Below are 56,227 nucleotides of genomic sequence, written 5' to 3'. Positions count from 1 at the left end.
TCGGTGCCGAGCAACTATGACTGCGCATCGCGCACATACAGCGGCGTGTGGGACGGTACCTTCAAGGAGGCCTACACCAACAATCCGACCTGGGCGACGCTTGGCATTACCACCAACGACCGCTTTGGCCTTGGCCGCCGCATAAAGCCTTGGATGGTCGACAAGTGGGAGCTTTACCGGATCTCGCAGTACTGCGATCAGTTGGTGCCGGACGGAAAGGGCGGTATGGAGCCGCGCTTCATCTGCAACTTGAACCTGCAGAGCAAGGCCGATGCCTGGTCTCTGCTGCGTGACATCTCCGCCATTTACCGAGGCATGACGTACTGGGCCCAGGGCCAGGTGTTCACCCTGTCGGATATGCCACGCGCGACTGACTTCGACTTCGCCTATACCGGCGCGAATGTCATCACCGAGGGGCGACAGCCGTTCATTTACTCCAGCGCGTCGGAGCGCACTCGTTACACCAGGGCGCTGATCAGCTACGACAACCCGCTGAACAACTACGACACAGACGTCACTGCTGTGACTGACCAGAAGCTGCAGCGGCGCTACGGCGACAACCCGCTGGAGATCAGTGCGATTGGCTGCACGCGCGAATCCGAGGCCCAGCGCCGTGGCAAGTGGGCGCTGCTGACCAACTCCAAGGACCGGGCCGTTACCTTCAAGGTAGGCCTCGACGGTCGAATCCCGCTGCCTGGGTACGTGATCCCGATCGCGGACGAACTGCTGGCCGGTCGGCCGGTGGGCGGGCGTATCTCAGCGGTGAACGGCAAGGTCATCACCTTGGACCGTGACACGCAGGCCAAGTCCGGCGACCGACTCATCCTCAACCTGCCAGATGGCAAGTGTGAGGGGCGTACCGTTCAACTGGTCAGTGGACGGCAGGTCACCGTAACCGTGGCTTATTCAGTGGCGCCAGAACCCGAGCTGGTGTGGGCGTTGGATGCTGACGACTTGGCCATCCCGCTGTATCGGGTCGTGAGCGTGGCCCGGCCAGAACCTGGTGTATTCGAGATCTCGGCGGTGCAGTACGACCCAAGCAAGTTCGCGCACATCGACACCGGTGCTCGCCTGGAAGAGCGTCCAATCAGCGTGATCCCGATCACCGTGGTACCGGCGCCGGCCAGCGTCACGTTGACGTCGAGCTGCGCCGTGAACCAGGGCATCGCCATCAGCACTATGAACATCTCTTGGCCCGCCGTTGCTGGCGCGATCGCCTATGACGTGGAGTGGCGCAAGGACAGCGGCAACTGGATCAAGGTGCAGCGTACCGGCTCTACCAGCGTCGACATCACCGGCATTTATTCGGGCGCGTACATCGCCCGCGTGCGGTCGGTGAGTGCGTTCGAAATCTCGTCGATCTGGAAAAGCTCCAACCTGACCAACCTGGAAGGAAAGGTAGGCCTGCCGCCAGCGGTGTCGTCCCTGACCACCACCAGCGAGCTGTTCGGCATCAGCATCAAGTGGGGCTTCCCACCCGGTGCAGAGGATACCCAGCGCACCGAGCTGTGGTATGGCCCGGCGAATAACCTGCAGGCTGCGACGAAGCTGGCCGACCTGGCCTACCCGCAGGCCGACTACCGCATGCAGCAACTGCTGGCAGGCGCCACGTTGTTCTTCTGGGCGCGCCTGGTGGATCGTACCGGAAACATTGGGCCGTTCTACCCGGTGGTGAATGGCGTGATGGGCCAAGCCAGTTCGGACGCTGGGCCGATTCTGAACATGCTCGCCGGTAAGATCAGCAAGACTGAACTGGGCCAGGACCTGCTAAGCGATATCAACAAAATTCCAGGCCTGCAGGATCAGATCGACGCACTCGACGACATCCTGTTGTACGACGCAGCGAAAACCTATGTCGCTGGCGACACCGTTCGCCAAGGGCAGCGGCTGTATCAGGCCATTGCCAGCGTGCCGGCCAACAAGCCACCACCGAATGCTACCTACTGGCTAGACGTGGGGCAGACCGTTGGATCTGTCGGGGCCTTGGCGCAACAGGTCGCGCTGAACAAAACCAGTATCGAAACCGTTGACGGCAAGGTAACTGCGCAAGGTTCTACGCTAAACGTGCTTCGAGCCGCCACCAGGGACGATAGCGGCAATGGTGACAAGATCGACGCGCTGAAGGGATGGGCCAGTACGGCATCAATCGCCACGCAAGCGAAGGTAATCGCCTCAAACGAGGAAGCATCAGCCCAGCGCACCACGACCCTGGATGCCAAGGTAAACCAAAACGCCGCCAACGTGACGCTTCTGGAAAGCACGGTAGCCACCAATAAGCAGGCCTCTGCTCAGCAAGTAGCCCAGGTCAGCGCAGAGGTGGCCACCAACAAGGCCGCAATCCAGCAGACCACGTCAGCGCTTGCCGATACCAATGGCAAGCTGTCGACGATCTGGTCGGTGAAGATGGAAACCACGGCCGGCGGGCAGAAGTACGCCGCGTCTTTCGGCCTGGGTCTACAGGTCGATCCTTCTGGGGTGTCGTCGCAGTTCGTGGTCAGGGCTGACACGTTCATGTTGCTCAACTTGGCCAATGGCGTGCCGGTTTCGCCGTTCTCGGTCACTGGCGGCCAGACTTTCATTAAGTCCGCATTCATTGAAAACGGCAGTATCAACATGCTTAAGATTGGCCAGGCTCTGCAGTCTGATGACTACGACCCAGGACTTAAAGGTTGGATTCTTAAGAGGGACGGTACCTTCGAAATTAACGGCATCGTCGCCGGTCAGGGGCGTTCCGTTATGACAAACCGCTCGCTGAGATTCTGGGATGTAAACGGAGTTAAGCGTGTACAACTTGGAGATCTGAGCGAATGAGTTCTGGTATTAGAATTTGGAGTGCTACAGGCAATCTAGAGCTAGATGAGAACTCGTTTACCGTAAGGGTTGTTTATTCGGCGCTCGTTACAAACTCTGGACGAAATGTCTACATCCCAATTGCAGGGGTAAGCCCTTCTACTCACACAGCGATTTGCCTACCGAATGTGGCGTGGTCAAACAGTAACGATGGGCAGAGCGCCGCTGTATCGCAGTTTGATGCGCAAGTTCTTCAAGGAGGAGTAACGGTTTGGTTTTCTAATAGAAACATGCCTAACGGACGAATTGGGGTTGGTACTCAAAGGCTATTAGTATTGAGGTACAGGTGATGGCGTACGGGCTGGAGTTTAAAAATGGATCAGATGTTGTAACGTTGGATTCTGAATTTTCAAGGCTGGTCGTATTGTTCTCGGCAAGGTATTCAGGTGGGGCCAGCTTTCCCGTCCCGATTACCTCTGCGGAACCTCCGTTAATTTTTGCCAAACCGGACGGAAATGGCGCATTCCAATGGATAAGAATGCTAGGTGCACCTGGTAACTGGACGGGCTGGCTAAATCAATCAAGCACTCCCGGCACATATTTCATAGCAGCTTATGAATCTAAACCGACGGCCAGTTATGGGATGAGGCTATGGGACGGGGGCTCAAAACTACTATTTGATAATGGAACCCCCTGCGCACAAATTACCAGCGTCATAACGGGGTGGAATTATTTGGGTGCTACCAATACATCTGTTGGTCGGTGGACGTTTACATGGAATGCATCTGCACCTTTGAGTGCTGGGAATTACATGCTGATAAACAATATTGCATATGATCTTCCTGGGAATGATACGTTTTCGAAATTGAGCTGTGGTTGGAATTACGCCAGTAACGTGGTTACAGCAGTTCTTCAGAATATTGGGGATTTTAGGGGTGATAGCTTCTTTGTTCCGTTGATATTCGCGAAACCAATAGCTTGATTTAAGCTAACAAAATTTATGCCGCCCTGAGCGGTTTTTATTGCCTGGAGAAAATTATGGTTTGGCAAAGAGCCGGAACAGTCGCTGTGCAAAATGGCAGCACCACAGTCGTCGGAACTAACGTAGATTTTGCGGCGAGCAGCAGGAATGGCGATTCATTCGTTGGCCCGGACGGGGCTACATACGAGGTGGCCAACGTCGCCAGCGCTACGGTTATTTCAATCCTGCCAGCATATAAAGGCCCGACAGTAAGCGGTGCCGCCTACGCCATCATGCCCGTGCAGGGCTACGACAAAATGCTGTCGGATGCCTTCAACAACCTAAACAACCAGTTCGGGCCGAAGCTGGCAGCGCTGGGGACAACGGGCAACTACGATATTTTGCCTGTTGACAAGGGCGGAACTGGAAACACAACCGGCACAGCAACTAAACTGGCAGCCGCTGCAATCACTGGCACAGTATCGCAGTCCGGCGGGGTGCCTATTGGCGCCCTGATGGAATACGGATCTAATAACGCCGGAGAATACTGGCGTTACGCGTGTGGAATGCAAATATGTGTGAACGTATTCAGTTTAACTGTTGCGCTTACAGCGCTGTCTAATGGCGTTTATTACGCCGAGACCGGCTTTGCAATGCCAGCCGCATTTGTATCTGGAAGCAACCCACAGTTTCGGTTTTGCGCACGGCTACCAGGCTCGATTGTATGGAGCGAGTTCAGTAGCTGGAATGGAACAGTTGCAAACATGTTCATCATATCTGGTGCGTCCACGCCATCTTCAAGTATTTCTGTGAGGATGCTGGCTGTTGGGAGGTGGTTCTAATGATAATTAAGTTATCCGCTCAACGCCGTGACGATGAATTAAAAATCACGAAACGGGGCGACGTGCTAACTATAAACGGTGAGCGATTCGACTTTCGAGAAATTCCTGAGGGGGCGGTGCTCCCGAGTTCGGCAGTTGATTGTGAGTTCGTTATCGGTGACATCACGCGCATGAATGGCGACCTCATCCTCACATTACTTCTACCGTGCCGTCAGGACGCTACGGCCGCTGCAAACTTCCCCGCCGATATCGTCAGTCCGCCTGACGGGAACGTGAGTCTTCCCCAATGAAAAACATTGATTTCAGCAAGATGGTGACTGTCGAACAGCGTCAGAAAGAAGACCGCCGGGCAACGCTAGAGGCTGTCCTGGCTTCTCGCCGGGCCGCATACCTGGCCGAGTCTGATCCGCTTCGCCTGGAGGCTGACTACGACGCACTGAGCCAGGGTCTCGAACCAGACTATGCCGCGTGGCTTTCCTCCGTGGCCGCCATCAAGGCGCGTTTCCCGCTTCCGGGGTCTGAATACAGCACTGAAGCCTGATCTTCCGCAGAACACCACAGCCGCCATTGAGCGGTTTTTTTTCGCCTGGAGAAAAGCTATGCCCATCACTGCAACCCGCGGCGCGCGCAACAATAACCCCGGTAACATCGACTACAACCCAGCCAATCAATGGCAGGGCCAACTCAAACCAGACCCAGCCATCGAGAAGCGTTTCGCCCGGTTCGATACGCCTGAGAATGGCATCCGCGCCCTGGGCAAGGTGCTGCTGACCTACCAGCGAAAGCATGGCTTGAAGACGGTAAAGGCGATCATCAGTCGCTGGGCGCCGGCCGTGGAGAACGACACCGCGGCCTACGTGCGTGCCGTCGAGGCAAACATAGGCACCAGCCCCGGCGCCGAGGTTGACCTGACGCAGCCGGCGGTGATGTCCGGTTTCGTCAAAGCGATTATCCACCACGAGAACGCAGGGTTTGCCTATCCTGATTCGGTGCTGGCGGAAGGCGTGCGGCGGGCGCTGGCATGACTCCGGTGCAGAAGCTGGCGAGCCTAGTGCTGCTGACCCTGGTGCTTATGGCGGCCACCGCCGGCGTAACCTGGCAGGTGCAGGATTGGCGGATGGGCAAGAAACTCGAGGAGCAGGCCGGCCTTCACAAGGATGACCTCGCAGCGATCAGTAATGCCGCCGCCGCCCAGGCCCGCGCCGAGCAGGACAAGCGCCTGGCCACCGAGCAGCAACTCGCTGCCTCCGACAAACAACACACCCGAGAACTATCCGATGCTCAACGCAACCAGGCTCTTTTGCGCGATCGCCTTGCCACTGCTGATGTGCGGCTGTCAGTCCTCCTTGCCGACGATCCAGCCAGTGGCTGCAACTTGCCTGCCGCCGCCGGCGCCGTCGGCGTGGTTCATGCAGCCCGTCGAGCCCAACTTGACCCAGCGCATGCGCAACGAATTATCGCCATCACCGACGATGGGGATAACGCCGTGATCGCTTTGCGGGCGTGCCAGGCGTATGTCAGGGCTGTGGCCCCCTAAGCACGCTCAGTTCCAGCAAGAGCCGCTGATTCTCCCTGAACAGGTCATCCCGCTGGTCGGCAACTGACTCGAGCGCCCGGACCTTGCCGTCCAATTCCCACGTTTCATGATTCAGTCGCGCAATGTTGTCGAGTGCCTTCTTGAGTTCTGCCTCGGCTGAGGCCTTGCCGGTGACCAGCAGGTCGCACATCTGCACCAGTCCGGCAATGTTGCGGCGCGCCTCGGTCAGCCGCTTCTGGGTCGCGGTCAGCTCGTCCTCGAGCAGTGCGCACTGGTGTTGGTACATTTCCAGGGGCGTAGGGCATCCAAGCCACTCGCAGGTGTCTTTGTCGAGGTTCATGATGGGTCAATCCGAATGCTGTATGTGCATACAGTAATCGAGGTGTTGCCGGGGTGCGATTCGAGGCGACGAGAGGCAGTTAGTCTGGCGCCATGAGAACGGCCAGGGTCAGCTTGATGAACTCTTCGTTCTCATCGATGGTGTGCAAGGCGCCGCGCACATTCTCAGCCACGTCGGCAGAGCCGCGCTGCTCTACCCAGTTTGCTATTTCCACGATGGAAGCCTCAAGGGCCAGTTGGTTTTCGTAAAGCTTTGAGAGCAGTGAAGGGAGTAGGTCGGAGTTTGGCATTGGCGTTCCTCTGGTGGAGAGGGACAGCTTAGCAGTCGGTGTATCTGGGGAGTTTGTGTTAGGTCGGCAGGACGCCAGTGGCGGGATTTCGTCTGTGAGTTTCTTCCCCAAAACGCAACCGTTTTGACCAATGTTTATTGGGTTCAGAAGAGTCGCAAAAGTGGGTGTTGTATGAAGGTGTTTTCAGATTCAAGGCCTTGATTTTAAAGGCCTTGAGCGTTTCTTATGCTGCATCCCAGGCATTAACACCATAATTAATGTCTCAGAAGCATAGGGGCTGCGGGCTGAGCCGCCACAAGAATTTTGCTGGATGCCTTGGAAAACCGGGGGTGGAGGGGCTTGAGCAAATCGCCCCGAATTGAGTGCCACTATTTAGCCTTCTTTTTGTTCGATTTTTCAGGTAGTTTCGCAAGCTTCAAAAAAAGGAGCTGTTATGAAGGCGTTGTATGTGGTTTACGGAATCGTTCTGCTCGGAGCCCTTGGGGTGGCCTACAACATGTACTCCTCTCTGCAAAAGGTCGAGCAAAACGCAATTAGTTGCTTGAAGCTTGAGATGCCGGAGCAAGATAAATGCTTTGAAAAGGTCGGGCGTCAGGCTGCAAATCTGGACAAAGCAGTCAAGGCCATTACTGGGCAAAACTGACCTGTCACTGTGGGAATATACAGCCCTAAGTTATTGATTCTTATAGGGCAAACTGCGTGTTTTGGCTTCCGCTAAAATAGGCCTATTTCCTCTATATATCATTAGCTTACGTTGCTTGCGTGGTCACCTTGACATGGTGGAGCGCTTACATGATCCGGTGCTCCGTGAGAGCACCGGAGGATGTCAATTATTTGCCTTTAGGTGCCGCGTTCCCGCGTCCACCTCCAGATGGTTTCCCGGTAGTGCTCGGGAGGTTAGCTACCGCTGGTGCTTTCGATCCGCCAGATTTTCCTGAACTGGATACTGCCTTTCCGCCGCTTGATTTTGACATGACCATCTCCTTGGTTACGCAAAGTGGAGTTGCACTTCCACGATAGATGCTTTTTTGGATAGCGCTAATTCTGGAGTGGAGCGTACGCAAAACTCCTGCTACAGCCCCGGGATGAATGGCTAGGGATTTGGCGTCACAAGGTCAGCCCACTCCTGCATCATGGATTTGCGCTGCTCCAGGTATGCTGCGTGGTTGTATACGTCACGAATGAAGCTACTGTCTGCGTGCGCAAGCTGGCGCTCAATCCAATCCCGGTTATATCCGCGCCCGTTCATCTCAGTGGAGAAGAGGTGGCGGAATCCGTGGGGTGATTGTTTGCCAGTCAACCCGCACAGTTCCATGACGTTGTTGGCGTAGTTGGTTCCGATCGGTGCTGTAGGGTCGCTGCGATTAGTGAAGACATACCTAAGCCCGCCGGTTATGGGTAGCATGTCTTTCAGCAATTCGACGGCCTGGGTTGGCAGCGGTACCGCGTGCTCGCGCCGCGCCTTCATCTTCGCCGCCGGCGTTGTCCAGATCGCGGCATCAAGATCGATTTCAGACCATTCTGCGTGCCTGACCTCGCCAGGGCGTGAGGCCGTGTAGATCATCAGCATAATAGCCGATCGTAACTGGTGGCCGGACACGCATTGTTGAATGCTGGCGATGGTCTTGGGTAGTTCGCTGAACGGCAAGAATGGATGAGGCCGGTTCTGCGCGCCTTTCTCGGTGACGGCATGCATCTCAGCTGTAGGGTTCGATTCAATCAGCCCGGTGGCGATCGCATAGCTGAACACCTGGCCCATCCGCTGCCGAACCTTTACCGCCGTGACTACAGAGCCGCGCTTTTCGATGCGTCGTATCAGGCCGATCACGTCGGCGCGCTTGATGGCGTCGATCTGCCGCCCGCCAAATGTTGGAAGCACATCCAGTTCCATCAAATTGCTGATGATCCGGTAGGTGCCCGGCGATATGCTGCCCTTCCTGAATGCCAGCCACTCATCGTACACGCGGCGGAATGTCCGGCCGCCAGCCTCAATCAGTCCTGCCTTCTTCTCCTTCCTTGATTCGCGCGGGTCTACGCCGCGCGCAATGTCTTCCCGCGCCTCATCTCTGCGAGAGCGCGCTTCCTTCAGGCCCGTTTCCGGGTATGTTCCAAAAGAAATCCTTGCCTGTTTTCCAAGCCATGTGAACCGAAAGTGCCAGCTTTTGATTCCACTGTTCGCCACGTAAAGCGAAAGACCCAGGGAGTCGGGGAGGGTGTATGCCTTTTCCTTTGGCTTGGCCTGTCTGGCCGCTGTGTCCGTGAGTGCCACTAGTACATCCTCTCAAAACCATTTTCAATGTACTGGATGATGTACTAACTAATTGCCATTGGGAAGGTATCGTGTGGTACGCGGTGATACTCAAATGCTTTTGTTTGTTGGGTTGTACGGAGGGAATTGGGAAGGGGTGGTTTCAGGCGGGAGGCTACCGTGGAATCTTTGAAGATTTCCACAGTATTTTCAGCTCGGTCAGGTATCTGGCAGGCGGCGAGTTTAACAGTTTGATCCTCTGCCGCGCATACCGCTGGGTTACAGCGCTTGCAGCCGCTCGCCCAGCCCACCATTGTCCGCCAGTTGCAGGAACTCATCCCCCAGCCGTCGGCTTTCGCTCATCGCGGTTTGCCAGTATTTGTTGCGGCTAGAGTCATCGCCCATAAAGCGCTTGAAGTCGCTGCGGTCCGGCAATTTCCCATGGGGCAGACGGGCCAGGTAGTCTTTGGAGGGCGCCAGTAGCAGCACATCCTGCAAGCCTTGTGGATTACTGCGTCGCCACGGCAGGCCCTTGTCGAACCAGCCGGGGATCACCCGGTCGGTGAAATGCGGGTACAGCACAATGTCGTCGCCGTGATAGGGCAGGTCGAGGTGATAGTCCAGCAGGCCACCGTCGCGGTAAGTGCCCGTGCCTGCGCCGGGCAGGTCGCGCACGCCTTGCATCACCATGGGGATGGATCCGGAGGCCAGCAGCGCCTGGCGCAGGTTGCCCACCTGCAGGTCGAGGAAGCGCGAGGGAAAGTCCGTCAGCGCATGCACCGGTGGCGCCTGGCGCGGGTCGTGGATGATCAACCGCTCAAAATGCCGCGACAGCCGCGCACGGCCACGCAGATTGTCGGCAATCACCGACGACAGGCCCAGCCCCAGTCGCCCACGGTGGTCATCGGCGAGCAGGCCGTGGCTCTTGACCACCATGATATTCAGGCGATAGTCGGGGTTGTCCAGCACCCGCGCATCGCGGCCGGCCAACAGGTCGTCGAGCATGCGCTGGCAGCTGTGGCTGACTTCGGCCATGGTCACGCCCTTGGCAAAGCGTTGTTCGTTGTACAAGCGGCCCAGGTCCAGCAGGCCTTGCACCGGGTCGGGCAGGCACGCACTGGCAAACCGCCAGGAGCCGATGGACGCGCCGATCAGTGCACGCTCACGCGGCGCGCGCGGCAGCCAATCGCCGAACAGCGCCAGGTCCAGGCCTTGAATGCCCAACGCCTTGGGGCCACCGGCCGCACCGGGTAGGATACCGACATCCGCCGGCGCAAGGCCTTGCTCGCGAATGCGTGTGAAAGCGCGTTTGCCGGCCTTGAGGGTCAGCGCGGGAAACTTGATGTGGATGGCAGTCATACAGGTCTCGGTTGCAGCGAACAGGCAATATAAGAGAATTCTTGCAGCGATGGGTAAGGTTGCCGATTGAAAATTGCCATGGTGGCAATTCAGTTTCAGTTAAGTTGTCACGGGTACCGTGGTGGCCCATGTCCCGCATCGGGCCGCCCTCAAGGAACATCAGGATACGTAATGAAGGTAAATCTACGCGCGGGCAGTCAGGTGGCGCTGGTATTGCTTCTGAGCAGCGCCAGCCTGTCGGCCCATGACCTTGGTCAGGATGAAGCCCTGCGATTGCGTCAGGAGGGCGTCATCGCGCCGCTGGAACAGTTGCTGGGGCCGGCGCTGGAGCGCTACCCGGGTGCCAAGCTGCTGGACGCCGAACTTGAGGAGCACAAGGATCGCTCGGTGCGCTATATCTACGAAATCGAACTGTTGACCGTCGAAGGCGTGGTGCGCGAAATCGAGCTCGACGCCAGTACCGGTAAGCTGCTCAAAGATAAGGAAGACGACTGATGCGCCTGCTTCTGGTGGAAGACAACGTACCGCTGGCTGATGAACTGTTGGCCGGTCTGCAGCGCCAGGGCTACGCGGTCGATTGGCTGGCCGATGGGCGCGACGCCGCGTATCAAGGCCGCAGCGAACCCTATGACCTGATCATCCTCGACCTCGGCTTGCCGGGCCTGCCGGGCCTGGAGGTGCTCGCGCAATGGCGCGCCGCGGCCTTGGCCACGCCCGTGTTGGTGCTGACCGCGCGCGATTCCTGGGCCGAACGTATCGAAGGGCTCAAGGCCGGCGCCGACGATTACCTGAGCAAACCCTTTCACCCCGAAGAGCTCTACCTGCGCATCCAGGCGCTTCTGCGCCGTTCCCACGGCCAGGCCAACCAGCCGACGCTGCAAGCCGCCGGCCTGCACCTGGATGAAGGGCGCCAGTGTGTGCTGCGCGATGGCGACGAGATCCAGCTGACCGCCGCCGAATTCCGCCTGCTGCGCTACTTCATGCTGCACCCGGAGCAGATTCTGTCGAAAAGCCATCTGGCCGAACATTTGTATGACGGCGAAACCGAGCGCGACTCCAATGTGCTGGAAGTGCACGTCAACCACCTGCGCCGCAAATTGGGGCGCAGTGTGATTGAAACCCGGCGTGGCCAGGGTTACCGGTTTGGCGCCGCCCCGGCATGAGGTCGATTCAACGGCGTTTGAGCCTGGGTCTGATCAGCGTCATGGTGGTGGTGGGCGTGGTGCTGGCGCAAACCAGTTTGTGGTTGTTCGAGGCCGGTTTGCAGCGCTACCTGGAAGCCGGGCTGCGCAACGACAGCGAGAACCTGCTGGCAGCACTGGTGCGTGGGCCTGAGGGTGTTCATTTGGATGAGCAGCGTCTGTCACCGGCCTATCAGCGACCGTTTTCCGGGCATTATTTCCGCATTGATTTTGCCGACGTTCACTGGCGCTCCCGCTCGCTGTGGGACCAGGAACTGCCGCGCCTGACCGAGCCGGGGCTCAAGGGCAACCTGCAATTGGGGCCGGAACGCCAGCAACTGCTGGTGTTGCGTTCGGACTACAAGCGTTTCGGCCAGTCAATTTCCATCAGCGTTGCCCAGGACTACACGCCCGTGCGCGAAAGCTTTCGCCTGATGCGCCAGATCGGCCTGATCATCGGCTTGGCGGCGCTGTTACTGGTGCTGATCCTGCAACGGGTCACCGTGCGCCGCGCCTTGCGCCCGCTGGAGACGGCACGCAACCAGATTGCCCAACTGCAACAGGGCCGGCGCTCGCAACTTGATACCCAAGTGCCGCTGGAACTGGAGCCATTGGTGGCGCAGATCAACCATCTGCTGGCCCATACCGAAGACAGCCTCAAGCGCTCACGCAATGCTTTGGGCAACCTCGGCCATGCGCTGAAAACCCCATTGGCGGTGCTACTGAGTGCGGCCTCCAGTGAAGCGCTCAAGGACCACCCCGAAATCGGCAAGCTGCTGCGCGAGCAGCTTGACCAGGTGCAACAACGTCTCAACCGTGAACTTAACCGCGCCCGCCTGGCCGGTGAAACCCTGCCCGGCGCGCTGTTTGACTGTGAAAAAGAACTGCCCGGCCTGCTGGCCACCTTGAGCATGATCCACGGTGAACACCTGGACTTGAGCTACCACGTCGACCCCGGCCTGCAATTGCCCTGGGACCGCGAAGACCTGCTGGAACTGCTCGGCAACCTGCTGGATAACGCCTGCAAATGGGCGGATGCCGACGTGCGCTTGACGGTCAGCGAAACCCCGCGCAGCTTTCTGCTGGCAGTCGAAGACGACGGCCCCGGCATCCCGCCGGCTCAGCGTGAGCAAGTGCTCAGCCGGGGCGCGCGTCTGGATGAGCAGATTGACGGCCATGGCCTGGGGCTGGGGATCGTGCGGGATATTGTCGAGGTGTGGGGTGGTACGTTGCGGTTGCAGGACAGCGAGCTGGGCGGGCTCAAGGTGCTGATCGAATTACCCAAGCGTTAACACCGAACAAACTGTGGGAGCGGGCTTGCCCGCGACTGCGGTCTATCAGTAGATACATCGGCTGCTGAACCACCGTCATCGCAGGCAAGTCGAATCGTCGCACCGCCGCTCCCACATTGGATGCCCTTCACCTTGAAGCGTTACACCCTAAACTGATCCATCAACCCCTGCTGCTGATTCGCCAGGCTGTTCAACGCCTGGCTCACCCGCGCCGATTCATTCGCCTGCTCCGACAGCGATTCAGTCACATCCCGTATCGTCGCCACATTGCTGTTGATCTCTTCGGCCACGGCGCTTTGCTGTTCGGCGGCGCTGGCGATTTGCAGGTTCATGTCGCTGATCACCGTGACCGCCTCACCAATCTGACGCAAAGCGGTGACCGCCTGGCCGACCTGTTCGACACTGCCTTGGGCCTGCCGATAGCTATTGCCCATGGAGCCAACCACGTCGGTGGTGCCGCTTTGCAGGTGCTCGATCACCAGGCGGGTTTCTTCTACCGACTCCTGGGTGCGCTGCGCCAGGTTGCGTACTTCGTCGGCGACCACCGCAAAACCACGCCCAGCCTCACCGGCGCGGGCGGCTTCGATGGCGGCGTTGAGTGCCAGCAGGTTGGTTTGCTCGGCGATGCCGCGAATCACTTCCAGCACCGAACCGATCTTCTCGCTATTGGCCGCCAAGCCTTCGACCTGGGCCATGGCGGTGCTCATATCCGCCGCCAGGTTGCCGATATTGGTGGTGGTGCGGTCGATCACACTCAAGCCGTCGCGTGTGGCCTGGTCGGCATCGCGTGCGGCGTGTGCCGCCTGGGCAGCACTGCGGGCGACGTCCTGGGCGGTGGCGCTCATTTCGTGGGAGGCGGTGGCCACTTGGTCGACCTGACGGTATTGCTGCTCCATGCCGGCGCTGGTTTGCGTGGCGATTTCGGCGGACTGGTCGGCAGTGCCACGGGCGTCCTGCACCGAGCGTTTCACTTGGGCAATGATCGGTTGCAGCTTGTCGAGGAAGCGGTTGAACCAGCCGGCCAGTTGGCCCAGTTCATCCTGTTTGTCGTAGGCCAGGCGGCGGGTGAGGTCGCCTTCGCCGCTGGCGATGTCTTCGAGCATGCGTGCCACGCCGAGGATCGGCCGGGTCACGCTGCGGGCCATCAGCCACACAAGCACTAAGCCAACCACGGCCGCCAGCAGGCCCAGGCTCAGTTCCAGCAACGTGCCACGGGCGTTGTCCGCGTCCAACTGCGCCTTGAGTGTTTCGGCGGGGCCGACCAGGACTTTTTCCGGCACATCCAGCAACACGCCCCACGGCTTGCCGCCGGGAATCGGCGCGAAGGGCGCCAGCACCTTGAGTTGATGGTCGGTACGCAGGCTGCTGGTCTGGGGGTTACTGGCCAGTACGCTGATCAGTTGCGCGCCGCTGGCGCTGTCGACCTGATCCAGACGCTGGCTGAGTTTGCCGGCGTCCGGGCTGTAGCCGGCGAGCAAACCGGTGGGGCTGAGGATGCTGACCTGGGTCTGGCCGTCATACAGCTTCTGGCTGGCCTGTTGGCTCACGGCCTGCAGGCTGTTGAGGTTGATGTCCACCGACAGCGAGGCAATGACTTTGCCGTTGACCATCAGCGGGAAGACGATGCTGGTCATCAGCACGTTTTGCCCGTCGATCACATAAAAGTACGGTTCGATCACGCAGGGTTTCAGCGTAGTGCGTGGGCAGGTGAACCAGGCGTTAGCCTTCTCGCCGCTGGGGCCGACGCTGATGTCGGCCATGTCGCTTTCGGGTAGTGACATGGAGGTGAGTTTGCCGGGTGTGGGCTGCGACCAGTAGAGGGCGAAGCGGCCTTTGTCGTTGCTGCCCAGTTCTGCCTGATTGGCGAACAACTCGTCCTTGCCGTCCAGCGCATTGGCCTCAAACACCAACGACAGGCCGAGCAGATCGGGGTTGGCTTGCAGGGCGGCCTTGACTTGGCGGGTCAGGTCTTCGCGGGTATCGAAGGCGTCGAGGAAGCGTTTTTCCGCCTGCTCACGCAAAAACAACACTTGGCGCGAAAAACCATGGCCGTACTGATAGGCGTCCATGAATTGCTGGCGAATGCCCAGCGCCTGCACTTCACCTTGGGCCTCGATGCGCGCCTGGGCGGACGCGTCGAGCATCTGCATGCTGGACGCTTTGACCTGTTGCGAACTCTGCTCCATGCGAAAAAGCGACAGACCCACCAGCAGGGTCACGATCCCCAGCAGGCACAGGCCCGCGAGCAGGGTGATTTTCCATTGAATGGAGAGCTGTCTAAGCGACATCGAGGAGCATCCTTAACCTGAAAACACAGAGAGTCTTTGTATCGGCTGCCTTTCACGCTTCTTTATTCTGTGGCGAGGGAGCTTGCTCCCGCTGGCGCTCCAGTGCGCAGCGCTCCTGTTTTTTTGGGGCTGCTGCGCAGCCCAGCGGGAGCAAGCTCCCTCGCCACAGTTTTTGACATGACGGCCCGCCTGCGGCAAAGTGCGCGCCCTCTAATAAGACCTCTTAAAGCCTGCACACGGACGCCACTTGATGGCCGCCCGGTCGCGGGCCTGTCTGTTTTTTATGTTTTTTGCTTGAGGTAACCATGATTAACGCAGTCATCGCCGCGGTCGGCACCATGCTGGTGCTCAGTTTGTCCCGTGTGCATGTGGTCATCGCCATCATCGTCGGCGCCCTGGTCGGTGGCTTGACCGGCGGGTTGGGCATCGAGGCCACGCTCAAGGCTTTTAACGGCGGCTTGGGCGGCGGCGCGACCGTGGCGTTGTCCTACGCCTTGCTCGGCGCTTTCGCGGTGGCGATTGCCAAGTCCGGCCTGGCGCATGCCTTGGCGGACAAGGCGCTGCTGTTGGTCGATCGCCAGGAAGCCACCGGCGGAAGTCATGTCAAATGGCTGCTGATTGGTCTGTTGTGGGTGGTGGCGATTGCTTCGCAGAATATTCTGCCGATCCATATTGCGTTTATCCCGCTGCTGGTGCCGCCACTGCTTTACGTGCTGACCAAGCTGCAACTGGACCGCCGGCTGATCGCCTGCGTGATGACCTTCGGCCTGATCACGCCCTACATGTTCCTGCCGGTGGGCTTCGGCAATATCTTCCTTAATCAGATCCTGTTGGCCAACGTGGCCAAGAGCGGCGTGGACATCAGCCAGGTCAACGTCACTCACGCGATGGGTTTGCCGGCGTTGGGCATGGTGGTGGGCCTGCTGGTGGCGGTGTTTATCAGCTACCGCAAAAAGCGTGTGTATGACCTGGAAAAAATCGAGCGCGTCGAGCAAGTAGCCGTGCAGTACAACCCGCTGACCCTGCTGGTGGCCGGGCTGGCAATTGCCTCGGCGTTTATCATTCAGTTGTGGCTGGATTCGATGATCATCGGCGCCCTGGCTGGGTTTCTGATCTTTTCGGTGTCGGGCATTGTGCGCTGGCGCGAGACCGACGACCTGTTCACCGAAGGCATGAAGATGATGGCGATGATCGGCTTCATCATGATCGCCTCATCGGGGTTTGCCGAAGTGCTCAAGGCCACCGGTGACGTGCGCTCACTGGTGGAAGCCTCGGCGGCATTCATTGGTCATAGCCGTGGTGTGGGCGCGCTGCTGATGTTGCTGGTGGGGCTGTTGGTGACCATGGGCATTGGTTCGTCCTTTTCTACGGTGCCGATTCTGGCGGCGATTTTTGTGCCGTTGTGTGTGCAGCTGGGCTTCAGTCCGTTGGCGATTGTGTGCATCGTGGGTACGGCGGGGGCGCTGGGCGATGCCGGTTCGCCAGCGTCGGACTCCACGCTCGGCCCGACTTCCGGCCTGAATATTGACGGCCAGCATCACCATATCTGGGACACCGTGGTGCCGACCTTCCTGCACTACAACATTCCGTTGCTGGCGTTTGGCTGGTTTGCCGCGATGACCCTCTAGTATCTGGAACAGGTTCAATTGTGGCGAGCAGGCTTGCCCTGCGTTGGAGCGCGAAGCGGTCCTGAATCCAGACACCTCGATCTACCTGGCGTGTTACGGCGCCTGAAAAGGGGGCTGCTACGCAGCCCAACGCAGGGCAAGCCTGCTCGCCACAACAGTCCAGTCGCCACTTAGCCAAGGTGTCCTACAGATATTTCGCCACTGGCCGTTAACCTCTCAAGTCGCCACGAATAAGAGAGAAAAGCCATGCGTCTGAGTTTGAAGGCCAAAGTCCTGTCCCTGGCCGTCGTGCCTGTGTTGTTGTTTGCCGTGGTCATCAGCCTGACCACGGTGTGGATCCTGCAGGGCCAGGCGCGCAATGAGGTGGATGAAACCCGCCAGCGCCTGCTCAATGACGCCAAGGCCACGCTGCAAAGTTATGTGGAAGTGGCGATGACCACCATCAAGCCGCTCTACGACGCGGCCGCCCCCGGCGACACGGCGGCGCGGGCGCAGGTAGTCAAACTGTTGTCCAACACCACCTACGGCAAGGACGGCTACTTCTTCGGCTACGACTCCGAGACCATCCGCCTGTTCAAGGGCAACAGCCCGGACGGCGTAGGCAAGAGCTTCAAGGACAACCGTGACCCCAACGGTGTCTACGTCAACCGCGACCTGGTCAAGGTCGGCAAGGACGGCACCCACTACCTGCAATACAGCTCGACCCAGCCCGGCCAGACCGAACTGGTGCCCAAGCTTGGCTACACCGAATACCTGCCCAAGTGGGACATGGTGATTGGTACGTCGGTGAACCTCGATGGCATCGAAGCCCAGGTGGCGGTGGTCGAGGCCAAGGTCGAAAAACGCATGGAAGGCGTGCTGCTGAGCATCCTTGGCGTGGCGGTGGTGGTGCTGCTGGTGATTGCTGCAGTGGGCATGTTGGTGGCCAATACCATCTTGCGCCCACTGAGCCTGATGAAAGCCAACCTCGACGATATCGCCGCGGGCGAGGGCGACTTGACCCGCCGCCTGGCCATCACCAGCCAGGATGAGTTGGGGGACTTGGCCGGCGCGTTCAACCGCTTTGTCGACAAGATCCACGGCCTGGTGCGCCAGATCACCGAGATGACCGCGCAACTCACCGGGCTGGTCAGCCAGGTGTCCGATCAGGCCCAGCGCTCGGAAACCGCCATGGAACGCCAGCGCCACGAGACCGATCAGGTGGCCACCGCAATCAACCAAATGTCCTCGGCGGCCCACGAAGTGGCGCGCAGTGCCCAGGGCGCTGCGGTGGCCGCGCAACAGACCGACGCTGAAGGCCAGGCCGCCAAGCGGGTAGTGGATGGCAGCATCGCACAGATCCATGCGCTGGTGAACGACATCCGCAGCAGCGGCGTGTCCCTCGACAGCTTGCAGCAGGACGTGTCGTCGATCGTCAGCGTGCTCGGCGTGATCCGCTCGATTGCCGAGCAGACCAACCTGCTGGCGCTCAACGCCGCCATCGAAGCCGCACGGGCAGGCGAGGCTGGTCGCGGGTTTGCGGTGGTCGCCGACGAGGTGCGTGCGCTGGCCAGTCGCACGCAAACCAGCACCCAGGAAATCCAGGGCATGATCGACCGCCTGCAAAAAGGCACCGTCGCCGCCGTGGATGCCATGCGCCGCTCCAGCGATGCCGGTGATGGCACTTCGGCCCAGGCCAACCAAGCCGGCGCGTCGCTGGATACCATGGCGCAGTTGATTGGCACCATCAACTCGATGAACGCGCAAATCGCCAGCGCCGCCGAAGAGCAGACCGCCGTGGCCGAAGAGATCAACCGCAGCGTGCATCAGATTGCCGTGGCGGTCGACAGCGTGGCGGATGAAACCCAATTGGGCGCGCAAACCTCGCGCAGCCTGGCGGACCTGGGCCAGCGCCTGGGGCAGTTGGTGGGGCAGTTCAGGATCTGATCAACCCTGGCCTTAGCGTATGTTTGCCTGGCGCTGATACAAATAGGCCTGTCACCGCCCCTGCGTTAGACGTCACGCATCAGCAGGCCGAAGCGCAGGCCCATGTCGCTCGGCAGTGGCACATACACCGTGTGCCCATCCCCCGGCGCCACGTCTATGGCCTCGCCCTTGGCGTTGTGCAGGTTGGTCAGGTCAAAGTGAAAGTTGCCGGCCGGTGTCATCAATTCCAGATGATTACCCACGGCAAAGCGGTTTTTCACCTTGACCTCGGCCAGCTCGCCCCGGCGCTCGCCGGTCAATTCGCCGACAAACTGCTGGCGTTCCGACACCGAGCTGCCGTTCTGGTAGTTCTGGTATTCGTCGTGCACATGGCGACGCAGGAAACCTTCGGTGTAGCCGCGTTGGGCCAGGGACTCAAGATCAGTCATCAGGTTGCGGTCAAACGCACGGCCAGCCACCGCATCGTCAATGGCCTGGCGATACACCTGGGTGGTGCGCGCGCAATAGAAGTGGGACTTGGTGCGCCCTTCGATCTTCAGCGAATGCACGCCCATGTGCGCCAGGCGCTCCACGTGCTGCACGGCGCGCAGGTCCTTGGCGTTCATGATGTAGGTGCCGTGTTCGTCTTCGAAGGCGGGCATCTGCTCATCCGGGCGGTTGGCTTCCTGCAGCAGGAACACCTGATCGGTCGGCGCGCCGATACCCAAGGTCGGTTCACACTGCTGGACGATTTCGCCCGTGGCGTTCTCCACCGCCGGCGTGGCCTGGTATTTCCAGCGGCACGCGTTGGTGCAGGTGCCTTGGTTGGCATCGCGCTTGTTCATATAGCCGGACAACAAACAGCGCCCGGAATAGGCCATGCACAGGGCGCCGTGCACAAACACTTCCAGCTCCATGGCCGGCACTTGTTGGCGGATTTCGCCGATTTCTTCCAGTGACAATTCCCGCGACAGAATCACCCGGCAGATACCTTGCTGCTGCCAGAACTCGACGCTGGCCCAATTCACCGTATTGGCCTGTACCGACAAGTGAATCGGCACGCACGGGAAGTGACGGCGTACCAGCATGATCAAGCCTGGGTCGGACATGATCAACGCGTCCGGCCCCATGGCGATCACCGGGGCCAAATCCTTGAGGAAGGTCTTGAGCTTGGCGTTGTGCGGGGCAATGTTGACCACCACGTAGAAACGCTTGCCCAGTGCATGCGCCTCCTGGATGCCGAGTGCGAGGTTGGCGTGGTCGAACTCGTTATTGCGCACCCGCAGGCTGTAGCGCGGCTGGCCGGCGTAGACCGCATCGGCGCCGTAGGCGAAGGCATAGCGCATGTTTTTCAGGGTGCCGGCGGGGGCGAGTAGTTCGGGGGCAATCACGGGGGGCATGGGCTCGGGTCGCAAAAGGTCGCGAGCGTAAAGGAGCTGGCACACGCATTTATTGATCCAGGTCGGGCTTTTGCGGGTTTTGTATCGCTGTGTATCGGCGGGTGCCGTTCGACACAGGCGTGATACCTCAGAGGGTTTCAATAGGCACTCTGCGACTCGACAAGGTAATCACCATGCGACCTATCACATTCCTGTTTACCAGCCTGCTGCTGGCTTTCGCTCTGACCGCAAGCTGGATGGCCAGTGGCGAGAGCAAGCAACCTGCGGGTGCCACGCCGTCGCTGGCGGGAGCGGTCGAATGGCTCAACTCACCGCCTCTGAGCCTTGAAGCGCTCAAAGGCAAAGTAGTGCTGGTGGATTTCTGGACCTATGACTGCATCAACTGCCGGCGTGCGCTGCCCTACGTCAATACCTGGGCCAAACGCTACGAAAAAGACGGTTTGGTGGTGATTGGCGTACACACGCCCGAATACGCGTTTGAGCACATCCCGGCCAACGTCAAGGAACAGGTGCGCAAGCTGGGCATCGGTTATCCGGTGGCTATCGACAATAACTACGCGATCTGGCGCAGCTTCGATAACCAATATTGGCCGGCCCACTACCTGATCGATGCCAAGGGGCACGTGCGTTACAGCCACTTCGGTGAGGGACGCTACGAGGCTCAGGAACAGGTGATTGAAGTACTGTTGAATGAGGCCAGGGCGATTCAATGAGGCGGTCTACGCTTGAAGGGCACTCCCAGGTTCTGCCGCGGACTAAGCAACAGGGCCGCTGAAGGCCCTCTGCTTTTCTGACATGGACCGGACATGAACCAAACCAACCTTCAATTCAAAACCCTGCTGTTATTGCTGGCCCTGGTGACCATCGCCTTTATCTGGATATTGCTGCCGTTCTACGGCGCGGTGTTCTGGGCGGTCATCCTTGGCATCATCTTCGCCCCGATGCAGCGGCGCCTGCAGCAACGCTTCAGCTGGAACCGCAACCTGACGTCCCTGGCCACCCTTACGGTATGCCTGGTGATCGCAATTTTGCCGGTGATCATCACCAGCGTGCTGCTGGTGCAAGAGGGCGCCACCCTCTATAAAAATATCGAAAGCGGCAAATTGGACGTGGCGGGGTATATCGAACAGTTCAAGAACATCCTGCCACCGTACTTCCAGCACCTGCTCGACCGCTTCGGCATGGGTAACCTGGAGGGGCTGCGGGAAAAGATCGTCAAGAGCGCCATGCAAGGCAGCCAGTTCTTTGCCACCCAGGCGTTCAGCTTCGGCCAGGGCACGTTTGATTTCCTGGTGAGCTTTTTCATCATGCTGTACCTGCTGTTTTTCCTGCTGCGTGACGGCCCGGAACTGGTGCGCAAAGTACGTACGGCGGTGCCGTTGGCCGAGCCGCAAAAGCGTCGGTTGCAACTCAAGTTCAATCGGGTGGTACGTGCGACCGTCAAGGGCAACGTATTGGTCGCCGTGACCCAGGGTGCGCTGGGCGGTTTGATCTTCTGGTTTCTGGACATTCCCAGCGCGTTGCTCTGGGCGGTGTTGATGGCGTTTCTGTCGTTGCTGCCAGCCGTCGGCGCTGGGATCGTGTGGGGGCCGGTGGCCGCCTACTTCCTGTTGAGCGGTTCGATCTGGCAGGGCGTGGTACTGGGCTTGTTCGGCGTGTTCGTGATCGGGCTGGTGGACAATGTATTGCGCCCGATCCTGGTGGGCAAAGACACCAAGATGCCGGATTACCTGATCCTGATCTCGACCTTGGGCGGCCTGTCGGTGTTTGGCTTGAATGGCTTTGTGATCGGGCCGCTGGTGGCGGCGCTGTTTATGTCCAGTTGGGCGTTGTTTGTCGAAAGCAAGCCGCGGGTCAAACTGCCATTGCCCTAGTTCTCAGGCGTGAGGCTTCAGGCATGGAGCCTGAAGTTCGACACCTGTTGTTGCTGTTGTTGCGCAGCGGACAGCGAGGTGAGCGGGCCGCTGATGGTTTCGCCATCGCGTACCACATACCAGCAGGCCAGCAACCCGAGCTCCCGGAGTGGGGCGGGGACGGCACTGCCGACAACGGACATGATTTGAACAGTAGGCATAGGCACCTCCAAAGGTATGGGGGTCACCTTACGGGCTGATGGCGCGCAGGAAAAATCACCCTTCTCGATAGTCAACATTAACGCCAGGCGTCAATCCACTACTTGATCGAGCATGTTCACCACTTCCTGCTCGCTGAGCAGGCCTTTGCGCACCAGGTTTTCTGCCAGCAGCGCGAGAAATTTTGCGCTGCGGTGGCCCTCAAGGTGCTTGAGTTCGGTAAGTGCGCTGTAAACCTTGCTGGACGTGCACAGGCCAGCGGTGCGGTGCGGGTTTTGCGTGGGCATGGTCAGTCGTCCTTAATTGTTATTGGGTGGACCGCTCGATAGTGAGACCGTTGAGTGACGTAAACATGACAGCGCAGGCCCAGGTCAAGCAAGTGGACATTTGACCGTCATGATGTGGGATTGCGGCTCGGGCATTGTCCTCATAGCGACCTTGGCATGATAAAACCGGGCTTTTCAGGCAAAACCCAGGCAAAACGCAGGTAAAAAAAGACCCCGCGTGTGGGCGAGGCCTGTTCATTTCTAACCTGACTGCGTGTTACCAGCCGCGGCCATAATAACCGTGGGGAGGGCCATAGTAGCCGCGTGGTGGGCCGTAATAGACCGGCGCCGGGCGGTAGTAAACCCGCTGTTGCACATACACCGGCGGTGGCGGTGCGTAGTAGACCGGCGGCGGCGCGGCATACACCGGTTGCGGCTGGACATACACCGGTTGCTGCACGTAAACCGGCTGGGATTGGCTGGCAACTACGGAGCCAACAACGGCTGCGCCGATCAAACCACCCAATATGGCCGGGCCACCCCAACCACCACCGTGGGCGGAGGCTTGGCCTGCCATAGCGAGTGCGCCGATAAGCAAGGCGATTTTGGGGATTTTACGAATCATGGTCATTCCTCGGTTAGCCCCTGCGCTTGTGGTCTGCAATCAATAGACTCAAGGATTGTCGCGGGGATACTTTTAAGACAACGTATTTCTGAAAAACAGCACCGCCGCTAGGTAAAGGTTGTGTAAGGTCTGTACCGATTTGCTTACTCAAAGGAGTTTTCCATGCAGATGCACCCCAACAAGGACACCCAACTGTGCATGTCATTGTCGGCGCGTCCCGGGAATTTTGGCTTGCGATTTCACAACCATCTGTACGAACAGCTGGGGCTGAACTTCTACTATAAAGCCTTCAGCAGCCAGGATTTGCCCGGCGCGATCGGCGGCATTCGGGCGCTGGGCATCCGTGGTTGCGGGGTGTCCATGCCGTTCAAGGAAGCTGCCATTGCCCTGGTCGATGAGTTGGATGCCTCGGTCAAGGCCATTACTTCGCTCAACACCATCGTTAACACCGACGGCCATCTCAAGGCCTACAACACCGACTACATTGCCGTGGAACAATTGTTGAAAAAGCACGCGGTGCCCAAGGATTCGACCTTCGCGCTGCGTGGCAGCGGCGGCATGGGCAAGGCGGTAGCCAGTGCCCTGCGTGACGGCGGTTATGCCAACGGCGTGATTGTGGCACGCAACGAAGCGGCGGGCCGGGCGTTGGCGCAGAGCCTGGGGTATGAGTGGCAAGCAGAGCTGGGCGAGTTGCGCCCGCAGATGCTGGTCAACGTGACGCCGATCGGCATGACCGGCGGTGCAGAAGCGGACCAGTTGGCCTTTGCGGCCGATGCTGTGGACGCTGCAGACACTGTATTCGATGTGGTGGCGATCCCCGCCGAAACGCCGTTGATCGTGCGCGGGCGTGCCCAGGGCAAACGAGTGATTACCGGGTTGGAAGTGATCGCAATCCAGGCGTTGGAGCAGTTTGTGCTGTACACCGGTGTGCGGCCAACGGATGAACAGTTCCAGGCGGCAGTGGCTTTCGCCCGAAATTAAAGCACTGCGCAGATCCAAATGTGGGAGCGGGCTTGCCCGCGATGAGGGCGTGTCAGCCGCCTTATACGTCACTGACCCACCGCAATCGCGGGCAAGCCCGCTCCCACATTTTTAATCGGGTTAAGCCTGTTCCAACTGGGCCAGGCGCTCTTCCAACGCTGCGATCCTGGCTTCAAGCTCCTCAATACGCTCCACCGAAACTCCGCCGGCCGAACGCTCCACCGGGCTCCCGCGTGCCGCGATGATCGCCTCAATATCCGCCGGATCCCCCAACGCATGGGTATAACGATCTTCCCGTTGCCCTGCCTGGCGCGGCACCAATACTGCCAGCCCGCGCGCAATCAGGCGTTCAAGCTGGTGCACGACCTGTTCGGCATCTTCAAAGTCATGCATGCGCCCGCTGCGGGTCAGCAGTTCGTTGACGGTCTGCGGCCCGCGCAGAAACAGCAGCCCGATCAGGATTACCTGGGCCGGCACCAGCTCCAGTGCCTTGTCCACCCGATGCTCCCAGCGGTCGGCGCGGCTGCCCATCACCAGGCGGGTAAAGCCTTGGCCCTCGAGCACCCGCAGGCTCTGGCCGACCTGGCCCTGGCTCAAGTTGGTCACCGGTTCCCGGCTGGTCTTCTGGTTGCAGGCCAGCACCAGCGCATTGAGTGTGAGCGGGTAGGTTTCCGGGTTGGTCGCCTGTTTTTCGATCAGGCAGCCCAGGATGCGGATTTCCGTGCTGTTCAGGCGCGGCTCAGGGGTGTCGGTGTCGTGCTCGGCGGTCATCGCGCTTTCCCTATGCAGTGAAGCTCACTAGCCTAATCCTGAAAAAATAAAAGACAAGCCGCAGGCATGGCTATAATCGCCGCTGGTTCCAAACCCTGCCATCATCGTGAGACTGTCATGACTATTTCCCTGTACGCCGCCTCCATCCCGGTCTTCAAGCAAATGCTCAACGCGCTGAGCGACGTGCTGAACAAAGCCGAAGCCCACGCCACCGCCAAGAACATCGAACCCAATGCCTTGCTGCAAGCGCGTCTGTTCCCGGACATGTTCCAGCTGGTGCGCCAGGTGCAGATCGCCGTCGACTTCGCCAAGGGCGTTTCCGCGCGCCTGGCCGAGATCGAAGTGCCGAAGTACGAAGACAGCGAAGTGACCTTCGCCGATCTGCAAGCACTGATCGCCAAGGTGCTGGCATTTGTCGACACCATCAAGCCTGAGCAAATCGACGGCAAGGAAGGCATCGAGATCATCACCCGCCCAGGCACGCCGAAAGAGAAGCGCTTCAGCGGTCAGTCTTACCTGCTGACTTATGGCCTGCCGCAGTTCTTCTTCCACGTCACCACCGCTTACGCTTTGCTGCGTCACAACGGTGTGGAAGTGGGCAAACGCGATTACATGGGCGCTTTCTAAGCATCCAGATACAAAAAAGCCCGGGATCGTTGCTGTCGAACGCCCCGGGCTTTTTTACGCCTGGATAGTTAAGCCGTTTGCTCTTCCTTGCCCAGGCAGGCGGCTGCCGTGAACAGCACATCGGTGGACGAGTTGAGCGCGGTTTCCGCCGAGTCCTGCAGCACACCGATGATGAAACCTACGGCCACCACCTGCATGGCGATCTCGCTGGGAATGCCGAACAGGCTGCACGCCAGGGGAATCAGCAGCAACGAGCCACCGGCCACACCCGACGCGCCGCAGGCACATACCGCCGCGACCACGCTGAGGAGCACGGCGGTTGGCAGGTCCACGGCAATACCGAGCGTGTGCACGGCGGCCAGGGTCAACACGGTGATGGTAATCGCCGCGCCGGCCATATTGATGGTGGCGCCCAGCGGGATCGACACCGAGTAAGTGTCTTCATGCAGGCCCAGGCGTTTGCTCAGCGCCAGGTTCACCGGAATATTCGCCGCCGAACTGCGCGTGAAGAATGCGGTGATGCCGCTTTCGCGCAAGCACATCAGCACCAGCGGATAAGGGTTGCGGCGCAGTTTCCAGAACACGATGGCGGGGTTGATCACCAGCGCGACAAACAGCATGCAGCCGATCAGCACCACCAGCAGGTGGGCATAGCCGAGCAGGGCGCCGAAACCGGAGGTGGCCAGGGTCGAGGCCACCAGGCCGAAGATACCCAGCGGCGCAAAGCGGATGACGACGCGCACGATCAGGGTGACGCCATTGGACAGGTCATCGAGCACCGTGCGAGTGGTAACACCTGCATGGCGAATCGCGATGCCCATGCCGATGGCCCAGGCCAGGATGCCGATAAAGTTGGCATTCATCAGCGCGCTCACCGGGTTATCCACCACGCTCAGCAGCAGGCTTTGCAGCACTTCGCCGATGCCGCCGGGGGCGCTGACGGTGGCGTCGTGGGTAGCCAGCACCAAAGGCGACGGGAACAGCATGCTGGCAACCACTGCGACGACGGCAGCGGCAAAGGTGCCGAGCAGGTACAGGAACAGGATTGGCTTGATATGGGTTTCCTGGCCATGTTTATGGTTGGCGATAGACGCCATTACCAAGACAAACACCAGAATCGGCGCAACGGCCTTCAGCGCGGTGACAAACACCTTGCCGATAAAACCAGTGGCTCGCGCAGCCTCGGGCAACAGCAAGGCCAGTAAGATACCGGCCACCAGGCCGATGACAATTTGGGTGACCAGGCTGACGCGCATCAGTCGTTGCAGCAGGGAAGGGGCAGCAGTCATAAACAGTTGTCTCTAGTTTTTTTAGTAGGACGCAGCATTGCAGGCACATAGCGACGTAGGAAGCAGGCCCAAAGTCTAACATGCTGTAGGAAGCGTCCCGTTTCGGTGCGGCATTCCGTCACCCGCAACTGTAGGGTTTGGCCAGGCCAAGGCCTATTCTGTTAAGATTGCGGCCTCTCATCTTTCCTCTCCGTCAGCGAGCCCTTCGGGCTGTCGTTGATGTCGTCGTTTCTGGAGTTTTCATGTTGTTCCCTATCCTGCTGCTGTCGGCCGCCGGTTTTACCGTGCTGACCACAGAATTCATCATTGTCGGGCTGCTGCCGTCGATCGCCCGCGACCTGAACGTCAGCGTGTCCCAGGCCGGGCTGCTGGTGACGTTGTTCGCGTTTACCGTGGCGGCATTCGGGCCGTTCCTGACCGCGTACTTCGCGCGGTTCCAGCGCAAGCGCCTGTTTATCTGCATCCTGATCATGTTTGCGCTGGCTAATACCGTGGCGGCATTGGCGCCGAACATCTGGGTCATGGCCTTGGCGCGCTTGATTCCGGCGTTGGGTTTGCCAGTGTTTTGGGCCTTGGCGAGTGAAACGGCGGTGGACATCGTCGGGCCGGAGTTTGCCGGCCGGGCCATTGAAAAGATCGGTTTCGGGATTGTCTGCGCCACGGTGTTCGGCATTCCGGTTGGCACCTTGATCTCCGATATGTTCGGCTGGCGCACAGCGTTTGCGATTCTCGCCGTGGTGGCGTTGGCCAAGGCCTTGCTGCTGTTTATCTACCTGCCGGTGACCACACCGAAGAACGATCAGGTGAGCCTGCGCTCGCAGTTCAAGCTCCTGCGCAACCCGTTGATGCAGGGCCATATCCTGCTGTCGATCCTGGTCTTCAGCGGCATGTTTACCGCTTACACCTACCTGGCAGACATCCTTGAGCGCCTGGCCGGCTTCGACGGCACGCTGGTGGGCTGGTGCTTGATGGGTTTTGGCGCAGTGGGCCTGATCGGCAACGCCCTCGGCGGGCGTGCGGTGGATCGTCACCCGCTGATTGCGTCCATGGTGTTTTGCGGGTTCATGATCGCCGGCATGGTCGCGGTGGTCCCGGCGATTCACTCCACCCTCGGCCTGGCAGCGGCGATGGCGGTGTGGGGCGTGACCCAGGCGGCGATGTTTCTGGTCAGCCATGTGCGCTTGATGAAAGCCGCGCCCCACGCCCCGGCGTTTGCGGCGTCGCTGAATATCGCCGGCGCCAACTTGGGTATTGGCCTGGGGGCAATGGTGGGTGGGCATGTGATCGACACCCTGGGCCTTGCCAACCTGGGGTTTGCGGCGTCCGGATTTATCCTCGTATCGATCCTGCTGGCGCTGTGGTTGATGACCGCCGAGCAGCCGATGGCGTCCAGCGCCTGAGTCAGCCTGGCTGGGACGGGATCAGGCTTATGTGGGAGCCGGGCTTGCCCGCGATGCAGGCACCTCGGTGTATCAGTAAGACCGAGGTGATGCTATCGCAGGCAAGCCAGCTCCCACACCTTGCCGTCAGGGCAGGGCGGTAAACAGCTCGCGCCGCGCGCCTTCGGTAATCGCCACGATGCCAGGGTGCTTGATCTTGCGCTCCACCGAGATCGCGTAGAACGACTCGGTGACCGCATCGGTCTGGCCGATCAGCGCCACGCCATATTGGCGCACCACCTCATCGGCGATCACGCTGGGAGCGATAAAAATCCCGCTGCCGGATTGGCCAAATGCCTGCATCAACGCGCTGTCGTCGAACTCGCCGATGATCTTCGGCTGGATCTGCTGCTCGGCGAACCAGCGTTGCAAGCGGCTGCGTACTACCGTTTCTGCGCCCGGAATCAATAACGGCGCGCCCTGCAGGCAGTGTGGGAAATCGCCGCCATACTGGTCCGCCAATGCCTGGGTGGCGAAAAAGCTGATGCCGCACTCCCCCAGTTTCTGACTGTAGCCTTTGATGTCCAGATGCGTGGGCATAGGGCTGTCGGAGATCACCAGGTCCAGGCGCTGGATCGCCAGGTCGGCCAATAACCGTTCGAGTTTGTCTTCGCGGCAGGTGATGCGCATCGGCTCGCTCAACTCCATGGTCGGCGCGATCAGCCGATAAACGATGGATTTTGGCACCACATCCGCGACCCCGACCCGAAACAGGATCTGCTGTTCGTCGGGTGCTGCGCGCAACATGGCTTCCAGCTCGTTACCGGTCTGGAACATCTGCTCGGCATAGGGCAAGGCCCGTCGCCCGGCTTCGGTGAGTTCCAATTGGCGACCGACACGCTGAAACAGGGCGATACCAAAGGTCTGCTCCAGCAGGCTGATCTGGCCGCTGATGGTCTGCGGCGTGAGGTTCAGTTGCTCACAGGCGCGCACAATACTGCCGGTCTTGGCCACCACCCAGAAGTAATGCAATTGTCGATAATTGAGCATGGCGGTCTACACTTCGTAAAAACCGAAGTATACGTGAGAAAAATACGAATTTTACTGAACTGTTCAGCTGCATAGAATGCCTCGCTATCGAGGGGCCACTATTTGGACCCAATGGTTCTAACGAGGAATACATGATGAAACTCAATTCCCTGGGCGCGGCGTCCGTACTTGCGCTTTCATTGGTGATGATCAGCGGCTGTGATCAAGTCGAAAAGAGCGCGCAGCAGGTGCTGGGCAAAGCCACCGAATCGGCCAAACAAGCCATCGATGACACCCACAAGGCCGCCGAGCAGGCATTGAGTGAAGCGACCCAAGGTTTGATCAAACCTGAAAAAGACGCTGAGCAGGCCGAAAAAGAATCTGAAACCCAGCGTAAAGAAGCTTAATTTCCCAGCACAACGTCAGGACTGACCTATGGACTACCTTTTACAACTGGCCGCCAGCCCGACCGCCTGGGTTGCACTGGCCACCTTGATCGTCATGGAAATCGTGCTGGGCATCGACAACCTGATCTTCATCTCGATCCTCACCAACAAGCTGCCCGAAAAACACCGGGCCAAAGCGCGGCGTATCGGCATCAGCATGGCGTTGATCCTGCGTCTGGGCCTGTTGAGTACCATCGCGTTTATCGTGCAGCTGACCGCGCCGGTGTTTGAAATCTTCGGCCAGGCGTTTTCCTGGAAGGACATGATCCTGATCGCCGGCGGCCTGTTCCTGGTGTGGAAGGCCACCACCGAGATCCATCACAGCATGGACCCGGAGCCCGAGGAGAAAGCCAGCGTCAGCAACACCGTGGCCATCGGCTTTGCCGCCGCGATTGGGCAGATTCTGTTGCTCGACCTGGTGTTCTCCATTGACAGCATCATTACCGCCGTGGGCATGACCGAGCACCTGCCGATCATGATCATCGCCGTGGTGGTCTCGGTGATCGTGATGCTGGTGGCGGCCGAGCCGTTGGCCAAGTTCATCAACGACAACCCGACGGTGGTGATGCTGGCCCTGGGCTTCTTGATCATGATCGGCATGACGCTGATCGCCGAAGGTTTCGGCGCCCATGTGCCAAAAGGCTATGTGTATGCGGCCATGGCGTTCTCGGCGGTGATCGAATGCCTGAACATCGCCCGGCGTAACCGCCACAAGCGTTTGCTCGCTGCCCGCCAGTAAGCACTGAACCCAAAAAGCCGGCTGCGCTCACAAGAGCCCAGCCGGCTTTTTGCTGTCTGTTAGAATCGGCCCACTTGTTACCTTGAGGTCCACCATGAACGAGCCGATTCGCCTCACCCAATACAGCCACGGCGCGGGTTGCGGCTGCAAGATTTCGCCCCAGGTGCTGGAAGTGATCCTCGCCGGCAGCGGCGCACAGAACCTCGACCCCAACCTGTGGGTGGGCAACGCCTCGCGTGATGATGCGGCGGTGTACGCCATCGACGACGAACGCGGCGTGGTCTCCACCACCGACTTTTTCATGCCGATTGTCGATGATCCGTTCGACTTCGGCCGTATTGCTGCCACCAACGCGATCAGCGATATCTACGCCATGGGCGGCGACCCGCTGATGGCCATTGCGATTCTGGGCTGGCCAGTGAATGTGCTGGCGCCGGAAGTAGCCCGCGAAGTGATCCGTGGCGGCCGCTCGGTGTGCGACGCCGCCGGCATTCCACTGGCAGGCGGGCACTCCATCGACGCGCCGGAGCCGATCTTCGGCCTGGCCGTGACCGGCATCGTGCAAAAGCGCCATATGAAACGCAACGACACCGCCACCGCGGGTTGCAAGCTGTACCTGACCAAACCGCTGGGCATCGGCATCCTTACCACCGCCGAGAAGAAGGGCAAATTGCGCGAGGCGGACATCGGCCTGGCCCGTGACTGGATGTGCACGCTCAACAAGCCTGGCAGCCGTTTTGGCAAGTTGGCCGGCGTAACGGCCATGACCGATGTCACCGGTTTCGGCCTGTTGGGTCATCTGGTGGAAATGGCCGACGGCAGTGGTCTCACCGCCTGCATCGAATATGCCAAAGTCCCACGCCTGGCCGGGATCGAGGACTACTTGGACCAAGGCTGCATGCCCGGTGGCACCTTGCGTAATTTCGACAGCTATTCAAGCAAGCTGGGGCGTCTGCAGGAACTGCACAAGCGCGTGCTGTGCGACCCCCAGACCAGCGGCGGCCTGCTGATCGCCGTTACCCCGGAGGGCGACGCCGAGTTTCACTCTGTGGCCGCAGAACTGGGCCTGAGCCTTGAGCCAATCGGCGCACTGGTTGAGCGACAGACCCACGCGGTAGAGGTGTTTTGATGGCAACTGACATCACCAACTACCGCGACATCTTCCTCAACGACCGGCCGATGATGGATACCCGCGCGCCGATCGAGTTCACCAAGGGGGCGTTTCCCGGCGTGGTCAACCTGCCGCTGATGACCGACGACGAACGCCAGCGGGTCGGCACCTGCTACAAACAGCAGGGCCAGCAAGCGGCCATCGTGCTGGGGCATGAGTTGGTGTCCGGGGCAATCAAGGCCGAGCGCATCGAGCATTGGGCGCAATTCGCCCAGGCCAACCCCGACGGCTACCTGTACTGCTTTCGCGGCGGGCTGCGGTCGCAGATCGTGCAGCAATGGTTGAAGACCGAAGCGGGTATCGAGTATCCCCGCGTCGGCGGCGGTTACAAGGCCATGCGCACCTTTCTGCTGGAAACCCTGGAGCAAGCGACGGCCGAGTGTGATTTCGTCTTGCTCGGCGGCATGACCGGGACCGGCAAGACCGAGGTGTTGAGCCAGTTGCGCAATGCCTTGGACCTTGAAGGGCACGCCAACCATCGCGGCTCCAGCTTCGGCAAGCGCGCGACGGCGCAACCGTCCAACATCGACTTTGAGAACCGCCTGGCGGTGGACCTGCTGAAGAAACGCGCGGGCGGTATCGAACAGTTTGTGGTCGAGGACGAAAGCCGCATGATCGGCAGCTGTGCACTGCCGTTGCCGTTGCATAAGGGCATGCAGACCTTCCCGATGGTATGGCTGCAAGACAGTGTTGAAGGCCGCGTCGAACGGATTCTGCGCGATTACGTGGTTGATCTTTGCGCCGAATTTATCGCGGTGTTTGGCGAAGGCGGGCAGGCGTTGTTTGCCGAGCGCTTGACCCAGAGCCTGGCCAACATCCACAAGCGCCTGGGTGGCGAACGCTTCCAGCGCTTGCAGGCCATTTTGCAAGATGCCCTGGCAGAGCAGGCGCGCAGCGGTGCTGTGGATTTACACCGGGTGTGGATCGAAGGCCTGTTGCGCGAGTATTACGACCCGATGTATGCGTTCCAGCGTGAAAGCAAAGGTGCGCGAATCGAGTTTGCCGGGGAGCAGGGCGCGGTGGTGGAGTACTTGCGCGAGCGGGGTGCCAGGCGGGGGTGATGCGGTGGGTTTGAGGGCCTCATCGCAGGCAAGCCAGCTCCCACATTTGACTGCATTCACAGATCAACATGTGGGAGCTGGCTTGCCTGCGATTAGGCCCTAAGCCCCACAACAAAGCCTAAAGAATCACCGCCCCGATCAGCCCACACACCACCCCCACCAGCATGGTCAGCCCGGCCACCGTCACCAGCACCCGCGCGTCGAAGTCCTTGCGCAGCATCAACAGCGACGGCAGGCTCACGCTGGGCAAGGTCATCAGCAACGCCACGGCCGGGCCGGTGCCCATGCCCAATGTCATCATGGTTTGTACGATAGGAATCTCGGCTGCCGTAGGAATGACGAACAGCGTGCCGACGATGGCCAGCGGTATCAGCCACACCAGGCTATTGGCCATGGCCCCGTCGACATGGGGAAACAGCCACACCCGCGCGGCGCCCAGAATCAGCACGGCGAGGATATAGATCGGGATCGTGCTCCAGAACAACTGCCACAGAGTCCGCAGCCACCGGCTCAAAAATGGCTGCGACTCGGTCTGACTCGCGTCAGCCACTGCGTCCAGTGCCGCTTCCGGCACATGGTCGGGACGGGCAATGCGTTGTGCGACCAGCGACACGCCCACCACCAGCACAATCCCCGCCACCAGGCGTAACGCGGTAAAGCCCCAACCCAGCACAAAGCCCATGAACACTAAGGTTGCCGGGTTCAGCACCGGGTTGGCGATCCAGAAGGCCAGCGCCGCGCCCACCGACACCTGCTGACGGCGCATGCCCGCTGCCACCGGGGCCGCGCAGCAACTGCACATCATCCCCGGCAAGGCGAACAGCCCGCCACGCAGGGTCGAACCCAGCCCGGCGCGGCCAAACAGGCGCAATAGCCAGTCGCGGGGGATCAACACTTGCAGCAGTGACCCCAGAATCACCGCCAATACGGCAGCTTTCCAGATCGCCAGGAAATACACCTGGGCATAGGCCAATGCCGCGGCCAAAGGCGCGCTTTGCTGATCGTTGAGAATCGAGGCGCCGATGCTGTGGTTATCCGCAGCGACAAAGGCCTTGAGGTAGTAGGGCGACCACTTCACGTAATAGAGGCCGATGCAGGCCACCAATATGAACAGCGCTGGTTTCCACCAGAACGACCAGCCCCGGTTGGGCTGGGTGGAGATGAGGTTGGGCATGGTGCAGGTCCGCAGATGATTCAATAGCGGGGCATCATACGCGCCTACCACCGATCGTTCCCACGCTCCTGCGTGGGAATGCAGGCTGAGACGCTCTGCGTCGCGACGCTGGCCCCAGCACCTGAACCTCGCGCAGGGTGAAAGTTGAGCGTTACGGAGTGAATTCCTACGCGGGAGCGTGGGCTCTATCTGCAGGGCTTCAGATATCCGCGCTCACTTGGGTTGCATCCGGGCATGTCTGCTGGCCGTTATCCAGGCCTTGCTTGTAGTTGCGGCTCAGCAGCGAAGCCTTGCCGTTGTGCCAGGTCAGTGTCAGTACATAGAGCGTGTCGTAATCGCCGCCCGACCAATCGTCCGTGATGGTGTGTTTTTCACCCGAGGCTTCACTGGCCACCCGGTTGATCAGCTCCGGCAAATAACCGTGTGACCAGGCGGTGTAGATGATGGAATTGTGGTACTTGTCTTCCACCAGCTCATCGGCGAGGTCGTGGGTGTCATTGGCGGAGAACTTGATGTTCACCGGCAGGCCAAGCTTGATGGCGCTGGGGCTGATGGTCATCAGGGGCCGAATGTAGCTGTAGGAATTATCGTGCTCGCCTTCCTCGACATTGCGCGTTGGGTTGGGCGCAAACACGTAGTTGGCCTTGCCGAATTTTTCCGGCAGCACGGTGGCCAGGTTCATCGCGCGGTTCAAACCCTGGCAATTGAGCTGGCCGAGGCCGCCGACGGGTTTTTCGCCGTGGCGCAGGAACACCAGGGTTTGCACACCGTCCACCGGCGCGGCGCGGCTGATTCGCGACTCCAGGGTCAGGCCGATGGCGCCGCCCACCAGCAATAGCGGCAACATGATGTAGGCATAACGTTTAAGACGTTGCGCAAGGCACAGAGGCTTGATTGTCATTGTAGTTTCGAGTCTTCAGTGCAGCGATTAAGGCGAGCAAGCCTGGCCCCAGCGACGCATCCAGCGTGCTGCGGTTTAACCTGTGATTGTTACGGGGTGTCTTCCTTTCACCGTCATGGCGCAGTTAAGAGTATGAATCGGCTCTTTGGTTCGCCTGCGCGCACCATAGCGCGGTTATGTTGCGCAATGATGACCCATGCAGGACGGCGTGCAGGTGGCTATTATGGGGACTTTGAGCCTGGGGACTTCCCGATGAACGCACTTGCCGCTTTCCCGATCAACAGCAAATGGCCCGCCCAGCACCCGGAGCGCTTGCAGCTGTATTCGCTGCCCACGCCCAATGGGGTCAAAGTGTCGATCATGCTGGAGGAACTGGGCCTGCCTTATGAAGCACATAAGGTCAGTTTCGAGACCCAGGACCAGTTGTCGCCAGAGTTCATGTCCCTGAACCCCAACAATAAAATCCCGGCGATCATCGACCCCAATGGCCCGAGCGGTCAGCCGCTGGCGTTGTTCGAGTCCGGGGCGATCCTGATTTACCTGGCGGAAAAAACCAGCCAGTTGCTCTCCGAAGACCCGGCCACCCGTTACGAAACCCTGCAGTGGCTGATGTTCCAGATGGCCGGTATCGGCCCGATGTTTGGTCAGGTCGGGTTCTTCAACAAGTTTGCCGGCAAAGCATACGAAGACAAACGCCCACGTGATCGCTACGCCGCCGAATCTCGGCGTTTGCTCGGCGTGCTGGAAAAACACTTGCTGGGCCGCACCTGGATCATGGGTGATGAATACAGCATCGCCGACATTGCCACCTTCCCATGGATCCGCAACTTGATCGGTTTCTACGAGTCCGGCGACTTGGTTGGCATTGCTGATTTCCCTAATGTGTTGCGTGCACTGGACGGTTTTGTCGCCCGCCCGGCGGTGATTCGTGGCCTGAGTATTCCGAGCTAAGACATGCCGACTTTCGATTTCAAGCAACTGGATGTGTTCAGCCGGGTTTCGCTCAAGGGCAACCCCTTGGCGGTCGTGCTCGGCGCCGATAGCCTCACCGACCAGCAAATGGCCGACTTCGCCAACTGGACCAACCTCAGCGAGACCACGTTTTTGCTGACGCCGCGGGATCCACGGGCGGATTATCGGGTAAGAATTTTCACCACGCTTAAAGAGCTGCCGTTCGCCGGGCACCCGACCCTGGGCAGTTGCCATGCGTGGCTGCAGGCAGGCGGCGTGCCCAAGGGCGAGGAGATTATCCAGGAGTGCGAAATCGGCCTGGTGCGTGTCCGTCGCCAAGGTGATGAACTGGCGTTTATTGCACCGCCGTTGTTGCGCACAGGGCCGGTGGAAGCGCCCCTGCTGGAGCGCGTGCGCCTGGGGTTGGGCCTGGCACCTGAGGCCATAGTGCGCAGCCAGTGGGTGGATAACGGCGCGGACTGGCTGGCGGTGATGCTGGCCGACCGCGAGCAGGTGTTGGCCTTGCAGCCCGATTACGCGCAATTGCACGGCCTGGCCATTGGCGTCATCGCGCCCTGTGACCCGGCGCGTGACGAGGTGGACAGCCACTTTGAAGTGCGCGCTTTTATCGCCGGTGACGGCGCCCAGGAAGACCCGGCCACCGGCAGTTTGAATGCCGGTGTTGCCCAATGGTTGCTGGCCGAAGGCCTCGCGCCCGAGCGGTATGTGGTCAGCCAGGGCACCGCGATTGGGCGTGCCGGGCGAATTCACGTGGAGCGCCAAGGTGATGAAATCTGGGTGGGCGGCGCAGTGGCGGCGTGCATCGAAGGGCGAGTCCAGCTCTAGATCAATATATTGTTACGGCCCACGCAATACACTATTGGCCCCTGGGCGTTTGTGCTGCGGGGGCCAAGGGGCATAAGCTTTTGCCCCAACTATTCTGCCGCTATTCAGGAAAGCCATGACCAGCCAGTTCCCCCAAGCCCGTCCTCGCCGCCTGCGCCGCTCCCCGGAGCTGCGTGGCCTGTTCCAGGAAACCGAATTCACCCTCAACGACCTGGTACTGCCGATTTTTGTCGAAGAAGAAATCGACGACTTTGTGCCGATTACCAGCATGCCGGGCGTGGTGCGTATTCCTGAGAAAAAACTGGCCGGTGAAATCGAGCGTTATGCCCGTGCCGGGATCAAGTCGGTGATGACCTTCGGCGTGTCCCACCACCTGGACGCCAACGGCAGCGACACCTGGAAAGAGCGCGGCCTGGTCTCGCGCATGTCCTCGATCATCAAGGACGCCGTGCCGGACATGATTGTGATGTCCGACACCTGCTTCTGCGAATACACCGACCACGGCCACTGCGGCGTGATGCACGGTGCCCACGTCGACAACGACGCGACCCTGGTCAACCTCGGCAAACAAGCCGTGGCCGCCGCCCGTGCCGGCGCCGATGTCATCGCACCGTCGGCCGCCATGGACGGCCAGGTCCAGGCCATTCGCCGTGCCTTGGACGACGCGGGCTTCACCCATATCCCGATCATGGCCTACTCCACCAAATTTGCCTCGGCCCTCTACGGCCCATTCCGCGAAGCCGGCGGCAGCGCCCTCAAGGGCGACCGCAAAAGCTACCAGATGAACCCAATGAACCGCCGCGAAGCCGTACGCGAGTCCCTGCTTGACGAACAGGAAGGCGCCGATGCGCTGATGGTCAAACCGGCTGGCGCCTACCTCGACATCATCCGCGACATTCGCGAAGCCTCACGCTTGCCGGTGGCGGCGTATCAGGTGAGTGGCGAATACGCGATGATCAAGTTTGGCGCCCAGGCAGGCGCAATTGATGAGGCCCGAGTGGTGCGCGAGACGTTGGGGTCGATCAAGCGGGCTGGCGCGGATTTGATTTTTACGTATTTTGCGATGGATTTGGCGTTGGCTGGGATCTGATTTTGGGTTTTGGGCCTGTGGCGAGTGAGGTTGCTCGTCACAGGAGCTTGAAGCTATGCATACAGTGATTCAGACCATCGTGTGCGATACGCAATTTGCTCGTTAATGTCGTTTGTGAGTTCATTTTCTTCATAATCGAATATACGAACGAGCTTCGCGTCCGGATCACCTAGTTTTGTTTCGTAAGCAACCAATCCACTAGACATTTGTGAGCACATTGCCGAAGGATATACATTGATTTTAGCGCCTTTACAGAGGAATTTTATGTCGCTAAAGTCTTTTCTCATTAGGCCGAAACATATATAGATGTCAATGTCGGTGTAAGTTTCTTTTACGCCGTTCGCGAACGTTATCGAGAGCGTTGCTGTTTTTCCATCACACTCGATGGTCGCATTTTCGCGAATCGAATTTCTGATTGTGGTGATCTCTAATTTTTTCACGTTCTAACTTCTATTGGGATCAATCAGGTCAACCTCGGCAAACAAGCCGTAGCCGCCTGCGTCGGCGCCCATGCACGGCCAAGTCCAGGCGACCGGCCGCGTACTCGACGACGCTGGCTTCACCCAAATCCAAATCATAGCGTTGGCCGGGATCTGATTTGGTTTGTAGGCCTGTGGCGAGTGAGTATCTCGCCACAGGGTTGGTATTGACTGATTTCGTCAGTCGTTACTTTCTTTTGGATCAAGGGCTTCAGTTCGATCTGCACCTATAGACGTTATCCATTCTTTGTAAAAATTATATTGCTCGTTTGGATCGCTCGTGAGGTTATGTTCTTCAAAGTCAAATATGTTGACCAAATCTTCTCGTGTAGCGCGTTTTCCAAGAGTTAATTCATAAGCAACCATTCCTCCACTCATCTGCGAGGCCATGCTAGAAGGCCTGACATTGATTTTTGCGCCTTTGCAAAGAAACTTTATATGAGGGAATTCTATTCTAACTTTTGCCAAGCATTTGTACATGTCTTCTGCTGTGTATACTTTCGCAAAATTATCTGCTTCGGAAAACTTTAACTTTATATGGGCTGAGTCATACTTGAAAGTGACGTATTTTTCTACACCATTTACTATGGCTTTGATTTTTTTTGTTTTCATTTTATTTTCCTGTTTGGGTTTGGAATCGAATATCCCACATAGCTGCCATCTCGTTTCATAGGCGTCGCACCCAAAATGTCTTCTGTATTTATCTTGCTTTGTATAGCTATTTCGGCTTCATTGTCAAAAGGAGCTAATTTTCCTAATTCTTTGTTAACGTCACGACCGGGAATCTTTTTTAGCGCGTAGAGAAAGCCTTTTCGAGTTCCGTATTCGGTCGCAAAATCAATTCCGATAAGTTTCGAGGGAGAAGTACTTATGAAGTTGCTCGGTGGGTTGTTGCTGTCGAGCGCGTGCAAGTATAAGTCATTGCTGTCGCCCTTGCTTTTAAAACCATATTGAAAAATACGGTCTGGAGTTTTGTCATCGCCACGGAATAAGTATTCGCTGTTGCTGGCTGGCTGTTTGGGCTCTCCCTTGTTTACTTTCGCTTTGGCGATGTCTACCGCTTCAGATTTTGATTTACAGCCATGCTCACCAGGGCACGAGTTCAAACCTAGCGGATCCACCCACCCTGTTGGATTGGGCACATACCGGTACGCGTTAATCCCACCCGCCAGCTTCACCGGGTCCGGCGTCAGGTAACGACCAATATCCGGATTGTAGTAGCGATGGCGGTTGTAGTGCAGCCCGCTTTCCGCATCAAAATATTGGCCCTGGAAGCGCAGCGGGTTATCGATTTTTCTGATGTCTAGGCGGGCGATTTCACCGTAGGCGCGGTAGTGCGCGGACCAGACGATTTCGCCTTCGGGATTTGTCAGTTCCTGCGGCGTGCCGAGGTGGTCGAGTTGGTAGTGGAAGGGCTTGGTGTCTTCAGGGCCAAAACCTTCCAGTAGTGCTAGCGGCCGGAAACTGTCTGGCTCATAGAGGTAGCTGCGATGGCAGTCCGCGTGGTGTTCTGCCACCAGCTTGTCGCCTTGCCAGAAAAACTCCGTGGTTATGTCGTTAACGGTTTTGCTGATCCGCCGCCCAAACGGGTCGTAGCGGTAGCTGGCGGTTTGCCCGTTGGGTTGGGTAATGCCAATCAACCGATGCTGGCAGTCGTAGCGGTATTCCGTTACGAGCTGATGACCCTTGCCACGTCGCTGCCGGATCAAATTGCCGAAGGCGTCGTAGTCGTAATGATGATCGCCCTGGATCATCAACCTGTTCCCCGCCACGATGTCCGGTCCGGGGCGGTCTTGCATGAGCAGGTTGCCGGCCGGGTCGTGGCCGAAGCGTTCCTGTACGTCTTGCGAGTGATCGGCGCGGGTCAGGCGGGCGAGGGGGTCGTAGTGGTAGTGGTGTTCGCCTTTGCGGGTGTCGAGCAGGCGGGTGAGGTTGCCAGCGTTGTCGTAGTCGTATTGGCGTTGGTAGAGCGTGTGTTGCTGTTGGCTGACGGCGTGGGCGTGCAGGCGGTTCTGGTCGTCGTAGTGGTAGTGGCTGAGGAGCTGCCCTTGCTGGCGTTGGTGTTCGCGGCCGGTTTTGAACAGGTGTGAGGTGAGGGTTTCGCCGTTCAGTTCGACGGTGGAAAGGTGGCCGCCTTTGTCGTGGTTGAATACCAGCCGGTTATTGTCCGGCAGGCGCAGTTTGTGCAGTTGGCCGCAGGCGTCATAGCCATAGCGTAGGGTGCCCCAGCCTTGGTGCTCGGCAGTGAGGCGGTTTTGTGGGTCGTATTCGTAGGCCAGCGCCCAGTGGCCGTCGTCGACGCTGAGGAGATTGCCCTGGCGGTCGTAGGCATAGTCGACAACATTGCCGTCTGGCAGGGTTTTTCTTATGAGGCGGCCGGCGTGGTCTCGCTTGTAACGGGTAACGAGCTGACTGCCGTCGTCGCCGTGTTCGGTTTTTTCCGCCAGGTTGCCGTTGAGGTCATACACGTAAGCCGTGCGCTGGCCGTCAAAGCCGATTTCCTGCTGGATCAGGCCGTTGGGGTGGTAAGCAAGCTGGTAGGTTTCGCCCACCTCGTTTTCGATCGAGGTCAGCAGCAGGCGCGCGTTGTCGTAGCGGTAGTTGACATGGCTGCCATCGGCATTGATACGACGGCTGATCAGGTGCAGGCCGTCGGCGTATTCGTAACGGGTGATATGGCCGAGTTCGTCGTGTTCGGCGGTGATTTTTCCGTAGGCGTTGTAGCTGTATTCGCGTGTTGCGCCACCAGGCAATACGACGCGAATCAACCGCCCCACGCTGTTCCACTGATACTGGGTCAGCGCGCCCCGTTCATCCTCGCGGGCAACCTGCCGACCAAGGTCGTCATAGCGATAACGCTTGATACCCCCATTGGGCAGCAGCTCCTCAAGCAGCTGCCCGCGCTCATTCCAAACCAGCCGATGGCAACTGTTATCGGGAAACCAAACCCCCGTCAGTTGCCCATATTTGTTGTAGCTATAGTCCGTAATATTGCCGTCAGGATCCGTCTTACGCGTGACGTCGCCCTGATCATTGCGCTCGTATTTCCAGACGGCGAGACCACGCCTTACGACCCGTACGAACCCGTTGTCATGCTCGTAGGACGTCGGCTCGTCATCCCCCGGAAACATCGCTACCAAGCGTCCGGCTTCGTCGTACTGATACGCCGTCACCGCTCCAAGCGGATCCTGCTCGACCGTCAGCCGGCCCTCGTCGTCATAGGATTTGAAGTGTTCAGCGCCGTCCGGATCAATGCGCTGCACCAGCCGCGCACGGTCATCATGAACATACACTTCCCGGCTGCCATCGGCGTTATGCACCGTGACACGGCCGTCATCGCCCCAGGCATACCGCGTATCCATCTGCGAAAAGCTGGCCCAATGCCGAACACACCGAGCGGCCTTGCCAGCCCGTTCCCATTCCCAAAAGAAACTCGCCCCACCGGCCAGCCCGCGCTCAAGAATGACGTGCTGCTCGTCGTAGCGATAAACCTCGCTTTCGCCTACAGCATTGGTCGCAGAAACCAGTCGGCCAAGGTCGTCATAGGCGTAGGAAACAACCTTCTGCTCCGTCACCCATTCAAACGGCTCATGCCCTTTGGCCCGATGAACTTGATAGTCCACCGCCACAATGCGGCCCAACTCGTACCGCAGAAACAGCGAGCGACCCACACCGTTATCCAGCCGCTCAACCCGCCCCAAACGATCGTGAAAAACTCGCAGCCGGTTGTCATACGCATCGCTGATGGCAACCAGCACGCCGTTGTGGAAGTGATAAAACCGCGATGCCTGAGCCAGCACCAACTCATCGGGCACGTCACCCAAATAGATCGCCGCTTCGGCCAAGCTATTGGTAATCGCCGGTAGATTAGCGGAGGGCAGCACAAACTCAGTACGGCGATTCTCATGATCCGTCCACACCACCGAATCACCCGAAACCACCAACCGCTGCGCCAGCGAATGACTCCAGCCAAACCCCAACCCGCAATCGACTTCCACCGCACTGGTGCGATACACCCGCGTCCACTCAAACGGCAAAATCCCGTCCAACGTGCCATCGGTGAGGGTCAGCAATTCCTCGCCGGTGACCATCGAAACGGGGCAACCGTGGGTGACGGTTTTGTCCGCAGGGGCCGCCGCATCGCCGTTCAGGTTCTTGCCCGAAGCCGGCACATCATCCACAGGTTCCTGGCGCACCAACGCGGTCTGCTGCGTCTTGCTGCGCACCGCCGGCACCGGGTTGGCAACCAACTGATCCCCAGCCTTCAGCGGCGCAACCGGCACGGTCTTGATCGGCGTCGGGGCACTGCTCAGCAACAAGGGTTTAACCGCCGCTACATGTGGCTCCAATGTCGGCCCCACATGCTGTTTTGCCAGCAACTCGAGCAAACTCCGCGCCCGTCCGGACTTGATGTGCCCGAGGACTTGAGTGCCCAGGCGTACTGCCACGCCCATGCCCGCCGTCGCCCGAATCAACAGCAAGTTGATCAACACCTCGCCGGTGATTTCGCCCATCAACTCCTGCATGTCTTGCGGCGGCAGCAGGCGCATCCAGCTCACCATTGCCGACACGTAAATGAACAACAGCGGCTCATCGCTGAGTACCAGCAGGCCGTTGGCGATCGCGTCATTGCTGAGTGTCAGCAGCTCATCAAGCTCGGCCTGGGAGATGTACTTGAGCAACTTTTCGCTGTTGGGCTTGATGTCCGCCAACATGTCAAACAGCTGCGTCAAGTTGTCCCAAAGGGTGTAGAGCGCCGTGCCCATGCCATTGAGAGCCGCTTTCTCCAGCATCCTGCGTTGATCAAGCGGTTTGGCGTCGGTATAAATTCTCCACTGCGCTTGGAAGGTGTCGTTCCACGCTTTACGCAGGCGCTCTTCCAACCCCGCAATCACTGTCTGATAAGACGCGTACAGTGCCTTGACGTGATCTTTGGAAACATCGGGGTAAAAACTGATTCGGTACGATTGATTACGATCACACTCGGTGATTTCGAGAATGCCGCTGGGGCCGATGGTGTGGTGGATCGGCTCGCCCAATGGGCCGCCGTTGGGATCGACGCGTTGCAGCACCACCGGCGTATTGCCGATAGGCACGAAGCGCTTGCTTTGGAACATATGCACCAGGGTCAACGTGCCATTGGCCTGGCACGTGGCAACGGTGCTGCTGGGAATGATGGAGCGGTTGATCGGGGCGACCAGCGCCACCTCATCCCCGACCTTGAACACCTGCTCGACATCCAGCGCCGAGAAGCTCCAGAAGCTCGACGCCCATTCGTCAAAGGTATTCAGGCATTCGCGAAAATCACGGAAGACGCTTTCAACGTCGACCGTCTTCACGTCCATTGGGGTCAGGGCCAGCCTGCCAATGGCCGGGTTCAAGCGCTAGCCCTTTTGGCCCGGGCTCTAACTAACAAAACCATCTGCAATCCCTCGCACTGTGTGATCAGGCGAAGGACTTTGCAGCGGTTTTCAGGAAGGATCTGTAGAGCTTATCCGGGTGTTGGGTAGGAGGTTTCGCTAGTTCTTGTCAGCGCTGCGCAAACGCCAGGTTCAACCCCAACCCCGCAAAGGCTGCGGCAAAACTGCGGCGCAACCAATTCTGTACCCGTGGTGACTCGATCACGGCACGGCGAAACACATTGGCCAGCAGGCCGTACACCACAAACACCGCAAACGTCATCGCCATGAAAACGCCACTTAGTACCAGCATCTGCACAGCGGGCGCCGTGCTGCCGGGGGTGACGAATTGCGGCAGGAAGGCCAGGAAGAAAATCGTCAGCTTGGGGTTCAGGATATTCAGCAGAAAGCCGCGCAGCATCAGGCTGCGTGCAGTCGCGACCGCTGGTGTGTCGCTCATGGCGAAGGCCGAGCGGTCACGCCAGGTGGCATAGGCCAGATACAAAAGGTAGGCCGCCCCAGCGAATTTCAACGCCTCAAAGGCCAGGGCGCTGGTATGCAGCAGGGCGGAAAGGCCCAATATCGATGCGAGCAAGTGGGGAATGATCCCGGCAGTACAGCCCAACGCAGCGAACAGGCTGGCACGCTTGCCGGCAGTGAGGCCGGTGGACACGGTAAAGATCACCCCAGTGCCGGGGATCAGCACGACGATCAGGCAGGTGACGAAGAAGTTCAGGCTGAGCATGGCATTCAAACTCCTTGTACGAATGGTCGATGACCGATCCTGTCACGTTCAGTGATAACTGGCGAGTGCAACAGGTCGTCGAACCCCGGTTAGACTTACCTGTCGATATCCGCACAACCGGCCCGTCGTTATTCAAGGAAACCCCATGTATTCAAGCCGCCTGATCCTGTGCCTCACCACCTTGCTGGTGCTGGCCGGCTGCTCCACGCCACGCGGCCCGCAGCAGCCTGAGCGCAGCGAGGCCGAGGTGAAGGCGCAGATTGTGCGGCTGTTACCGGCCACGGTGGCGGACCGCAACGGCTGGGCCAAAGACATCTACACCGCCTTCGACACCCAGAAAATCTACCCGAGCAGCGAAAATATCTGCGCCGTGCTGGCGGTGACCGAGCAAGAGTCCACCTATCAGGTAGACCCGCCGGTGCCGAACATGGGCAAGATCGCCCAGGATGAAATCCTGCGCCGCGCCGGCAAGGTCCATGTGCCGGCCTTTGTGGTGCGTACCACGCTGCAACTGCGTTCGCCGACCGGCAAGACTTACGCCGAGCGCCTGAATGCCGCGCGCACAGAGAAAGACTTGAGCGGCATTTTTGACGATTTCATCAGCATGGTGCCCCTGGGTAATACCTTGTTCGGCGGCTTTAACCCGGTGCACACCGCCGGCCCCATGCAGGTCAGCATCGATTTTGCGCAGCAACACGCCCGCGATTATCCCTACACCGTGGATGGCACAATTCGTCGCGAAGTCTTCACCCGTCGTGGCGGCATGTACTTCGGTATCACGCATCTTCTCGGTTACCCGGTGAGCTACGACCAGCCGCTGTACCGCTTTGCCGATTTCAACGCGGGGTGGTATGCCAGCCGCAATGCCGCGTTCCAGGCTGCTGTCAGTCGAGTCAGCGGCACCGAGCTGGCGCTGGATGGGGACCTGATTCGTTATGGCTCACTGCTGCCCGGCACCACCGAGTTGGCGGTGCGTTCCCTGGGCGCGAAGCTGGATATGCGCAACCCCAGCATCCGCAGCCAGCTGGAAAAGGGCGAGCAGCTCGACTTCGAAGAAACCACCCTCTACAAACGCGTATTTGCCCTGGCCGACAAGGCTGCCGGCAAGCCTGTGCCGCGCGCGATTTTGCCGGGCATCGTGCTCAAGAGTCCGAAGATTACCCGCAACCTCACCACCGCGTGGTTTGCCAAGCGTGTGGATGAGCGCTATCAGCGTTGCATGAAGCGTTAGCTGATTGTTGATCATTGGCTTGGCTGATCTTGATGGTGAACTTGGGGAGGCTGGGGTACACCTCGTGTTTTGGCCAAGGAAGAGCTCGCCATGATCACTTACACCGTGCCCGAAGGCTTTGTCTCGCTGCCACGCAGCAGCCCGTTGCTCGACCTGTTAGGTCCGGCGTATTGCCGGGGTGAAGGGTTGCAACTGGAAATCGGCCTGCGTGCCGACAACCGCCACGCCAATGGGCGCGGCACGGTGCACGGTGGGGTGTTGGCAACGCTGGCGGATGTCGGCATGGGCTATGCGATGGCGTTTTCCAGCGAACCGCCGTTACCGTTGATAACCGCTAGCATGACCCTGGACTACCTGGGTGCCGTGCAGGTGGGGGAGTGGATTGTGGTGCGGCTGGAGCACCACAAGCGTGGCCGGCAGATGGCGTTTGCCACCGTGAGCCTGCAAGTGGGGGACAAGGTGGTGGCACGGGCGAATGCGGTGTTTGCGGTGCCTCACTCTCACTGACAGTGAAGATCAACTGTGGGAGCTGGCTTGCCTGCGATAGCGGTGTATCAGGTAACAACTGCTTGGCTGACACGCCGCTATCGCAGGCAAGCCAGCTCCCACATGTAGATTGTGTTTTTTCCGGAAACCCGGGCAAAGAAAAGGCCCGATTTTCGTGGAATCGAGCCTTTTCTCGTGTTGCTCTTGTTGACTGGGGCTGCTGCGCAGCCCAACGGGAGCAAGCTCCCTCGCCACAGTTAGCCTGTTGCTCTTTAGGTCAACTGCGCTCGAGCGCCAGGGCTACGCCTTGGCCGCCGCCGATGCACAAGGTGGCCAGGCCTTTCTTGGCGTCGCGCTTGATCATTTCATGCAGCAGGGTCACCAGCACGCGGCAGCCTGAGGCGCCGATCGGGTGGCCGATGGCGATGGCGCCGCCATTGACGTTGACCTTGTTCGCATCCCACTCCAGCTCTTTGCCCACCGCCAGAGATTGCGCGGCGAAGGCTTCGTTGGCTTCGATCAGGTCCAGGTCACCCAGGCTCCAACCGGCTTTGTCCAGGCAGCGGCGGGTAGCCGAGACCGGGCCGATGCCCATGATCGCAGGGTCCACGCCAGCGTTGGCGTAGCTGGCGATACGCGCCAGCACCGGCAGGCCGAGAGCCTTGGCTTTTTCGGCGCTCATCAACAAGACAGCGGCGGCGCCGTCATTGAGGCTGGAGGCGTTGCCGGCGGTGACGCTACCCTCTTTCTTGAACGCGGGCTTGAGCTTGGCCAGCGACTCGGCTGTGGTGCCGGCGCGCGGTTGCTCATCCACGGCGAAGGACAACGGATCACCCTTGCGCTGTGGAATCAGGATCGGAGTGATCTCATCGACAAACCGGCCGGCTTCGATAGCGGCGGCGGCTTTCTGCTGGGAGGCGGCGGCGAAGGCGTCCTGGGCTTCACGGCTGATGCCGTACTTGTCCACCAGGTTCTCGGCGGTGATGCCCATGTGGTAGTCGTTGAACGCATCCCACAGGCCGTCAGTGATCATGCTGTCGAGCATCTTGGCGTGGCCCATGCGCAAACCGGTGCGCGCAGCGGGTAATACGTACGGCGCCAGGCTCATGTTCTCCATGCCGCCGGCGATGATCACCTCAGCGTCACCACAACGGATGGCTTGGGCACCCAGGTGCAGGGCTTTGAGGCCCGAGCCACAGACCTTGTTCAGGGTCAAAGCCGGCACCGCATGGGGCAGACCCGCCAGAATAGAGGCCTGGCGCGCCGGGTTCTGGCCGCTGCCTGCGGTCAGTACCTGGCCGAGGATCACTTCATCGACCTGAGCCGGGTCCAGACCGGTCTGCTCCAGCAGGCGACGGATCACGGCCGCGCCCAACTCCGGTGCCGGAATGCTGGCCAGCGCTCCTTGAAAGCTGCCCACGGCGGTGCGGGTGGCAGCAACAATCACGACGTCTTGCATGGAATCTGTCCTCACTGGAAGTGCATTTCTGGAACGTGGTCCGGGACGATCAGTTTACCGGCGGTCTTGCTCACAATCTCTTCAACGCTGACGCCAGGTGCGCGTTCCTTGAGGACAAAAGCGCCATTTTCGATTTCCAGGTATGCAAGGTCTGTCAGCACGCGCTTGATGCACTTGGCGCCGGTCAGCGGCAGGCTGCACTGGCTAAGCAGTTTGGACTCCCCGTCCTTGGACGCGTGGGTCATGATCACGATGATGTTTTCTGCACCGGCCACCAGGTCCATGGCGCCGCCCATGCCTTTGACCAGCTTGCCGGGAATCATCCACGACGCGATGTTGCCCTGCACGTCCACTTCAAATGCGCCGAGCACGGTGAGGTCGACATGCCCGCCGCGAATCATTGCGAAGGATTCGGCAGAGGAGAAGATCGAGGCGCCGATGCGTGCGGTCACGGTTTGTTTGCCGGCGTTGATCATGTCGGCATCGATGGTTTCTTCGGTCGGAAACGGGCCCATGCCGAGCAGGCCGTTTTCCGATTGCAGCATCACTTCCATGCCTTCGGGGATGTAGTTGGCCACCAGGGTCGGGATGCCGATGCCGAGGTTGACGTAGAAACCGTCCTGCATTTCGCGGGCGACGCGTTGAGCCATTTGTTCGCGGGTAAGAGCCATGTGTTGTCTCCTTATTATTTGGGCTGGCGGATTATTTGCGGACGGTGCGCTGTTCGATGCGCTTCTCGAAGGTGCCGCAAATGACTCGGTCGACGTAAATCCCTGGGGTGTGGATATGCGCCGGGTCCAGCTCGCCCGGTTCGACGATTTCTTCCACTTCGACCACGGTGATCTTGCCCGCAGTAGCCGCCAGCGGGTTGAAGTTCTGCGCGGTATGGCGGTAGATGACGTTGCCGAAGTGGTCGGCTTTCCAGCCTTTGACAATGGCGAAGTCGCCGGTGATGGACTCTTCCATCAGGTACGGGCGACCGTTGAACTCGCGGGTCTCCTTGCCTTCGGCCACCGGAGTGCCGACGCCGGTGGCGGTGAAGAAGGCCGGGATGCCGGCGCCGCCTGCGCGCATTTTTTCGGCCAGGGTGCCTTGGGGCGTGAGCACCACTTCGATTTCGCCGCTGAGCAGTTGCTTCTCGAACAGCGCGTTTTCACCGACGTAGGAGGCGATTACCTTGCTGATCTGCTTTTCTTCCAGCAGTACGCCCAGGCCAAACCCGTCAACGCCGCAGTTGTTGGAAACCACGGTCAGGTCGCGGGTGCCTTTGCGCTTGATCTCGGCGATGAGGTTTTCTGGAATGCCGCACAGGCCAAAACCACCGGAGAGCACGGTCATGCCGTCTTCCAGGCCTGCCAGTGCTTCTTCATAGGACGCCACGCGTTTATCGAAACCTGCCATATGCACCTCTTTTATTGTTTGTGGGCCAGCCAATGAACTGAGTGTTGCGCCGACGGATTGATTTGTTAAGTTGTTTTTTAAGGTTGATTGGTTTGAAAAACAGCATAATCAGCTTTAAGCAGCAAGCTTCACGGAGAAGCGACGGCTGCTTTTGCTTGCCGCTTTCAACTTGCAGCCTGGAGCTTCCTATGACCGTCAAACAGATGCGTGCCTTTCTCGCCGTGGCCCAAAGCCTGAGTTTTGCCGCCGCCTGCGAGCGCCTGCACCTTTCCCAGTCGGCGCTGAGCCTGACCATCAAGGGCTTGGAGGAGGGCCTGGGTGGGCGCCTGTTCAGCCGCAATACCCGCAACGTCGCACTGACACCCGAAGGTGAATCGCTGCTGCCGTTGGCGCGCCGGTTGATTGCCGACTGGGACAATGCCGAAGACGAACTGCGTCAACGTTTCACCCTGCAGCGTGGCCGCGTCACCGTGGCGGCGATGCCTTCGTTTGCCGGCAACCTGCTGCCACCGATTCTTAAGATATTCCGCGCACGTTACCCGCAGGTGAATGTGACGGTGCATGACCTGATCAATGAACAGGTGCTGGAAATGGTCCGCGATCGCCAAGTGGAGTTGGGCGTGGCGTTCGAGCCATCCGAAGGTTCGTCCCTGGCATTCACGCCTTTATACCTGGACCGGTTTATTGCGGTGGTGCCCGGTGATTCGCCCTTGGCGCAATGTACCGAAGTCGACTGGAAAACCCTGTTGGAACACCCGTTCATCACCCTGCAACGGCCCTCGACGGTGCGCGTGATGCTGGAGGAGCACCTTGGGGCCTTGCAGATGAAATTGCCGGTGGCGTTGGAAAGCCATCAATTGGCCACGGTCGGCAAGATGGTTGCCAGTGGCCTGGGTGTCAGCGCCGTGCCTGCATTGTGCGCACGTCAGATGGAGGAGGCGGGCGCCCATTGCATCACCTTGAGCGACCCGGTGATCGAGCGGCCGATTGGCGTGCTCACCAAACCTGGGCATGAGTTGTCGGCGGCGGCGCAGGTGTTGTTTGATATTTTTCGCGACGAAGCGGCGAAGGGACGTTTCCCGACGTTTTGAGCGTGCCACAAAACAAATGTGGGAGCTGGCTTGCCTGCGATAGCCAGTTAACATTCAACAAAAGTGTTGGCAGTTAAACCGTTATCGCCGGCAAGCCAGCTCCCACAGTGGGCAAGTTTTACTCAGTAGTAGCGGTCGATCACTTTAACTTGCGAGTTATCCTTGAAAGATGCCCAGGCATTGTTAAGTGTGTCGAATACTTGCTCAATGAAGTTTCGATCGGCCGCCGCTTTCTTGCCGACATAACCCTGGCCGCGGCGGTACATCTTCAGGCGCGCCGCGAGTTCACGGTGAGTGCGGTCAAACTCGGCTTCTTCGGTGTGGGGCGCCAGGCAGTCAATTTTGACTTCGCCCGACTTGCCAACCCACAGGATATGGTCGTCGAGTTTGTCTTTTTGCGCTGCGAACATCTCAGCCAATTCATCGATAGTTGGTTGGTTGTTCAGATTCATGTGTAAGCCCCTTGACCAGTTGGCGATCTATCAGTTGGTTCGTTAAAACTGCTTAGTTGTCTCCGGTTCCGAAAACCGGGCGTCAGTAACGGTCTGCCGAATACGGGCAGGGTCTTGAACCTGATGCATGTAGTCTTGCTGATGAGCGGCTACGTAATGGTTTCATCACGAAGACAAGCAGCGTTTGAGCTCCTTGTACCGATCCTTGCGGGCCGGTCAGCTTCATCAATCTGCCTTGTGGGCAGTGCACATCCGGAAAAAACAGCTCGGCGGTCAGACGAGCTTGTTCAAAACGCGTGTTACCAACGCTCCCGATCCGGGAGACGTCTCGATAATGCAAGGACAAAAAGGTTACGTCAACGATTATGTAGTGATTATTTTTAGTCACTACATAAATTGCTGAGGGGACGGGAGAATGCGGGAAAACGTGACTTGGGCGTCATTTTTTGTGCGGTGGGTCTCGGTGGGCAGATAGCCAATCCGACGCGAAAACCCTGTGGGAGCTGGCTTGCCTGCGATCGCGGTGTGTCAGCCAAAGAGTTGTTAACTGATACACCGCTATCACAGGCAAGCCAGCTCCCACAGTTGGATTTTCGGTGGTTTTGCTAACTCAGTCGTTCGGCCAGCAGAGGCAACAACCGCTCGCATGACGCCTGGATTTTCACCTGCAACAGCTCATCCCCACGGGTCTTGCCCAGGTTGATGGCAATTACCGGCTTGCCTTGCTCCACCATCGCCTTGCACAGACGAAACGCCGAATAGGCCATTAGCGAAGAACCCACCACCAGCAGCCCGTCTGCATGCCCCACGGCGGCCATGGCCCTGGCTGCCGTAGCCGGTGCCACGTTCTCGCCAAAAAACACAACGTCTGGCTTCAAGCGCTCGCCATTGCAATGGGGGCAGCGAGGAACCTGGAAGCGTTCTTCAAAGGTCGGATCGAGCAGGGTGTCACCGTCGGGCGCCTGCACCGCGTGGACCTGCACCAGGTAAGGATTGTCGATTTCCATCTGCCGCTGAATCACATCGCGGGTACTGCGCTGCTGGCAGTCCAGGCACAGCACACGATGTAGGCTGCCATGCAGTTCGATCACATCATGGCTGCCGGCCTGATCATGCAGGGTGTCGACGTTTTGCGTGATTAGCCCGCTGATACGGCCACGCTGCTGCAGCGTGGCCAGCGCCAGATGAGCCTGGTTCGGCTGCGCAATACGCACCCGTGGCCAACCCAGCATGGCGCGTGCCCAATAGCGGCGACGCGCTTGCGCGGTGGCGAGGAATTCCTGGTACATCATCGGCGCCTTGCCACGGCGCACGCCTTCGCTGTCGCGATAATCCGGGATGCCCGATGACGTGCTGATACCTGCACCGGTCAAGACCAAAAAGCGTCGTTCAGCCATGGCCCGGTACAGGGTGTCGAGGTGATTTTCTTGATGGTCCAGCGTATCGAGCATGGGTTCCCCTATTCGCCGCGGATGTATTGCTCCAGCTGTTTGATCAGGTCGGCCTGTTCGGCAATGGCCTCTTTTACCAAGTCACCGATGGACAGCAGGCCCAGCAGTTTGCCGTCTTCGACCACGGGCAGGTGGCGCAGGTGACTGTCGGTCATGATGTTCATGCATTCTTCGACACTTTTATGGGTATCCACGGTGATGACCGGTGAACTCATCACCTCATGGACCTTTGTGGTAACCGAAGAGAGTCCCTTGAGGATGAGTTTGCGGGCGTAATCACGTTCGCTGATGATTCCGACAACCGCGCCGTCTTTGACCACCGGCAAGGCCCCGACGTTTTTCTCTGACATCCGCACCAGCGCCTCAAAGACCGTGTGGTCCCATTGAATGGTATGGACGTTCTGGTTCTTCTGGTCCTTGGCTTTGAGCAGTTGTGCAACGGTTTTCATGGCGGCCACTCCGGTGTTGTTATTAGGAAGTCAGCGAGTCCCTTACAGAATCCTAGACGGGCTACAGCGCCGCAAGGCCCAAAGCGGCGTTAAACCCGTCGAAAAACGTCATTCGCCGGATTATTTCGCTATTCAGCCGGCACTTTTCGGCTTTTTCGCCCGCTTTGGAGCGCCTGTCGTCTTGCGCGGTGCAGCCTTGCGCTTGTTTTTCCACGGCGTAGCACCTCGGCCTGCCGTGCTGGCTGGGCCGGTGATGGTCATGCGCATGCCATTGCAGCGTGCCACTTGTTTGCTCATCCAGGCCGCCTGCTTGGCGACGAATTCTTCCAGGCTCATTTCACCGCTTTGCACCATGTCCAGCGCCTGCTCCCAGATCGCGGTGGTGCCTGGGTCGGCAATCGCCCGAGGCACCGCGTCGATCAGGCTGAACGCCGCCGGAGTGGCTGACAGTGCCTTGCCGTTTTTGACCAGATAACCCCGGTCGAGCAAACCCTGGATAATCCCCGCGCGGGTGGCTTCGGTGCCGATGCCGGTGGTGTCCTTGAGCTTTTGCTTGAGCAGCGGGTCTTCCACCAGTTTGGCGACGTTTTTCATCGCCTTGATCAGGTCGCCCTCGGTGAAGGGCTTGGGCGGCTGGGTCCAGAGGTCCTTGAGGTTGACCTTGGCCACCGCGTAATCCTGGCCTTGCACCAAGGTCGGCAAGGCCTGTGGTGCAGGAGCTTCACGGCCTTTGGCAGGCGCCAGCGCCTCGGGCAGGGCGCGTTTCCAGCCCGGCTCGATGATGACTTTGCCTACCGCGCGCAAGGCTTGGCCGGCGCAGTCGAAATCCGCCTGGGTGCGATCGTATTCATGGTTGGGCAGGAACTGCGCCAGGTAACGCGCGCGAATCAGCGTGTAGACCGCACGGTGTTTGCCGGCCAGTTGCGCGACGTCCTTACCGGCACCCGTAGGAATGATGCCGTGGTGCGCGCTGACCTTGGCGTCGTTCCAGGCCCGCGAGCGGCGTTGCGGGTCGATATGCGGCATCAACTCATTCACCGCCGCATCCGCGCGGGCCAGCGCGGCCAAGATCTTCGGCGCATCACTGTGTTGGCTGAGCGGCAGGTAGCCGCAATCGCTGCGAGGGTAGGTGATGACTTTGTGGGTTTCGTAAAGGGACTGCGCGATGTCCAGGGTTTCCTGGGCGCCGAGGCCGAGCTTTTTGGAACAGATTTCCTGCAACGTGCCGAGGTCGAAGGGCAGGGGCGCCACCTCGCGCACGCGTTCGGTACGCAGTTTGACCAACCTGGCGCTGGCGGCGTTGGTCATCGCATCGGCAGCATCGCGAGCCAGTTGCGGGTTAAGACAGCGGCCTTGATCGTCGCAGGCATCCTCAGCGGCCCGCCATTGAGCCGTAAAGGTCATGCGCTCATGCCGCAAGTCGACATCAATGGCCCAGTAAGCCACCGGCACAAAGTCGGCGATGCTGCGGTCGCGGTCCACCACCAGGCGCAAGGTCGGGGTTTGCACGCGGCCCACCGGCAATACGCCTTGATACCCGGATTGACGCCCGAGCAAGGTAAACAAGCGACTCATGTTCATGCCGATCAACCAGTCGGCGCGTGAGCGGCCGAGGGCCGAGTGATACAGGCTGAAGGTTTCGGCGCCGGGTTTGAGGGCGGCGAGGGCTTTGCGAATGGAGGCGTCATCCAGCGCCGACAGCCACAAACGCTGGATCGGCCCGCGATAGCGGCAATGCTCCACCAACTCACGGGCGATCATTTCGCCTTCGCGGTCGGCGTCGGTGGCGATCACCAGTTCCTGAGCTTCCCCGAGCAAACGCTTGACGGCCTTGAACTGGCTGGCGGTCTTGGGCTTGACCAGCATCTTCCATTTTTCCGGCACGATTGGCAGGTCGGCCAGCACCCAGCGCTTGTATTTGGCGTCGTAGGCGTCGGGTGGGGCGGTTTCCAACAGGTGACCGATGCACCAGGTGACTGTGACCCCGTTACCCAGCCAGCACCCGTCGCCACGCCGACTGGCGCCGAGTACGGCCGCGATATCCTTGGCCTGGGAGGGTTTTTCACAGAGGTACAGCCGCATGGTCATCACATCAAATCGGGTCGATGCCTTGCAGGATGCTCAGTCAAAGGCAATTGAGCAACTGTTATCTGTATGGATGTACAGCTTTAAGTTTCAAGCTGCAAGCTGCAAGTAGAAGCCGATCAGCTTGCAGCTTGCAGCTGACTCAATTGTTATTGATGTCTACGTTCTTGGTTTCTTTCAGGCAGAACAACCCCACAATCAAGCTCACGCCGGTCACCACCACCGGGTACCACAAGCCGTAGAAGATATCGCCGGTGTACACCACCAAGGCAAACGACACGGTCGGCAGGAACCCGCCAAACCAGCCGTTACCGATGTGGTAGGGCAGCGACATCGAGGTGTAGCGGATGCGCGTCGGGAACAGTTCCACCATCAGCGCTGCCAACGGGCCGTAGCACATGGCGGCGATCAGGATCAGCACCACGATCAGCACCACCACCATCACTTTGTTGACCTGGGCCACATCCGCCGAGGTCGGGTAGCCGGCCAGGGTTACCGCGCCGCGCAGGGCCGCTTCATCGTAACCGTCGATACGCACATCACCCACGCTCACCTTTACCGGGCTGCCGGCTGGCGCGGCGGCGCTGCTGTAGGGCAGACCTTGCTTGACCAGGAAGGTCTTGACCTTGTCGCACGGGCTGTCAAAACGCGCCTTGCCCACCGGGTCGAACTGGAAGGTGCAGGTGGCCGGGTCGGCCAATACGGTAATCGGCGCCTGGTGGCTGGCCTGGTCCATCGCCGGGTTGGTGTAATGCGCCAGCCCTTTGAAGATCGGAAAGTACAGTGCGGTGGCCAACAGCAAGCCGAGCATCAGCACCGGTTTGCGCCCAACCTTGTCCGACAGCCAGCCAAACAGGATGAAGAACGGCGCGCCGATCACTACGCTGATAATCAGCAGCATATTGGCCAGGGCCGGGTCCATCTTCAGGAACTGCGTGAGGAAGAACAGCACATAGAACTGCGCCGCATAAAAGGTCACTGCCTGCCCACCGTTGATGCTGAACAGCGCAATCAGCACCACCTTGAGGTTTTCCCATTTACCGAAGGATTCGCGGATCGGCGACTTGCTCGCCTTGCCTTCCTCTTTCATCTTCAGGAATGCCGGCGACTCATGCAGGCTCATGCGGATCCAGGTGGAAATGCCCAGCAGCACAATCGAGAACAGGAACGGAATGCGCCAGCCCCACACCTCGAACTGGTCGCCGGTGAAGTAACGGCAAGCCAGTACCACCAGCAGCGACAGCAGCAAGCCAAGGGTGGCCGTGGATTGAATCCAGCTGGTGTGCAGGCCGCGTTTGCCGGCCGGTGCGTGCTCGGCCACATAGGTGGCTGCGCCGCCATATTCACCGCCCAACGCCAGGCCTTGCAGCATGCGCAGCACGATCAGAATGATCGGCGCCGCAATGCCGATGCTGGCATAGGTCGGCAATAGCCCGACACAGAAGGTCGCGACACCCATCAGGATGATGGTGACCAAAAACGTGTACTTGCGCCCGATCATGTCGCCCAGGCGGCCGAACACCAACGCACCGAACGGCCGCACCACAAAGCCTGCGGCAAAGGCCATCAGGGCAAAGATAAACGCTGTAGTGTCATTCACCCCGGCAAAAAATTGCTTGCTGATCACCGCCGCCAGGGCGCCGTAGAGGAAAAAGTCGTACCACTCGAACACCGTCCCTAAAGACGAGGCGAAGATGACTTTCCTTGATTCGCTGCCGGTGCTCGCCTTGACGGCCGAGCCCAGGGGTTGAGCATGTTCTGACATCGGGTATCCCTCACAGTGATTATTTATTGTTGTTCCACTGTCGGCGCCGGGTGCGGCGCCGCTATTCAGATTGCATGAACCGTTTCTCTCTGCGGGGCGAGACTCCTTGTGTTCGGCGAAAGCATCAGCTGCGCTGCCTTTTCCGCAATCATCAGTGTAGGTGAGCAGGTGTTGCCGGATGTAATGCGTGGCATCACCGAGGCATCGGCAATACGCAGGCCCGGCACGCCATGTACGCGCAGTTGCGCATCGACCA

At 59.3% G+C, this 56,227-nt stretch carries 52 protein-coding genes and 4 pseudogenes (2 of these 56 running past the window's edge); 28 read left to right on the top strand and 28 right to left on the bottom strand.

Annotation, left to right across the window (positions count from 1 at the left end):
- The 6 genes from ACQY47_RS04265 to ACQY47_RS04240 all read left to right on the top strand — a co-directional run.
- Positions 1–2,811, top strand: the 3' portion of a protein-coding gene (locus ACQY47_RS04265; protein ID WP_428555966.1) for a host specificity protein J. Its footprint begins 765 nt before the window's first position; the window shows 2,811 of its 3,576 coding nt (coding positions 766–3,576); its start codon lies beyond the left edge, outside the window; it ends in the stop codon at positions 2,809–2,811.
- A 328-nt stretch (positions 2,812–3,139) separates the two neighbouring features.
- Positions 3,140–3,772, top strand: a complete 633-nt coding sequence (locus ACQY47_RS04260; protein ID WP_428555963.1) for a hypothetical protein — start codon at positions 3,140–3,142, stop codon at positions 3,770–3,772.
- 56 nt (positions 3,773–3,828) lie between these two features.
- Positions 3,829–4,593 (top strand): hypothetical protein, encoded by a 765-nt coding sequence (locus ACQY47_RS04255; protein WP_428555960.1) that lies wholly within the window; start codon positions 3,829–3,831, stop codon positions 4,591–4,593.
- 286 nt (positions 4,594–4,879) lie between these two features.
- Complete coding sequence (locus ACQY47_RS04250) at positions 4,880–5,134, top strand: hypothetical protein (RefSeq protein ID WP_428555957.1); 255 nt, start codon at positions 4,880–4,882, stop codon at positions 5,132–5,134.
- Between the two features lie 58 nt (positions 5,135–5,192).
- Entirely contained in the window at positions 5,193–5,618 is a 426-nt protein-coding gene (locus ACQY47_RS04245) for a structural protein (protein ID WP_428555954.1), read from the top strand.
- A complete protein-coding gene (locus tag ACQY47_RS04240) occupies positions 5,615–6,130 on the top strand; it encodes a lysis system i-spanin subunit Rz (RefSeq protein WP_428555951.1) in 516 nt (171 codons plus the stop codon). The genes ACQY47_RS04245 and ACQY47_RS04240 overlap by 4 nt, the downstream gene beginning before the upstream one ends.
- Here ACQY47_RS04240 and ACQY47_RS04235 read toward each other — a convergent pair.
- The gene (locus tag ACQY47_RS04235) at positions 6,111–6,470 is read right to left on the bottom strand and encodes a hypothetical protein (RefSeq protein WP_428555948.1); all 360 of its coding nucleotides are present in this window, start codon (positions 6,468–6,470) and stop codon (positions 6,111–6,113) included. The genes ACQY47_RS04240 and ACQY47_RS04235 overlap by 20 nt on opposite strands.
- A 79-nt stretch (positions 6,471–6,549) precedes the next feature.
- Positions 6,550–6,759 (bottom strand): hypothetical protein, encoded by a 210-nt coding sequence (locus ACQY47_RS04230; protein ID WP_099489483.1) that lies wholly within the window; start codon positions 6,757–6,759, stop codon positions 6,550–6,552.
- 433 nt (positions 6,760–7,192) lie between these two features.
- Here ACQY47_RS04230 and ACQY47_RS04225 point away from each other — a divergent pair, with 433 nt between their 5' ends.
- Positions 7,193–7,402 carry a hypothetical protein gene (locus ACQY47_RS04225; RefSeq protein ID WP_428555945.1) on the top strand — a complete coding sequence of 70 codons (210 nt, stop codon included), beginning with the start codon at positions 7,193–7,195 and terminating at the stop codon, positions 7,400–7,402.
- A 450-nt stretch (positions 7,403–7,852) separates the two neighbouring features.
- Here ACQY47_RS04225 and ACQY47_RS04220 read toward each other — a convergent pair whose 3' ends face one another.
- A complete protein-coding gene (locus ACQY47_RS04220) occupies positions 7,853–9,028 on the bottom strand; it encodes a tyrosine-type recombinase/integrase (protein ID WP_428555942.1) in 1,176 nt (391 codons plus the stop codon).
- Positions 9,029–9,286: 258 nt separating this feature from the next.
- Positions 9,287–10,366: a patatin-like phospholipase family protein gene (locus ACQY47_RS04215; protein ID WP_017135295.1), complete on the bottom strand. Its 1,080-nt coding sequence runs from the start codon at positions 10,364–10,366 to the stop codon at positions 9,287–9,289.
- A gap of 171 nt (positions 10,367–10,537) precedes the next feature.
- Between ACQY47_RS04215 and ACQY47_RS04210 the strand changes: the two genes are divergently transcribed.
- The 3 genes from ACQY47_RS04210 to ACQY47_RS04200 are packed head-to-tail and all read left to right on the top strand — an operon-like array spanning position 10,538 to position 12,839.
- The gene (locus ACQY47_RS04210) at positions 10,538–10,861 is read left to right on the top strand and encodes a PepSY domain-containing protein (protein ID WP_017135294.1); all 324 of its coding nucleotides are present in this window, start codon (positions 10,538–10,540) and stop codon (positions 10,859–10,861) included.
- Positions 10,861–11,529, top strand: coding sequence for a response regulator transcription factor (locus ACQY47_RS04205; RefSeq protein WP_017135293.1), 669 nt, complete (start codon positions 10,861–10,863; stop codon positions 11,527–11,529). The genes ACQY47_RS04210 and ACQY47_RS04205 overlap by 1 nt, the downstream gene beginning before the upstream one ends.
- On the top strand, positions 11,526–12,839 hold the full coding sequence (locus ACQY47_RS04200) for a sensor histidine kinase (RefSeq protein ID WP_017135292.1): 1,314 nt from the start codon (positions 11,526–11,528) through the stop codon (positions 12,837–12,839). The genes ACQY47_RS04205 and ACQY47_RS04200 overlap by 4 nt, the downstream gene beginning before the upstream one ends.
- A 140-nt stretch (positions 12,840–12,979) precedes the next feature.
- Here the strand turns inward: ACQY47_RS04200 and ACQY47_RS04195 are convergent.
- Positions 12,980–13,489, bottom strand: a pseudogene (locus ACQY47_RS04195) (methyl-accepting chemotaxis protein); the annotation flags it as partial.
- Between the two features lie 348 nt (positions 13,490–13,837).
- A pseudogene (locus ACQY47_RS04190) lies at positions 13,838–13,984 on the bottom strand (HAMP domain-containing protein); the annotation flags it as partial.
- A 1,451-nt stretch (positions 13,985–15,435) separates the two neighbouring features.
- Between ACQY47_RS04190 and ACQY47_RS04185 the strand changes: the two are divergent.
- The 3 genes and pseudogenes from ACQY47_RS04185 to ACQY47_RS04175 all read left to right on the top strand — a co-directional run bounded on the left by ACQY47_RS04185 (position 15,436) and on the right by ACQY47_RS04175 (position 18,681).
- Entirely contained in the window at positions 15,436–16,755 is a 1,320-nt protein-coding gene (locus tag ACQY47_RS04185; protein WP_169987274.1) for a Na+/H+ antiporter family protein, read from the top strand.
- A 246-nt stretch (positions 16,756–17,001) separates the two neighbouring features.
- Positions 17,002–17,823: pseudogene (locus ACQY47_RS04180) on the top strand (cache domain-containing protein); the annotation flags it as partial.
- A 36-nt stretch (positions 17,824–17,859) separates the two neighbouring features.
- Complete coding sequence (locus ACQY47_RS04175; RefSeq protein ID WP_395600994.1) at positions 17,860–18,681, top strand: methyl-accepting chemotaxis protein; 822 nt, start codon at positions 17,860–17,862, stop codon at positions 18,679–18,681.
- A 65-nt stretch (positions 18,682–18,746) separates the two neighbouring features.
- On the opposite strand, the gene yegQ is transcribed toward ACQY47_RS04175, so the two are convergent.
- Positions 18,747–20,060 carry a tRNA 5-hydroxyuridine modification protein YegQ gene (yegQ, locus tag ACQY47_RS04170; protein WP_428555936.1) on the bottom strand — a complete coding sequence of 438 codons (1,314 nt, stop codon included), beginning with the start codon at positions 20,058–20,060 and terminating at the stop codon, positions 18,747–18,749.
- Positions 20,061–20,326: 266 nt separating this feature from the next.
- On the opposite strand from yegQ, the pseudogene ACQY47_RS04165 reads away from it, so the two are divergent.
- Positions 20,327–20,773 (top strand): annotated as a pseudogene (locus ACQY47_RS04165) (thioredoxin family protein); the annotation flags it as partial.
- Positions 20,774–20,866: 93 nt separating this feature from the next.
- Complete coding sequence (locus tag ACQY47_RS04160; RefSeq protein WP_017135286.1) at positions 20,867–21,934, top strand: AI-2E family transporter; 1,068 nt, start codon at positions 20,867–20,869, stop codon at positions 21,932–21,934.
- A 17-nt stretch (positions 21,935–21,951) separates the two neighbouring features.
- Here ACQY47_RS04160 and ACQY47_RS04155 read toward each other — a convergent pair whose 3' ends face one another.
- The 3 genes from ACQY47_RS04155 to ACQY47_RS04145 form a co-directional block, all read right to left on the bottom strand.
- On the bottom strand, positions 21,952–22,134 hold the full coding sequence (locus ACQY47_RS04155) for a hypothetical protein (protein ID WP_017135285.1): 183 nt from the start codon (positions 22,132–22,134) through the stop codon (positions 21,952–21,954).
- A 90-nt stretch (positions 22,135–22,224) separates the two neighbouring features.
- A complete protein-coding gene (locus ACQY47_RS04150) occupies positions 22,225–22,419 on the bottom strand; it encodes a hypothetical protein (protein ID WP_010211349.1) in 195 nt (64 codons plus the stop codon).
- Between the two features lie 256 nt (positions 22,420–22,675).
- A complete protein-coding gene (locus ACQY47_RS04145; protein ID WP_017135284.1) occupies positions 22,676–23,029 on the bottom strand; it encodes a hypothetical protein in 354 nt (117 codons plus the stop codon).
- A 156-nt stretch (positions 23,030–23,185) separates the two neighbouring features.
- Between ACQY47_RS04145 and ACQY47_RS04140 the strand changes: the two genes are divergently transcribed.
- A complete protein-coding gene (locus ACQY47_RS04140; RefSeq protein ID WP_138452640.1) occupies positions 23,186–24,004 on the top strand; it encodes a shikimate 5-dehydrogenase in 819 nt (272 codons plus the stop codon).
- A gap of 120 nt (positions 24,005–24,124) precedes the next feature.
- Here the strand turns inward: ACQY47_RS04140 and ACQY47_RS04135 are convergent, their stop codons facing one another.
- The gene (locus ACQY47_RS04135) at positions 24,125–24,775 is read right to left on the bottom strand and encodes a YceH family protein (protein ID WP_017134565.1); all 651 of its coding nucleotides are present in this window, start codon (positions 24,773–24,775) and stop codon (positions 24,125–24,127) included.
- A 117-nt stretch (positions 24,776–24,892) separates the two neighbouring features.
- Between ACQY47_RS04135 and ACQY47_RS04130 the strand changes: the two genes are divergently transcribed.
- Entirely contained in the window at positions 24,893–25,402 is a 510-nt protein-coding gene (locus ACQY47_RS04130) for a DUF1993 domain-containing protein (RefSeq protein ID WP_053255427.1), read from the top strand.
- Positions 25,403–25,470: 68 nt separating this feature from the next.
- On the opposite strand, the gene sstT is transcribed toward ACQY47_RS04130, so the two are convergent.
- On the bottom strand, positions 25,471–26,691 hold the full coding sequence (gene sstT, locus ACQY47_RS04125) for a serine/threonine transporter SstT (RefSeq protein ID WP_017134563.1): 1,221 nt from the start codon (positions 26,689–26,691) through the stop codon (positions 25,471–25,473).
- A 242-nt stretch (positions 26,692–26,933) separates the two neighbouring features.
- Here sstT and ACQY47_RS04120 point away from each other — a divergent pair, with 242 nt between their 5' ends.
- Entirely contained in the window at positions 26,934–28,091 is a 1,158-nt protein-coding gene (locus tag ACQY47_RS04120; protein WP_099550058.1) for an MFS transporter, read from the top strand.
- Between the two features lie 126 nt (positions 28,092–28,217).
- On the opposite strand, the gene nhaR is transcribed toward ACQY47_RS04120, so the two are convergent.
- Positions 28,218–29,120 (bottom strand): transcriptional activator NhaR, encoded by a 903-nt coding sequence (gene nhaR, locus ACQY47_RS04115; protein ID WP_017134561.1) that lies wholly within the window; start codon positions 29,118–29,120, stop codon positions 28,218–28,220.
- Between the two features lie 134 nt (positions 29,121–29,254).
- On the opposite strand from nhaR, the gene ACQY47_RS04110 reads away from it, so the two are divergent.
- The 4 genes from ACQY47_RS04110 to mnmH all read left to right on the top strand — a co-directional run bounded on the left by ACQY47_RS04110 (position 29,255) and on the right by mnmH (position 32,516).
- Positions 29,255–29,506 carry a hypothetical protein gene (locus ACQY47_RS04110; protein ID WP_017134560.1) on the top strand — a complete coding sequence of 84 codons (252 nt, stop codon included), beginning with the start codon at positions 29,255–29,257 and terminating at the stop codon, positions 29,504–29,506.
- 28 nt (positions 29,507–29,534) lie between these two features.
- Entirely contained in the window at positions 29,535–30,284 is a 750-nt protein-coding gene (locus tag ACQY47_RS04105; protein ID WP_428555925.1) for a TerC family protein, read from the top strand.
- Between the two features lie 94 nt (positions 30,285–30,378).
- Entirely contained in the window at positions 30,379–31,413 is a 1,035-nt protein-coding gene (gene selD, locus ACQY47_RS04100) for a selenide, water dikinase SelD (RefSeq protein WP_428555922.1), read from the top strand.
- On the top strand, positions 31,413–32,516 hold the full coding sequence (gene mnmH / locus ACQY47_RS04095; RefSeq protein WP_236462337.1) for a tRNA 2-selenouridine(34) synthase MnmH: 1,104 nt from the start codon (positions 31,413–31,415) through the stop codon (positions 32,514–32,516). Before selD ends, mnmH begins: the two co-directional genes overlap by 1 nt.
- A 118-nt stretch (positions 32,517–32,634) precedes the next feature.
- On the opposite strand, the gene ACQY47_RS04090 is transcribed toward mnmH, so the two are convergent.
- Both ACQY47_RS04090 and ACQY47_RS04085 read right to left on the bottom strand, forming a co-directional pair.
- Complete coding sequence (locus tag ACQY47_RS04090) at positions 32,635–33,690, bottom strand: permease (protein WP_428555919.1); 1,056 nt, start codon at positions 33,688–33,690, stop codon at positions 32,635–32,637.
- 199 nt (positions 33,691–33,889) lie between these two features.
- Positions 33,890–34,591, bottom strand: coding sequence for a histidine phosphatase family protein (locus ACQY47_RS04085; protein ID WP_099550054.1), 702 nt, complete (start codon positions 34,589–34,591; stop codon positions 33,890–33,892).
- Between the two features lie 252 nt (positions 34,592–34,843).
- On the opposite strand from ACQY47_RS04085, the gene ACQY47_RS04080 reads away from it, so the two are divergent.
- The 3 genes from ACQY47_RS04080 (at position 34,844) to hemB (ending at position 37,478) form a co-directional block, all read left to right on the top strand.
- Positions 34,844–35,542, top strand: a complete 699-nt coding sequence (locus ACQY47_RS04080) for a glutathione S-transferase N-terminal domain-containing protein (RefSeq protein WP_017137779.1) — start codon at positions 34,844–34,846, stop codon at positions 35,540–35,542.
- 3 nt (positions 35,543–35,545) lie between these two features.
- Positions 35,546–36,388 carry a PhzF family phenazine biosynthesis protein gene (locus ACQY47_RS04075; protein ID WP_017137780.1) on the top strand — a complete coding sequence of 281 codons (843 nt, stop codon included), beginning with the start codon at positions 35,546–35,548 and terminating at the stop codon, positions 36,386–36,388.
- Positions 36,389–36,503: 115 nt separating this feature from the next.
- Positions 36,504–37,478 (top strand): porphobilinogen synthase, encoded by a 975-nt coding sequence (hemB, locus tag ACQY47_RS04070; protein ID WP_069786976.1) that lies wholly within the window; start codon positions 36,504–36,506, stop codon positions 37,476–37,478.
- A 53-nt stretch (positions 37,479–37,531) separates the two neighbouring features.
- Here the strand turns inward: hemB and ACQY47_RS04065 are convergent, their stop codons facing one another.
- The 4 genes from ACQY47_RS04065 to ACQY47_RS04050 form a co-directional block, all read right to left on the bottom strand.
- Positions 37,532–37,918: a hypothetical protein gene (locus tag ACQY47_RS04065; RefSeq protein ID WP_236448000.1), complete on the bottom strand. Its 387-nt coding sequence runs from the start codon at positions 37,916–37,918 to the stop codon at positions 37,532–37,534.
- A 219-nt stretch (positions 37,919–38,137) separates the two neighbouring features.
- Positions 38,138–38,569, bottom strand: coding sequence for a hypothetical protein (locus ACQY47_RS04060; RefSeq protein ID WP_017137783.1), 432 nt, complete (start codon positions 38,567–38,569; stop codon positions 38,138–38,140).
- Entirely contained in the window at positions 38,566–43,302 is a 4,737-nt protein-coding gene (locus tag ACQY47_RS04055; protein ID WP_428557339.1) for an RHS repeat-associated core domain-containing protein, read from the bottom strand. The genes ACQY47_RS04060 and ACQY47_RS04055 overlap by 4 nt, the downstream gene beginning before the upstream one ends.
- Positions 43,303–43,486: 184 nt before the next feature.
- A complete protein-coding gene (locus ACQY47_RS04050) occupies positions 43,487–44,101 on the bottom strand; it encodes a LysE family translocator (RefSeq protein WP_017134642.1) in 615 nt (204 codons plus the stop codon).
- Positions 44,102–44,246: 145 nt separating this feature from the next.
- Here ACQY47_RS04050 and ACQY47_RS04045 point away from each other — a divergent pair, with 145 nt between their 5' ends.
- Both ACQY47_RS04045 and ACQY47_RS04040 read left to right on the top strand, forming a co-directional pair.
- Positions 44,247–45,332: a DUF1615 domain-containing protein gene (locus ACQY47_RS04045; RefSeq protein WP_099547657.1), complete on the top strand. Its 1,086-nt coding sequence runs from the start codon at positions 44,247–44,249 to the stop codon at positions 45,330–45,332.
- A 90-nt stretch (positions 45,333–45,422) separates the two neighbouring features.
- The gene (locus ACQY47_RS04040) at positions 45,423–45,839 is read left to right on the top strand and encodes a PaaI family thioesterase (RefSeq protein ID WP_428555910.1); all 417 of its coding nucleotides are present in this window, start codon (positions 45,423–45,425) and stop codon (positions 45,837–45,839) included.
- A gap of 256 nt (positions 45,840–46,095) precedes the next feature.
- Here the strand turns inward: ACQY47_RS04040 and ACQY47_RS04035 are convergent, their stop codons facing one another.
- Genes ACQY47_RS04035 through ACQY47_RS04025 form a run of 3 tightly spaced genes read right to left on the bottom strand, consistent with a single transcriptional unit; the run spans position 46,096 to position 48,678 of the window.
- The gene (locus ACQY47_RS04035; protein WP_017135010.1) at positions 46,096–47,277 is read right to left on the bottom strand and encodes an acetyl-CoA C-acetyltransferase; all 1,182 of its coding nucleotides are present in this window, start codon (positions 47,275–47,277) and stop codon (positions 46,096–46,098) included.
- Positions 47,278–47,288: 11 nt separating this feature from the next.
- Positions 47,289–47,948 carry a CoA transferase subunit B gene (locus tag ACQY47_RS04030; RefSeq protein WP_017135011.1) on the bottom strand — a complete coding sequence of 220 codons (660 nt, stop codon included), beginning with the start codon at positions 47,946–47,948 and terminating at the stop codon, positions 47,289–47,291.
- A gap of 31 nt (positions 47,949–47,979) precedes the next feature.
- Entirely contained in the window at positions 47,980–48,678 is a 699-nt protein-coding gene (locus tag ACQY47_RS04025; protein WP_017135012.1) for a CoA transferase subunit A, read from the bottom strand.
- A 188-nt stretch (positions 48,679–48,866) separates the two neighbouring features.
- On the opposite strand from ACQY47_RS04025, the gene ACQY47_RS04020 reads away from it, so the two are divergent.
- Complete coding sequence (locus ACQY47_RS04020) at positions 48,867–49,769, top strand: LysR family transcriptional regulator (RefSeq protein ID WP_017135013.1); 903 nt, start codon at positions 48,867–48,869, stop codon at positions 49,767–49,769.
- Positions 49,770–49,891: 122 nt separating this feature from the next.
- On the opposite strand, the gene ACQY47_RS04015 is transcribed toward ACQY47_RS04020, so the two are convergent.
- The 6 genes from ACQY47_RS04015 to ACQY47_RS03990 form a co-directional block, all read right to left on the bottom strand.
- Positions 49,892–50,221, bottom strand: coding sequence for a hypothetical protein (locus ACQY47_RS04015; RefSeq protein WP_017135014.1), 330 nt, complete (start codon positions 50,219–50,221; stop codon positions 49,892–49,894).
- Between the two features lie 605 nt (positions 50,222–50,826).
- Complete coding sequence (locus ACQY47_RS04010) at positions 50,827–51,672, bottom strand: NAD-dependent protein deacetylase (RefSeq protein ID WP_170038749.1); 846 nt, start codon at positions 51,670–51,672, stop codon at positions 50,827–50,829.
- An 8-nt stretch (positions 51,673–51,680) separates the two neighbouring features.
- The gene (locus ACQY47_RS04005) at positions 51,681–52,121 is read right to left on the bottom strand and encodes a CBS domain-containing protein (protein WP_428555903.1); all 441 of its coding nucleotides are present in this window, start codon (positions 52,119–52,121) and stop codon (positions 51,681–51,683) included.
- Between the two features lie 132 nt (positions 52,122–52,253).
- Positions 52,254–54,203, bottom strand: coding sequence for a DNA topoisomerase III (locus tag ACQY47_RS04000; protein ID WP_428555900.1), 1,950 nt, complete (start codon positions 54,201–54,203; stop codon positions 52,254–52,256).
- Positions 54,204–54,348: 145 nt separating this feature from the next.
- Positions 54,349–55,971 (bottom strand): MFS transporter, encoded by a 1,623-nt coding sequence (locus ACQY47_RS03995; protein WP_428555897.1) that lies wholly within the window; start codon positions 55,969–55,971, stop codon positions 54,349–54,351.
- A gap of 65 nt (positions 55,972–56,036) precedes the next feature.
- Positions 56,037–56,227, bottom strand: partial view of a GMC family oxidoreductase gene (locus ACQY47_RS03990; RefSeq protein WP_428555894.1) — the end only. The gene runs 1,456 nt beyond the window's last position; only the last 191 of its 1,647 coding nucleotides appear in the window; its start codon lies beyond the right edge, outside the window; the stop codon is at positions 56,037–56,039.

Source organism: Pseudomonas edaphica (genome assembly GCF_965277385.1).
Taxonomy (GTDB): domain Bacteria; phylum Pseudomonadota; class Gammaproteobacteria; order Pseudomonadales; family Pseudomonadaceae; genus Aquipseudomonas; species Aquipseudomonas edaphica.
This window is presented reverse-complemented; position numbering and strand designations above follow the sequence as displayed.

Excerpts from the sequence above, each read along its gene's own strand:
- ACQY47_RS04260 (WP_428555963.1), top strand. The coding sequence starts at position 3,140 with ATGGCGTACGGGCTGGAGTTTAAAAATGGATCAGATGTTGTAACGTTG.
- ACQY47_RS04255 (WP_428555960.1), top strand. The coding sequence starts at position 3,829 with ATGGTTTGGCAAAGAGCCGGAACAGTCGCTGTGCAAAATGGCAGCACC.
- ACQY47_RS04250 (WP_428555957.1), top strand. The coding sequence starts at position 4,880 with ATGAAAAACATTGATTTCAGCAAGATGGTGACTGTCGAACAGCGTCAG.
- ACQY47_RS04245 (WP_428555954.1), top strand. The coding sequence starts at position 5,193 with ATGCCCATCACTGCAACCCGCGGCGCGCGCAACAATAACCCCGGTAAC.
- ACQY47_RS04240 (WP_428555951.1), top strand. The coding sequence starts at position 5,615 with ATGACTCCGGTGCAGAAGCTGGCGAGCCTAGTGCTGCTGACCCTGGTG.
- ACQY47_RS04235 (WP_428555948.1), bottom strand. The coding sequence starts at position 6,470 with ATGAACCTCGACAAAGACACCTGCGAGTGGCTTGGATGCCCTACGCCC.
- ACQY47_RS04230 (WP_099489483.1), bottom strand. The coding sequence starts at position 6,759 with ATGCCAAACTCCGACCTACTCCCTTCACTGCTCTCAAAGCTTTACGAA.
- ACQY47_RS04225 (WP_428555945.1), top strand. The coding sequence starts at position 7,193 with ATGAAGGCGTTGTATGTGGTTTACGGAATCGTTCTGCTCGGAGCCCTT.
- ACQY47_RS04215 (WP_017135295.1), bottom strand. The coding sequence starts at position 10,366 with ATGACTGCCATCCACATCAAGTTTCCCGCGCTGACCCTCAAGGCCGGC.
- ACQY47_RS04210 (WP_017135294.1), top strand. The coding sequence starts at position 10,538 with ATGAAGGTAAATCTACGCGCGGGCAGTCAGGTGGCGCTGGTATTGCTT.
- ACQY47_RS04205 (WP_017135293.1), top strand. The coding sequence starts at position 10,861 with ATGCGCCTGCTTCTGGTGGAAGACAACGTACCGCTGGCTGATGAACTG.
- ACQY47_RS04200 (WP_017135292.1), top strand. The coding sequence starts at position 11,526 with ATGAGGTCGATTCAACGGCGTTTGAGCCTGGGTCTGATCAGCGTCATG.
- ACQY47_RS04175 (WP_395600994.1), top strand. The coding sequence starts at position 17,860 with ATGACCGCGCAACTCACCGGGCTGGTCAGCCAGGTGTCCGATCAGGCC.
- yegQ (WP_428555936.1), bottom strand. The coding sequence starts at position 20,060 with ATGCCCCCCGTGATTGCCCCCGAACTACTCGCCCCCGCCGGCACCCTG.
- ACQY47_RS04160 (WP_017135286.1), top strand. The coding sequence starts at position 20,867 with ATGAACCAAACCAACCTTCAATTCAAAACCCTGCTGTTATTGCTGGCC.
- ACQY47_RS04155 (WP_017135285.1), bottom strand. The coding sequence starts at position 22,134 with ATGCCTACTGTTCAAATCATGTCCGTTGTCGGCAGTGCCGTCCCCGCC.
- ACQY47_RS04150 (WP_010211349.1), bottom strand. The coding sequence starts at position 22,419 with ATGCCCACGCAAAACCCGCACCGCACCGCTGGCCTGTGCACGTCCAGC.
- ACQY47_RS04145 (WP_017135284.1), bottom strand. The coding sequence starts at position 23,029 with ATGACCATGATTCGTAAAATCCCCAAAATCGCCTTGCTTATCGGCGCA.
- ACQY47_RS04140 (WP_138452640.1), top strand. The coding sequence starts at position 23,186 with ATGCAGATGCACCCCAACAAGGACACCCAACTGTGCATGTCATTGTCG.
- ACQY47_RS04135 (WP_017134565.1), bottom strand. The coding sequence starts at position 24,775 with ATGACCGCCGAGCACGACACCGACACCCCTGAGCCGCGCCTGAACAGC.
- ACQY47_RS04130 (WP_053255427.1), top strand. The coding sequence starts at position 24,893 with ATGACTATTTCCCTGTACGCCGCCTCCATCCCGGTCTTCAAGCAAATG.
- sstT (WP_017134563.1), bottom strand. The coding sequence starts at position 26,691 with ATGACTGCTGCCCCTTCCCTGCTGCAACGACTGATGCGCGTCAGCCTG.
- ACQY47_RS04120 (WP_099550058.1), top strand. The coding sequence starts at position 26,934 with ATGTTGTTCCCTATCCTGCTGCTGTCGGCCGCCGGTTTTACCGTGCTG.
- nhaR (WP_017134561.1), bottom strand. The coding sequence starts at position 29,120 with ATGCTCAATTATCGACAATTGCATTACTTCTGGGTGGTGGCCAAGACC.
- ACQY47_RS04110 (WP_017134560.1), top strand. The coding sequence starts at position 29,255 with ATGAAACTCAATTCCCTGGGCGCGGCGTCCGTACTTGCGCTTTCATTG.
- ACQY47_RS04105 (WP_428555925.1), top strand. The coding sequence starts at position 29,535 with ATGGACTACCTTTTACAACTGGCCGCCAGCCCGACCGCCTGGGTTGCA.
- selD (WP_428555922.1), top strand. The coding sequence starts at position 30,379 with ATGAACGAGCCGATTCGCCTCACCCAATACAGCCACGGCGCGGGTTGC.
- mnmH (WP_236462337.1), top strand. The coding sequence starts at position 31,413 with ATGGCAACTGACATCACCAACTACCGCGACATCTTCCTCAACGACCGG.
- ACQY47_RS04090 (WP_428555919.1), bottom strand. The coding sequence starts at position 33,690 with ATGCCCAACCTCATCTCCACCCAGCCCAACCGGGGCTGGTCGTTCTGG.
- ACQY47_RS04085 (WP_099550054.1), bottom strand. The coding sequence starts at position 34,591 with ATGACAATCAAGCCTCTGTGCCTTGCGCAACGTCTTAAACGTTATGCC.
- ACQY47_RS04080 (WP_017137779.1), top strand. The coding sequence starts at position 34,844 with ATGAACGCACTTGCCGCTTTCCCGATCAACAGCAAATGGCCCGCCCAG.
- ACQY47_RS04075 (WP_017137780.1), top strand. The coding sequence starts at position 35,546 with ATGCCGACTTTCGATTTCAAGCAACTGGATGTGTTCAGCCGGGTTTCG.
- hemB (WP_069786976.1), top strand. The coding sequence starts at position 36,504 with ATGACCAGCCAGTTCCCCCAAGCCCGTCCTCGCCGCCTGCGCCGCTCC.
- ACQY47_RS04060 (WP_017137783.1), bottom strand. The coding sequence starts at position 38,569 with ATGAAAACAAAAAAAATCAAAGCCATAGTAAATGGTGTAGAAAAATAC.
- ACQY47_RS04055 (WP_428557339.1), bottom strand. The coding sequence starts at position 43,302 with ATGGACGTGAAGACGGTCGACGTTGAAAGCGTCTTCCGTGATTTTCGC.
- ACQY47_RS04050 (WP_017134642.1), bottom strand. The coding sequence starts at position 44,101 with ATGCTCAGCCTGAACTTCTTCGTCACCTGCCTGATCGTCGTGCTGATC.
- ACQY47_RS04045 (WP_099547657.1), top strand. The coding sequence starts at position 44,247 with ATGTATTCAAGCCGCCTGATCCTGTGCCTCACCACCTTGCTGGTGCTG.
- ACQY47_RS04040 (WP_428555910.1), top strand. The coding sequence starts at position 45,423 with ATGATCACTTACACCGTGCCCGAAGGCTTTGTCTCGCTGCCACGCAGC.
- ACQY47_RS04035 (WP_017135010.1), bottom strand. The coding sequence starts at position 47,277 with ATGCAAGACGTCGTGATTGTTGCTGCCACCCGCACCGCCGTGGGCAGC.
- ACQY47_RS04030 (WP_017135011.1), bottom strand. The coding sequence starts at position 47,948 with ATGGCTCTTACCCGCGAACAAATGGCTCAACGCGTCGCCCGCGAAATG.
- ACQY47_RS04025 (WP_017135012.1), bottom strand. The coding sequence starts at position 48,678 with ATGGCAGGTTTCGATAAACGCGTGGCGTCCTATGAAGAAGCACTGGCA.
- ACQY47_RS04020 (WP_017135013.1), top strand. The coding sequence starts at position 48,867 with ATGACCGTCAAACAGATGCGTGCCTTTCTCGCCGTGGCCCAAAGCCTG.
- ACQY47_RS04015 (WP_017135014.1), bottom strand. The coding sequence starts at position 50,221 with ATGAATCTGAACAACCAACCAACTATCGATGAATTGGCTGAGATGTTC.
- ACQY47_RS04010 (WP_170038749.1), bottom strand. The coding sequence starts at position 51,672 with ATGCTCGATACGCTGGACCATCAAGAAAATCACCTCGACACCCTGTAC.
- ACQY47_RS04005 (WP_428555903.1), bottom strand. The coding sequence starts at position 52,121 with ATGAAAACCGTTGCACAACTGCTCAAAGCCAAGGACCAGAAGAACCAG.
- ACQY47_RS04000 (WP_428555900.1), bottom strand. The coding sequence starts at position 54,203 with ATGCGGCTGTACCTCTGTGAAAAACCCTCCCAGGCCAAGGATATCGCG.
- ACQY47_RS03995 (WP_428555897.1), bottom strand. The coding sequence starts at position 55,971 with ATGTCAGAACATGCTCAACCCCTGGGCTCGGCCGTCAAGGCGAGCACC.